This window comes from Pseudohongiella sp., assembly GCF_011050365.1.
Lineage (GTDB): Bacteria > Pseudomonadota > Gammaproteobacteria > Pseudomonadales > Pseudohongiellaceae > Pseudohongiella.
On the sequence record NZ_DRFV01000016.1, the window covers coordinates 171,944 to 229,614 of the forward strand.

Here is a 57,671-nt window from a genome sequence, read left to right on the forward strand (position 1 = left end):
CGGCTGGAACGCTGAAATAATGCGCAGGTCGCCGTAGTGAGCGCAGTGGTTGCCACGAAAAAATCCCAGCGTGATTGAGTTGTCTGCTGCTGGTGAAGTCACTGCTTGCCCCTACGTGCGTCCATCGTGTTCATACCAGTTCGTTTCCTGTCCCTGGACCAGATATGGTCGAACTCCGCTTTGCAGTGTCCATCGAGCTCAAACTATCACCCCTGGTTTATCAAAGCGACAGGACTTCAAGCGGGAAGTATAGTCCTGCGCGCAAGCTGCGCGTTTTCTGATTATAGGAAATCAGTGCTTCTCCGTATCCCTCATAATAACTGATAAAGAATGCGCTATTTACCCAGGGCCGGCGATAGCTGATATCGAACTGATAACTGTACTTTTCCACTTCATTGCCTTTGATCAGGCGAAGTCTGAGCTGGGTGCGGTCATTGGGGCTGAATTTGAATGTTGCCTCACCCTGGCCCAGGTAATCGGTGATGTCAGTATTGGTGGCCTCGTCGCCGATGACACGCCACAATTTGATATCGACGCTAAGCCCGGGAAGCAAATCGAACTCTCTTTGCACATAGGCGCGATCCCAGCTTCGGGACTCGGGTCCTTGCTGGCCATTGGATTGATGCTCAATGCCTACGATATCAACAAACGGAAACTTGCCGGCAAGCGGGCGAGAGGGTTGGTCAAAGCGCCAGAATATTTCCGGATTGTAATTGTGCTCGGCAAAGGGTTGAGATTCTTCCGATATATCCCACCAGGAGCGTTGCGAATAACCAAATCCCAGCGGTGCCAAAAACGTCAGGTTGGTGATCTCTTCAAATAAATTGAATGTCAGCCCCAGTTCAAACTTGGTATCCAGCCGGTTGCCACTGAAAGGGGGGGATCCGTCCGCCGTCCTGGCCCGGCCAAAAACGATATAGTTGTCTTTGTAAGGACGGAAGAAACGACTCAGGTCATTGGCAGGCTCAACCATGATACTGCTGCCGGGGTCGTCGGTGACACTGGCGACGCCGGGTTGTGGCTCATCGGCCGACGCTGGTTGCTCACACAAGGCAAACAAGTCGGAGACGCTGAGATCGATATGTTCGGGTTTGACGACCTGTTGCTGAACACAACTCTGCACGTCCGTCGATACACCGGCGGCATGGTCCTGCGCGGAGGCCCAGGCGGGCATGCTCAGGGCCAGTAAACAGGCAAGTGCACGCTGGCGTGAAGGCCGGCGTGACAGGTGGGACTGATACAAAGTGTGCCGCCACGCGGCCAGGTTTGACGTGATCATGGCGCACAGTTTACTGCATACTCTTGTCAAACACACGAGTGCGATGCCAGACTTGCCTGTCGATCGAATTACAACACAAGCTGACGAGAGGACACGCAAGCAATGACAATAACAAGTCCAGGCCCATTCAATCCATCCCGGCTCGCCCGGCTGACGTGCTGGTTTGGCGTAGGCATGCTTGTTGTGCTTGCGGGTTTCGCCAATGCACAGCCCGGTCACCCGTTGGCAGAAACCACTCACGGCAAACTGCTGGGAACGCTGTCAGAGCGGGCACCGGCGGTGAGTGTTTTCAAAGGCATTCCTTACGCCGCGCCGCCGGTGGGTCAGGCGCGCTGGCAACCGCCCGCAACAGCCGAGAGCTGGACCGGTGAGCGCATGGCCGACACGTTTGGTCCCGACTGTATGCAACAACCCTACCCGGAAGGTTCCTTTTTTTACCGCCCTGCGCGATTGACCAGTGAGGACTGTCTGTACCTGAATGTGTGGACTGCTGCTGAACCGGAAGAAGCGCGGCCGGTCATGGTTTGGCTGCATGGTGGCGCCCTGACCCGGGGCTCCGGCGCCATCGATACTTACGATGGCAGCAGTCTGGCGCAAAAAGACGTGGTTGTGGTCACCATCAATTATCGGTTGGGAGTATTTGGGTATTTTGCGCATCCCGAGCTGGTCGCCGAGTCTGCTGAATTTTCGGCCGGGAATTATGGCATCCTGGATCAGATCCAGGCGTTGGAATGGGTACAGGAAAACATCGCCGCATTTGGTGGTGACCCGGACAATGTTACTGTGTTTGGTGAGTCTGCGGGTGCCTGGAGCGTACATTTTCTGACCGCAAGCCCGTTGGCTGAAGGCTTGTTTGACAAGGCCATCGCGCAGAGCGGTGCGCGCCTGGACCCGCGCGTGGAACTGGACCGCCAGGGCAGTGCCGGCATGTCAGCCACGGCTGCGGGTACTCAGCTGGCCGGGCGTTTGGGCGCCGGCTCTCTGAGTGACCTGCGTGCAATGCCGGCGCGTGACCTGCTTGATGGTGCGGCCGAGCAGGGATTTCGCAGTGATGGAATTGTCGATGGCTGGGTGATTCCAGAGCAACCCTACCAGATGTTTTCACAGGGTCGCCAAAACAAGGTGCCGGTGCTGGTGGGCTTTAACAGTGACGAGGGCACCACGCTGGGCGCCGCCAGTACCCTGCCCGATTCTGCGGAGGCTTATGAGGCGCGCATAAGATCGGTGTATGGCGATTTCGCGGACATGATCCTGGACGTTTATCCGGCCGACGACATCCGCAAATCCACGCTCGACAATTATCGTGACGGAGCCTTCGGCTGGAATATGGTGACCTGGGCCAACCTGACGCGCAATGTTGACGAATCAGCGTATCTGTATTTTTTCACCCACCGGCCGCCGGGCCCCATGGCTCAGGAGTTGGGGGCATATCATGCGGCTGAAATAGCCTACGTGTTCAACAATGTGCACACCTTGCGCAATCAGGCATCAGCCATGGATTATCGCCTGGCCGACATTATGTCGGACTACTGGGTGAACTTTGCCCACCACGGCGTCCCCAGTGCGCCGGGGCAACCACAGTGGCTGCCCTACAGCAATGCCGAACGGCATTACCTGTTGTTAGGAACGCAGGTCAGTGCCGAGCAGAATCTGTTGCCGGACAACTGGGCGATATTTGATCGCGTTATGGATCGTCGTCGCTGAGCCAGGCTGCAATGTCTGCAGCTTCGCATCGTTGCTCATTTAACGAAATGTTGCTGGAGCAGGTCGGCCAGGGCAGAGGTTGCCGGGCCGCAGCTATCGCTGGACGCCATCATCATGTAGATGGGCAGCTGCCGTTCGGCGCCCAGGCTGAGTGGCACAATCTTGAGGTCGCCGTTTTCGATGTCCTGTGCTACCCAGTCGTAGGGGACAAATGCGAACGCCAGGCCGGCGCGCAGCACCTTGAGGCTGGTGGAAAAGTGGCTGACAGTCCAGCGTTGTTCGGAGCCGAGCCAACCTGCATCCTGTTCGCGGCGGGTGCCGCTGTCACGGAGTACTACCTGGCGCCAGGTGCGTAGCTCCCAGTCGTTGATACCAGCACTGGCTTCGGTCTGGCACAGGGGATGGTCCGGATGTGCGACGGCAACCATGCGAATGCTTTTTAGCGGCGTGCCCAGGTGACCAACCGGCACCTGGTTGCCCAACACTATGTCGGCTTTTTTTTCCAACAGGGCTTCGGTCGTGCCGGACAACTGTGTCTCAAGCAAGCGTAAACGGGTCATGGGATACATCGCCGAAAACCGCTCGAGCACGGGAATCAGTTGGCCCGGTTCCAGCAGGCCATCAATCGCCAGGACTATCTCCGATTCAATGCCGCGAGCCAGCAGTTGGGCGGTTTGCTCGGCAGCGTCGGCCTGCGCCAGCAATTGTGTTGCCCGACGGTACATGACTTTGCCTTCGCGGGTCAGCACGGCTTTGCGGCCTGCCAATTCCAGTACCGGCGATGGCAGCAGTTCGTTCAGTCGCGCAATGGCGTAACTGACACTGGATTGGCTTTTGTTCAGGGCCTCTGCCGCGTTGGCAAAGCTGCCTTCGTCTACAACGGCTTTGAAGGCGGCCCATTGCTCCAGGCTGATTCGTGGTAATTTCATAATCATGCCCTGCCGATGAAATGCGGTGATAGTTCGGATTATTTAATGTTTAGGCCGACAAAATTGCATCATATCATCAGTTAAATGGGAGTAACATCGGTGTCATTAATCATCATGTCGATGACCGGAGGTTAAAATGAACACAATGATTAGCACTGTTAAAGCAGTACAGGAAATTATCGCTGCCCGTGCCTCATCAGACGGCGATGGCGTCAAACTGTTGCGCGTATTCGGCGGTACCGGTGATCCGGCCCGGTTCGATCCCTTTTTGATGATGGATGAGTTCGGTTCTTACGATGCCAGCGACTATATTGGTGGTTTCCCGCCGCATCCTCATCGTGGCTTTGAGACCATTACCTATATGCTTGAGGGGCACATGGAGCATCAGGATCACATGGGCAACGTGGGTGATCTGCGCAATGGTGATGTTCAGTGGATGACTGCGGGAGCGGGCATTATCCACTCGGAAATGCCGAAACAGACAGAAGGCCGCATGCGCGGGTTTCAGGTGTGGCTGAATTTGCCGTCACACAGCAAAATGCAGCCACCGGCTTACCGCGATATTGCCTCGGCCTCAATTCCGGTGGCAGACCTGTCCGGTATCCGCGCAAAACTGATCGCCGGCAGCGCCGACCTGGACGGCCAACCGCTGGACGGACTGGTGTCGCGACCTGATACCGACCCGGTGTATCTGGATCTGGTGCTCAGCGACAACACACGCACGCACACGCTAAAAGTGCCGGCGGGCCACACAGCTCTGGTCTATGTCTATGAAGGGGCTGCGGCGCTGGGCGATGCAGGCACGCAGGTCAAGCGCGGTCAGGTTGCCCGCCTGGATCGGGACGGTGATACGATCACGATAACGCCGCAGAACGCCGATACACGATTGGTAGTGTTGGCAGGCAAACCCCTGCAGGAACCCATCGTGCAATATGGGCCGTTTGTGATGAACACGCGGCAGGAGATCGAACAGGCATTAAACGACTACCAGCGCGGCGAACTGGCAAAAGCTTTTTAGTCTGCAATGGAATATCTTAATGTTTAAATATTCTTTTATGGAATAAAAAACTTGCTCTATACTGTCATCTCATTGGGCCTAACCAATATTGCAAAAAGAGGCAGAACATGGAGTGGCAAGGCTGGTTATCGCTGGGGTTAACCCTGAGTGTGCTGGGTGTGTTGATCGTGACGCGGCTGGCACCTCACGTCGTGCTGCTGGCCGCCCTGGCCATACTGAGCATGACCGGCGTGCTTAGCGCCGGCGAAGCGCTGGCGGGTTTTGGTAATCCGGGTCTGATCACGGTGGCGGCAATGTTTGCCGTGGCCGGCGGCCTGCACGCCTCCGGAGGTATTGACCTGCTGGTCAACAAGTTCCTGGGGCGGCCCAAAACGCTGCGCGGGGCCATGTTCAGACTGTTTCTACCCGTGCTGCCGCTGAGTGCTTTCCTCAACAACACGCCTGTGGTCGCGACCATGATCCCTGCCATCAATGCATGGTCACGCAAAATAGGCATCGCACCCTCTCGTCTGCTAATGCCACTGAGTTATGGCGCCATCGTCGGCGGCACTCTGACCATGATCGGTACCAGCACCAATCTGGTGGTGTCCGGACAGTATGAAGCGCTAACCGGCAACGACGGCTTTGGTATTTTTTCGATTACCCTGGTCGGGCTGCCAGTGGTAGTCGTGTCGGTAATTTTCATGTTGCTGGTGTTGCCGCGCCTGCTGCCCGATCGCAGCGCCCGGCGTCCGTTCGCCAACATGCGGGAATTTACCGTCGAGGTGGCAGTTGATCCTCACGGCCCACTGGTGGGCCTTACTGTGGAGAAGGCGGGATTGCGCGCACTTGAGCGCCTTTACCTGGTCGAAATTCTGCGCGGGGATACGGTGGTGACGGCAGCGCCATCAGAAGAAATACTGCTGGCCGGTGATCGCCTGGTGTTTGCGGGTGAAACCGAAGCGGTCACGGACCTGTTGCGGATTCATGGTATTACCGCGTCGGTAGGCAATGGCAACGATGCCTTGATGCAGGATCGCGCAGAGCGTCGCCTGGTAGAAGTGGTGGTTTCACAATCCTGTGCTGCCGTGGGAGAGACCATCCGCAGTTCGCGGTTTCATGATCAATATGGCGCCATTGTGCTGGCGCTGGCACGCAATGGTGAGCGTATCGCTGGTAATCTGGGGAACATCATCATCATGCCGGGCGATACCATGTTGCTTGAAGCGAGGCCGGCATTTGTCACCCGTCAGCAGTACAACAAGGACTTTCTTGTCGTCAACGATCTGGACAAGGAAACGCCCCGGCATGAAAAGGCGTTGCTGTCCTGGGCCATTCTGCTGCTAGCCGTGGGTGGTGCGGGGCTGGGCCTGATATCCATGCTTAATGCAGCGTTGCTGGCCGCCGGGTTAATGCTGGCGACTGGCTGTCTGACCATAAGCCAGGCCGAGAAAAGCCTGGACTTGCCGGTGCTTATTACCATTGCTGCTTCCTTTGCGCTGGGCGCCGCGCTACAGAAAACCGGCGTGGCAGCGGAGCTGGCATCAACCCTGGTGACGCTGAGCGGAGGGCGGCCCTGGCTGATGTTGATTCTGATGTATGTTGCCGTATCACTGCTGACGGAAACCATCACCAACAATGCCGCCGCCGTGATCATGGTGCCGTTGGCGTTGGCGATCACGCAGCAGGCCGGTCTGGATCCCGAGCCATTCATGTTCGCCATCATGATCGCGGCATCTGCAAGTTTCGCGACGCCGCTGGGTTACCAGACCAATTTGATGGTGTACGGACCGGGCGCCTACCGCTTCAGCGATTTTCTGCGGGCGGGCATTCCAATGAATATCATTGTCGGCATTACCACGATCGGTGTGTTGCTGGTGGGTTGGCCGTTGCGGCTATAGCGAAGAACTGACGCCGCAACGGCCCTGTCTCATGGCAAGGAGAATACGTAAACTGCATTGCCATCAGCCGGTGGTGACAGATCTGGTGCTACTGCCCGTGGCACCATGCGCGGGCTGGTGCCGCCATTCGCCGTAGTCACCGCGATGTACTGCTTTCCGTCAATGCTGAATGTCAGTGGATGACCTTGCACGGCGGTGCCCAGTCGGGTCTCCCAGACGATCTCGCCGTTGCGGACATCGAAGGCACGGAAGCGGCGGTCCAGGTCACCCACAAAGGCCAGGTCGCCCGCCGTTGACAAAACCCCGGTGATAAATGACGCGCGCTGCTCATAACTCCATAATTCGGTTAATGAACTGACGTCATACGCCGCAAGTTTACCCAGATTGCCGTTGGTACCCGGCATTTCATGGAAACGTCGATTGGACGCTAGCCCTCCGGAGCCTTCGACCAGTTCCACCGCTCGTGCCCGATTGTCCAGACAAGTCTGGCTCAACGGGGCGATCAGGGCACCGGTGGGTGCGTGATAACTCATTGCATGCCAGTTCTTGCCGCCGGCACTACTGGGGCAGGCGTTAACCCATTCATCGAGCTGTGCATTAATGATGTCATCGCGATAGGTGACCGCGCCGGTGTCCGGGTCAATATGGCTGAAAACATTCTGGTACATGGTTTCGGTGTAACCCAGAAACTCTCCTGTTTCACGGTCGTTCTTCCACAATATGCCGTGTTTGCCGATGGACAGCACGAGCTTGCGTCCGTCCCGGTCTACCAGGACGCGCTCGAACACTTCGTCAAGATCCAGCGCTTCACCAGGGACATGCTGGAAGTGCCAGGCCAGTTCGCCGGTGTCCACATCGATGGCCAGTGTCGAGTTGGTGTACAGGCCGGCATCGTGGATGGACATGTGGCGGCTGGGTGGCGCCCATGGCTTGGCCTGGGCAACACCCCAGTAGGTCAGGCGGGACTCCGGGTCATAACTGCCGGTAATCCAGGTCTCGCCGCCGGCCCGGAAGATATCCTCGAGTCCGCCCCAGGTATCGCCACCTGCCTCGCCGGCTTTGGCGATGGTGTCAAAGCGCCACGCCAGTTCACCGGTATCGACATCGTAAGCGCTGATATAGCAGTTTTCAGGAATATAGCTGGCACAGCCAGCCAGTCCGATGATGACCTTGTCGTCGGCAATGAGCGGTCCGCTGGAGTTGGCAAAACCCTTGTCACTGTCGGCGATGGTGGCTTCCCAGACCTGCTCGCCGGTGCGCGCATCCAGCGCGATCAGTCGGGCATCGGTGGTGGCCTGAATAATCTTGTCGCCATGGATGGCGATATTCCGCATATCCTCGCCGGTGGCGGGACCGGCAGCGTGCTCCCAGATCAGTTCACCGTCGCGTGCATCCAGCGCCTGCACGACATTACCCGGATTGATCAGGAACATGATGCCATCATAAACGATGGGGGCGGGCTCGGAATCCCCGGTGTGCATGTTCCACACCCATTCAAGCTGCAGATCCTCGACATTGGTCAGGTTGATCTGGGCCAGTTCACTGTAGCTCCACGCCTGTGGATTACCGCGCCACATCAGCCAGTCATCAGGTGACGGGTTAGCCAGTGCGGCTGCACTGACGGGTTCGAAGTTTGCAATGGTGCCGGCCACGGTGACACCTGTGGGTGCGGCGTTGTCACGATCCATCGCGGCAGGAGTGCCGGCGAGCGTCGCGGACCGTGGCATGTCGTTGAGCGCTGTTGCGGTGTCGGCAGACAACGGCATGGATCCGGCGGCGACGCCGTTGCTATCCAGAATATGTGCGCTGATGTTCACGTAGTCGGTCGTGCGCAGTGCCGGCGCGCCGCCGGGTGGCATGCTGGTGCTGATCAGTTGAATCAGGGCGCTGCTGGCCTGGCCGCCCCAGCGCGTGGTAAAGGCCTGCCCGCTCAGGGCGGGCCCGGCGGCGCCGCCATTCAGACTGGCGCCATGGCAGGACGCACAATAGGTCTGATAACCGACTTCGCCTTGTTGCGCCTGTCCTGCTGTGAATGTGGCAGCAGTATTGCCCGGCTGGCCGGCTTCGGCAGCGCTTTCGATGCCGCTACAGGCACTGACTGTCAGCATAATCGACGTCGCCGCCAATACCGGCAGCCAGCACCTTGTGGCTGGATTTGTTTTGGCATGTAGCATGATAGGATCCGTTAGTTTTATTGTTGACGTAAACTCTATATGATTCTGGGTGTTGAGTACATAACGAGCTGAAGTTGCGAAAAAAGTGCGGGAAAAGATACGGATGCGACAAAAACACGCATGGAAAATCTGTCTGGTCTGGCTGACTTGTCTGTTCTCGTCGGGTGCGGCCGCGCTGGAGCTGGACAGTTTTTCAGGCGGGTTGGTTCCGGGCAGTGAACTGATTCTGTTTGAGGATGTGGGCGCAGAGCTTGACTTCGAACAGGCCAGGGCACAGCTGAGCGTCGCGGGTCTGCCCTGGGTGGCGCCCGGCCAGCCCAATCTGGGTTATCGTCGCAGCGCGCTCTGGGTCCGGGTGGATCTGAATAATCGGTTTGAAGAGCCCAGAGACTGGGTCGCCTACATTGGTTTTCCCAATCTTGATCGCGTGGATTTTTACTATCAGGATAGCGACGGTGCCTGGCAAAGCCATGCCGCCGGAAGCGCCTTGCCTTTCCGCGCCCGCCACCTGATGCACCGGAGCATCAATTTCGAGTTTCAGGTGCCCCCTTCCGAAGCCATGTCCATCTATTTTCGCGTTGAAAGTACCGGATCCCTGCAGTTTCCATTGGCGCTGGCCAGCACTACGTTTTTTGCTTCCGAAGCGCAACGGACCCTGTTTACATCCGGACTGTACTACGGCCTGATGCTGATGATCGCGATTTACAGCTTAGGGGTCTGGTACACCAGCCGGGAATCGGGCTTTCTGTATTTTGCGCTAGTGGTGGTATTCGGCAGCCTTTATTCCCTGTCGACCCAGGGTCTGGCTTACCAGTATCTGTGGCCGGAAGCACCCGGGTGGGCGAATCGTTCCACCGGTGTGTTCAGTCTGATCGCCAGCGTCGCAGGTATCCTGTTTGTGCGCTCGTTCCTGAATCTTAAATCTCTAGATCACCGCCTCGATCGCGCTGCGCGACTCTTTGCCGTACTGGCAGCCCTGGGGGTTGTGGCCAGCCTGGTGGTGGCGTCGAGTCTGGTCAACCGAATGGCGCTGGGTTTTGTCGCTGTGTTTACATTGTTGGTCACAGTGTCCGGGCTATTGGCGAAGCGTCGATTGGTCAGGGCGGCGCGGTTCTTTGTGTCAGCGTGGACGATACTGCTGATTGGCATCCTGCTGGAATTATTGCAGCGCATGGGCGTCATTATTCCCCCGTTGCTGGCGTACAACGGTATCCAGATTGCCACACTGGCGGCAGTCACCGTGTTGGCACTGGGTTTGAGTGACCGGCTGCAGGACATGATGGAAGGCTACAAGTCCGCACAACACGATTTGTTGCGGGCAAATCAATTAAAGATTGACGCGTTGCAGCAGGCGGACAATGTAAAGGAAGAGTTTATCGCCAACGTGTCGCATGAATTACGCACACCACTGACCGGTATTATCGGGCTGGCGGAAATCATGCTGGCTGACCGCTCGAGTGATCTGAATGCGTCGCAGCGGGAAACCCTGACATTGATGAAAGTCAGCGCCCAGCGTCTGTCCAGCCTGGTAAATGATGTCATAGATTTCTCCGCCATCAAGAGCGGGCATTTGTCGCTGAACAAACGGGATGTAGACCTGAAACAGGTTTGTGCCGTCGTCGCCCGTATGACCCGGCCGCTGGTCGGCGACAAACCGATTAAGCTGGCTGAAAGTTACCCGGCTGCCCGGATTATTGTTGAAGGTGACGAGGACAGGTTGCAACAGGTGTTGTTCAATCTGGTCGCCAATGCGGTCAAGTTTACGCCTCATGGAACTGTCACCATTGCCGTAGAGGTGCTGGAGCTGGATGTCAGAGTGTCGGTACGGGACACCGGTATCGGCATTTCAGCGGCAGAGCAGAGCAAGATATTTAAACGTTTCTATCAGATCGACTCTGATGAAGCACGCCAGGCCGGTGGCACCGGCCTGGGGCTGTCTATTTCCCAGCGCCTGCTGGAGCTGCATGATTCCGAGATTGTACTGCGGAGCACACCTGGGGAGGGCTCGCTGTTCTATTTCGATTTGCCGCTGAAAAAAACATTACCGGAAACCAAAAAAACCGGCAGATCCGCAACTCACGGCAGTTCTCAGGATGCTCGTGATGTCATCGCTTCCAAACCAACTGAGCTGGCCGCAGCCGTACAGGCGACCGGCATGAGTGTTGAGCGTCGCAGCAACCAGGGGCCATTAGATATCGATGCTGACGCTATCGCCGAAGGCGAGTCCGGCAGCAAGGGTGCACGAGGGCAGATGCAGGGCAAGATTCTGGTTGTTGACGATGAGTACCTGAACCTGCGCATCGTGGAGTCGCACCTTGCTGACCAATACCAGCTCACAACTGCGCTTAGCGGGGCAGAAGCACTGGAGAAGCTCAGTAACGAAAAACCGGACCTGATCATTCTGGACCTGATGATGCCGATCATGACCGGATACCAGTTTTGTCAGATCGTACGTAAGCGGTATGACTCGGATGACTTGCCTATTGTCATTCTGACGGCCAAGAACCGGGTTGAAGATCTCGTCAAAGGTCTCAGCCTGGGGGCAAACGACTATATTACCAAGCCGTTCAGTAAAGAGGAGTTGCGCATACGCATCGACAAGCAGTTTGAATTGCTGAATCTTACCCATGTCAAACGCGATAACCAGCGATTGAGCTGGCAGTTGCAGCGTTACGAGGAAAGTGAGAAACGCTTGCGTGAACGCGAACAGAGACTGGCGGCGCTATTGGATGTGACCGGTGACCCACTGTTGGCTATCGACGAAGCCGGTATTGTCATTTTTATCAACAATGCTGCCGAACAGCTCTTGCAGGTGAACGGGGAATCCTGCCTGCAACAGTCAGTCAATCGGGTATCTGACCAGTTGTTGCCACGCTCTCCGGCACTGGCAGATGCTGTGCATTTTCCGTTTAATGAAGACCGTATCTCCCGCCCGGGTAACACCGAGTATTTCGATTTCGAGCTGGAAACGGTGAGTGGACGCTTCTGTCTGCTAACGTTAAGCCAGGTTGACCAGGAATTCTATTTGTTGGTATTTGAAACCAGCGTTGCCCGGACTGTCAGTCAGGAACAGGAGTCGGAAGCGCCGGATACACTGAGCCTGCCACAGATTATCGAAGAAATTAATCGCAACGTGGAGCGTACCCAGCTGCTGGGTGAGTACCTTTCGCAGATTAAACCTGAGGATCTGCGCAAGCATAAGGATCTGGCTGATGAGTTGGGTCATATCGATAAGTTGATTACTCACCTGTCTGGCACCCTGATACCTGATGACGATGACAACAGTGAATTGAAATACCGTGAAGCGTTAGTCAAAGTAATGCAGGACTGTCATTATTACTGGCAGAAGGTGACCGGAGAGTCGATAATTGATCTGGCCGAAAAAAGTCGGATCTGGAGTGTCAGTATAGATAATGGGCGCTTGCGCACACGCTCGATGAACCGTTATCTGTCTCTGGACAAACTGCCTGCAAATCCGAGATGGCGTCAGGTCGCCCGCACAGCCTATTTTGTTCTGTCCAAAGTTTCTGCTGATGAAGAGGCAAGAAAATCGCTGGAAACGTCGGTAGCGAATTTGCAGGAGATCGTTGAGCAGAAGGCGCTTAATTGATGGTAAGTCTGGCGTCGCTGAAAACTGTCCAGAGGCCAGCATGAATCTATTCGTCCGCAAAATCATCCGTGTTTCGTTGATGCCCTGGGTATTGATATCCGTCCCCGCGCTTTCACAGTACGGTGCCCCCGACGGCGAATGGCATACATGGGGCGGCGATCACGGTTTCACCCGTTATTCCGCGCTGGAGCAGATTAATACTACCAATGCCGCAGATCTTCAGGTCGCCTGGCGCTGGCGCGCACTACCGCTGGGAGACCGCCCCGACCGCAACCTGAAAGCAACGCCACTGATGATTGATGGCGTTCTGTATATGCCGTCTGGCGCGCATCAGGTTGTGGCGCTTGATGCCGCTACCGGCCAGGAAATCTGGCGCTACACGCCGACACCGGCCAGCGTTGCCGACCGCGGCCTGGGACTGGGCAGCCGCTCTCTGGCGTACTGGCGCGGAGATGATGAAGCCAGAATATTTCACAATACACTTGATGGCCGGCTGCTGGCTATAGACGCGCATACCGGACTGGCAGACCCGGCTTTCGGCGACAAGGGCACTGTCATGTTACGCGAAGGGTTGTATCCTGATGGTTCCGACGCAGAATCCGTTGGTTCTTCATCGCCACCCGCCGTGGTTGGCGATGTGGTCGTCGCTCAGGTCGTGGGTAGCATTACCGCAGCAAATCGGGAAGCTACGCCAGGCCACATCCGTGGCTACGATGTTCGTACTGGTGAGCTGGTGTGGCGTTTCAATACCATAGCGCAGCCCGGCGAGCCAGGCCACGAAAGCTGGCAGGGTGAGTCCTGGCGCTATACCGGAAATACCGGCGTCTGGTCCATGATGAGTGTGGACACCGATACCGGCTACATCTACCTGCCGGTTGAGGCTGGCTCCAATGATTTTTACGGCGGCCAGCGTCATGGTGACAATCTGTTTTCCCAGAGTCTGGTGTGTCTGGACGGGCGCACAGGCGAGCTGATATGGCATTATCAGCTTACACATCATGGTCTGTGGGATTATGATCCGCCCTCAGCACCGATACTGGGCGATATTGTGGTGGACGGCAAGCGCGTAAAAACCGTGACCCAGTTAACCAAGCAAGGCATGTCGTTTGTGTTCGACCGGCTCACCGGGGAACCGGTGTGGCCGATTGAGGAGCGCGCAGTACCGCCCAGTGAGGTGCCTGGTGAAAGGGCCTCACCCACTCAGCCGTTTCCGACGCTGCCGGAACCCTATCTCCGTCAGGGCTATCACGAAGATGAGCTGATCGAATTTACACCCGCACTACGCAGGGAAGCGCTGGAGATTGCTTCCCGCTACGTACGCGGCCCTATCTACACACCGCCGACACCGTTGCGCGAAGGTGGCACCCAGGGCACCTGGGTCAATCCCGGATATCAGGGCGGCTCCAACTGGAATGGTGCAGCATTTGATCCTGGCACCGGTACCATGTTTGTGCCGTTACGCAAGGCGCCGATGGCGGCAGCACTGCTGACACCTGACCCCTCGCTAACGAATTGGCAATATCTGCGTGCGCCGTCGGTGTTTATTCAGGGGCCACGGGGCCTGCCGGTCATGCGCCCGCCCTGGAGCCTGATCACCGCCACAGACATGAATCGGGGTCGACATACCTGGTCGCGCAGCATCGGCCCGGCGTCAGATTACATCCGGCAGCACCCCGATTTGCAGGGGCTGGATCTGGATTTCGACAATATGGGCCACCCCATGATCCGGCCATCGCCGCTGGTGACGTCGACATTGCTGTTTCTGGCTGAGGCCGGACATCTCAGCGGTGACCCGGGCGGACCCATGTTTCGCGCTTACGACAAGGTTACAGGCGCGGTAGTGGCGGAAATCGAACTGCCGGCGAAGGCCTCGGGTGCACCAATGACCTATTTTCACCAAGGCTATCAATATATCGTGATTGCGGTGGCAACTGCCGATCATCCCGCTGAACTTGTGGCGCTGGCGTTGCCAGGTGCGGTCACGGAGTACGCCGGCGACATTGCTGCCACTACTGGCACGCCAAGCCCGGCGCCGGAAATCACCTTGTCAGATGAAGAAAGTGTGGCGGCTGCACAGCAGTTCGCAAGACTGTGTGCAACCTGCCACGGTGACCGCGGTCAGGGAGTCAGTGGTGGTTCTGCTCCGGCACTGGTGAATCTGTCTGATCCCGGGCCGGTAAACAATATCATTGCGCGAGGCGGTGTGGAGATGCCGGCGTTTGCTCTGCAGCTTGATGCCGTCGACATTGAGGTGTTGAGTCGATACGTGTCCATGCTGTCAGTCAGTGGTAGCGTGCGCTAACGATAATTACCTCCGAAACAGGATAACAGTATGACTCAGCATGAAGCCTTTGAATTTCAGCCAATCCTGACCGGGAGAACGATCACTCTGCGTCCACTTCGCGACAGTGACCTGGAGTCGCTGTATGCCGCAGCCAGTGATCCGTTGATCTGGGAACTCCACCCCGACCCGGAGCGCTACCAGCGTGAAGCGTTTGAATCGCGGTACTTCAGTGGCGCTCTGGACTCCGGTAGTGCACTGGTGGCGATCGACAACGCAAACGGTGACATTGTCGGTTGTTCGCGTTACTACGAGTGGGACCCGGTGGCAGAAGAGGTCGCCATCGGCTTCACTTTCCTGGCGCGAAGCCGATGGGGTGGGGCAACCAATCGCGAAATGAAAACATTGATGCTGGATCATGCCTTCAAGTGGGCCAGGCGGGTCTGGTTCCATATCGGCAGCGACAACCGGCGGTCGCGTCGTGGCACCGAGAAAGTGGGGGCGAGGTTCTCGCACGAAACTCAGAAAGAAATTAACGGTCAGGTGCAGGATTACGCGTATTATTTTATCGACAGGCCGCCGGTAGCGCCCAGTGAGGTGTTGGCTTTCAGTGAAAAAATAGCGCGCGAAGCCGGTGCCCTGATGCTGGCGGAGCTGCGGCGCGGTGATGGCCCGGCAGAGCATTTTAAACATGCGGGCCAGGAGCTGGTGACCGAGGCGGACATCAAGGCTGACAATCTGATCTGTGATGCTATTCGTGCACGCTTTCCCGGGCATCAGATTCTGGCCGAGGAGTCGGCACCTGACCTGTCTCAGCTGAGTCAGTCAACAGGCCCTTTGTGGGTGATCGATCCGATTGATGGCACGGTCAACTATGCCCATGGCCATCAGCACTCGGCGGTATCGATTGCCTGGCTGGTCGATGGCGTGTTGCAGACCGGTGTCGTCTATAACCCCTATAACGATGAAATGTTCTCCGCCGCCAAAGGGCAAGGCGCTAACCTGAACGGGCGGCCGATTCATGTGGCACAGAAGACGGACCTGCGTCGGGCGCTGTTCGCCACCGGATTCCCCTATATAAAAAGTGATATGGCACGTTTGGTCCGGCGTCTGGATGTGATGCTGACGCATTGCGCTGACCTGCGGCGCATGGGCTCTGCCGCCCTGGATATTTGCTGGGTAGCCGCCGGGCGTCTGGATGTGTATTACGAGAACCTGAGTGTCTGGGATTTTGCTGCAGCGCAACTGATCGCCATTGAAGCGGGTGCGCGCTACGGGCATTTCCTGCCGGTACCTGAGGGCGTTAGCCCGGTGTTCCACAACAAGAATATACTGGTCAGCAATGACACTTTGTATACCAAGGTCAAAGATGTATTGCTACAAGCCGAAGAATGAAAGCGTGCTGCCTGTCAATTGACGGGTGTGCGCCGTTGGCGGGACTGAAATTGCTCGCGTGCTTTTTCCAGACGGGACAGCAATACCGGTAGAAATGTCAGATCCAGAATCAGCGCGAGTACTACAATCGGCACCAGTAAGCGTGCGGCCTGTTGAAAATAAAGTGTGCTCGCCAGCAGCAAAATCAGTGCGCCCAGAGTCAACACGGCCGTAGTAATGGTCAGTGCCGGCCCGGCTTTTGTGATCGCTGCCTGAATGGCATGCTCCACGTCCAGGCCTTGCTGGCGCTGGCGTTGATACGTGCTCAGAATATGTACGGTATCATCGACCACCAGGCCGATGCTGATGCTGAACAGCATCATGACAAAGGGATCCACGGTGCCTACCAGAAGCCCCCAGGCACCAAATACCAGCGTCGCAGGTAGCAAATTGGGTATCACGCTGACCAGCCCGAAATACAGACTGCGCAGACCAATGCTCAGTGCAATGGTAATCATTAGCAGGCTGATCAGGTAACTCTGGATCAATTCGACTGTGACCGTTTTGTCCATACGCGCGAACAGCAGTGTATTGCTGCCATGCAGGAGTCGCATGTTCTGATCTGCAAACGTGTTCCGAAAATAGTCTCCGATGGCCAGGTCAAGGTCTATGAGGCCCTGGTTCGTTAGCGGTGTTGTGGTAATGAAAAACCGGATGGTCGAAAAATCCGCGTTTATGAAGTTGGACAGCGCGTAACTGTCCCGTTGCACAGAGACATAGTTCATCAAATGCTGCTCCACCATATCGACGGAATCGGGCAGGCGGTAATTGTCCACTCCATCGCCTGCCTGTGATCCTTCGAGCGTATCGTTGATGGTTTTTACCACTTCAACAAGACTGGCCACCTCAAGTACGTCTTCACGCTGGCGTAGCCAGCCGGAGAATTCGTCAACCCGCTGCAGGAATTCGGGCTCAATCGCGCCATCGGGTCGCACGCCTGAAGGGGTGGTGGCAACGATGCCATAGTTCATGCCCGTGCCGCGCTGCATGCGCTCATTGAGCAGGGCGTAATAGGCATGCAGGGGAGAGTCCTGATCGATGAAGTCCAGGCGATTAAAATCCGGTTTGTTCAGTGGTAGCAGTGCTGCGGCGATGACTCCGGCCACGATGACACCGGTAAATATCAGACGGTCGTATCTCGCCACCAGGCGTTGGCTGAAGCGCAGAAAAGCGCCGGCCAGCCTGACTTCACCAGCGGGGCCGCCGACTGCCATAACCAGTGCCGGAAAACACAGGAAGCTTAGCAGCCACGCAAACATGACGCCCAGGGCGACGATGGTGCCGAACTGGCTGATGGCAGGTGCTGACGCATAGTTGAGACTGGCGAAACCAATGGCGGTGGTCAGGGCTGCCAGTGACACCGGGCGCAAGTTGAACGCCAGGCTGTGACGCATGGCCATGGCCGCCGATGCCGCGCCGGTCAGTTGCTGGCGATAGACTGACAGAATATGTGCGGTGTTGGCGACCGCTATGATAACAACGACCAGAGGTGCCATGACCGAAACGCTGTTCAGTGCAATGTCGGCCCAGGCCAGGGTGCCGATAGTGCAGGTGATTGTCAGTAGCGTGATCAGCAGGATACAGGCGCCATGGCGAACGGATTGGAAGCAGTAACAGATGAACAGTACGCACAGCAGTATCACCAGGGGCAACAAGCGTGTCAGGTCCCGGATCATGGCGTCGCGGGTAGAGGTTTCAAACAGTGCCTCGGCGCCGGGCGCAAAGGTTATATCCGGGTGCGCGGCACGCAGGTCACCCAGCACGGCGTCGATGCCATCGGCGATTTCGCGATTCTGTGCGGAGTTGCTTGTGCTCAGCGTAAGCTGGGCGGAGAACAGTGCGAGGTCGGCATTGGGTGATACCAGGATGCCGTTTATGAACTGGTCGGCCATGGCTTTGTCGCGTGCTGCCGCCATGGCGTCCGCGCTGACCTCATGGAAGTTGCGAAAGCGTCCCGGGAACAGACCGATTTCGCCAAACGGGGAGTCGTACGCCACCACTGAGCTGGCCCGGCCGGTATAAGGTATGCGCCGATACTCACGGTGCAGTGCACCCAGTGCTTCAAGTATGGGGGCAGAAAAAACATCAGTAGTCCCCGATGCTGCAATGACCGCAATGCTGATGTCCTGCCGGCCGGGAAACTCGGCGGCCAACTGGTCGCGTTCGCTGACGTAGGGATCGTTATCGCCCAGCAACACAGACACCCGGGTGTCAAAACTGATGGCAGGTATGGCAATGGCCAGTACCGTTGCCATGATCAGGCTAATAACCAGCCAGAGCGCACGATAGTTGATCAGAATTCGAGGTATCACTGATCAGGCCCGTAAGTTCCAAAGGTGCCTGCATTGTCTTCCTGGCACAGGGCGATCCAGTTGCGGATACCGGTGCTGCGGAATTTCTGTTTATGCAGGATAAAGTAGAAGCGTCGCATCCAGTCACGTTGTGGCGCATACAGAGGCAGCAGACTGCCGCGGCGGAAAGCTTCCTGCAAGGTGATACGTGACAGGCAGCCAATGCCCAGACCTGCTTCAACGGTGCGTTTGATGGCCTCGGTGTGTTGCAGCTCCAGGCGCAAATTGAGCTTGGGCATCAGGCCATACATGGCGTGCTCAAAGGCCTGCCGGGTACCTGAGCCGGCCTCCCGGATAATCCAGTCCGCACTCACCAGGTCATCATCGCTGAGCGTCGGTCGTCCGGCCAGTGGGTGATCCGGAGCGCAAAACAGACTGAGTTCGTCGTCGCGCCAGGGAATGACCTCCAGCGTGGCATCCTGCAGTTCCCCTTCAACCAGACCGATATCGAGCTCGAAATTACGCACCCGCTGGGTGATCAGTGACGTGTTTTCTACTGTCAGATCAACGCGTGAGCCGGGATAGCGGTTCATGAAATCGGCCATGATCGGCACCGCCAGATAGTTGCCAATGGTCAGGGTTGCGCCCACCTTGATGTGGCCGACCTCACCCTGCCGTGCCAGCAGTTGTTCAAATTCGGTGGCCTGGTTCAGCAGCGCGACCGCATGGGGGCGCAAACTCTTACCAAAATCATTGAGCTGCAGACGTTTGCCGACGCGGTCGAACAGCTGCATGTCGAAGCGCTGTTCCAGCTCCTTCAGGGCCGCACTGGCAGCGGACTGGGACATGGACAGGCTGTCTGCGGCGTGCGAGACGTTCTCATGCCAGGCAGTTGCCAGGAAAACTTCGATCTGCCGCAGTGTATAATGCATGTCAGCGCCTCGCGGTGTGTTATCGTTATTTTCGATTAACCTTATAGTATTAAATCATTTTACTGGTATAGCGGCACGGTTTACCATGCATGCATCAAAATTTTTCATCTCAATTTTTATTCGACGTTTTACGGGATTTTGAAATGGCTGCAATATCCAAGCAAAGTGTAACCAGCGTTCATCACTGGAATGAAACCCTGTTCAGTTTTACCACAACCAGAGATAAAGGTCTTCGCTTCGAAAATGGTCATTTTGTTATGGTCGGCATGGAAGTTGAGGGTCGACCGCTGATGCGTGCGTATAGCATTGCCAGCGCGAATTACGACGAAGAGCTGGAATTTTTCAGCATCAAGGTGCCTGATGGTCCGCTGACTTCGCGTCTGCAGGACATCAAAATCGGCGACGAGCTGCTGGTCAGCAGCAAACCCACCGGCACGCTGGTGGCGGACCATCTGCTGCCGGGACGCAACCTCTACCTTGTGGGCACGGGCACAGGCCTGGCGCCTTTCATGAGCATTATCCGCGACCCGGAAATCTATGATCGCTTCGAAAAGATCATTCTTGTCCACGGCGTGCGCCGGGTAGTGGATCTGGCTTACCGTGACTATATTACCAATGAGCTACCGCAGAATGAGTTTTTTGGTGAGGAGGTCAGCAAACAGTTGATCTATTATCCTACGGTAACCCGTGATCCGTTCGAGAATCAGGGCCGCGTCACGGATGTTCTGGAAAATGGCGCCATGGCACGGAAAATTGGTCTGCCGCAGCCCACGCCCGATCATGATCGATTCATGTTGTGTGGCAGTCCTACGATGCTCAAGGACATGTGCCGGATTCTGGATGATGCGGGCTTCAAAGAATCCCGCCACGGTATTCAGGCGGAATATGTGATAGAGCGTGCGTTTGTGGAATAAGGGTCGCCGACACTCCGGGGCTTGACGCGGTAAAAAAGCAAACGTGGTAAAAAAAAGGCCGGTGCTTCACAGCAACCGGCCTTTTTTATCGCCTGAGCATTGAGTTTGAAATCCCAAACCGGCTTAGCTCAGAAAGAATCCAACCAGACAGCCTTTGGCATCAGGGATGTCATTCATGTTGACCGAACCACCAGCCATGACAGTGTCCAGCGCATCCCTCAGGTATTCGTTTTCCGCTGCAGTACGCTGGGTTTCATACCCCAACTGGTCATTGATCGGCCCGCGGAAATGAATTTCGCGCGTTTTGGGATCAATAATGAAAACCTCGGCGGTGCGCTCGACGCCCATGGAGCGGGCGACTGACTGGTCGGCATCCTTCAGAATGGGGAACTGGATATTGAATTCCTCTGCTTCTTTGGCGATGCGGGGAATATCGTCCTGAATGAATGCGTTTATCATCAGGAATTCCACATTTTTGTCGGCATAATCCTGCTCGATTTGCAGGTAGGTCGGTACTGACAGGCGCGCGATAGGGCAGCCGGAGCCGTGCACGTACATCACGATGTAGTCATTGTCCTGATAGTCGTCCAGCGAATGCATGACGCCTTTGTGATCTTCCAGGTCGAATTCCTTGACCTGCTTCAGATAGGAATCCGCATGGCTTACAAACGGTATCATGAAAAATACCGAGAAAATTAATAATGTCATCGACTTGCGCATGGTCAAACTCCCCTTCGGTGTGACTTTAATACGTTAGATTACCACTACTAGACCAATTCTGCCGGTCTTATTCAAGTCCGAGATTGTGACGAATTGTGAGATCTCAAGGCTCAAAGCGGCAGCAGGAAGCTTTACCGTGGCGGATCGCATGCCAGTGGCGCCGAATCACGGTGGTTACGCCGGCCGCAGGGGCGATTCCGCGGGTTTCTGTGAAGCCTGGCCGGTTGCTAACATCCGATCGGCGCCAGCGCAGCGTAAAAAGAGGGGCTTAGACTGGTCCTTTTGTTACGTCAGTTCCTGCGTGAGATAACAATTCACGCGCCAACAGGGTATAGTCTGGAGCGGTATTTCAGGCCCCAATTTTTTCAGATGATGGATCCGTTATGCGTTCGACACTTTCGCGTTGGTACAGTGCCCTGGTCTTTGACAGACCCTGGCTGGTGATCGTTTTATTGCTGCTCGCTGTGGCGGGCTTTGGCTGGTATGCCCAGGATTTCAGGCTGGATGTGTCTGCAGATTCCCTGTTGATGGAAGATGACAAGGAGCTGGAGTATACCCGCGAAGTCAGTCAGCGCTACGGCGCCACCGATTCGGTGACGATTGCATTCACGCCACGCAACATGGATTTGCTGAGCGATGAGTCGCTGGCGATCATGGCAGATATACGCGATGACCTGTTAGAACTGGAGCGTATCGAAACAGTCAACAGTCTGCTCAATGTGCCCATTTTTGGTGACACGCCGCTGACCGGCATTTCTGAAGACTACGCCACCATTACCGATGATGATATTGATCGGGAAGCGGCACGACAAGAGCTCAGGACGAACCCGGTATTCAGTAACGCCGTGATCAGTCCGGACGGCACCACCGGTGCCATGCTGGCGAGCTTTCAAGAGGACACGCGATACATAGAGCTGATCAACCGCCGCACCGAGTTGCGCAATCAGCGCGAAGCCGGCGGACTTACGGAGGCAGAGGCGCAGGAACTGGAACAGGTGTCGGAGCAGTTTGATGCCTACAGTGCGCAAGCCGCTGAGCTTCGGCATCAGGACATTGCCGCCATCCGTGAGATTCTGTCCAACTATGACGACGAGGTGCAGCTCTATCTGGGCGGCGCGCCGATGATTGCCGATGATCTGGTGACATTTGTACAGAACGATCTGGCGACGTTCAGCCTGGGTGTTTTTGCTTTTATTGTGATTGCATTGGGCCTCATATTCCGGCGCTTGCGCTGGGTGTTGCTGCCCCTGGCCTGTTGTGCTGTCGCCGGTGTAATTGTGGTGGGTATTTTGGGCTTCATGGACTGGAAGGTGACGGTGGTCTCCTCCAATTTTATGTCGTTGCTGCTGATTATCACCATATCGCTGACCGTGCATCTGATGGTGCGCTATCGCGAACTGCGGGCCAGCCGCCGCTTCAGCAAGCAGCAAAAGATCGTTCGCCATGCGGTTCGGGCGATGTTTTTGCCTTGCCTGTATACGGCGCTGACAACCATCGTCGCCTTCGGTTCACTGGTAGTCAGTGGCATCACGCCGATCATTTCCTTCGGCTGGATTATGGTCATGGGCGTGCTCACCGCACTGATAGTGGTATTCCTGCTGTTCCCGGCCATGATGAGTCTGTTGCCCGCGGAAAAACGTGAGCGGCCCAAGGCCATGCGTGCCAGCTTTACCGCGCTGCTGGCAAAGGCCACTGACAAGCTCGGCAACAAGTTGTTGTGGGTCTACGCCCTGGTATTCGTCGTCAGCGCAATTGGCATTACCCGGCTGCAGGTGGAGAACAGTTTTATCTCCTACTTCAGTGAAGACACGGAAATCTATCAGGGCATGAAGCTGTTCGACGAAAAGCTGGGTGGCACCCTGTCGTTTGATGTTGTGGTCAGGCTGGCTGATGATGCGGCGTCTGATGACGGTTTTGATGACGGTTTTGATGACGGTTTTGATGACGGTTTCGATGACGGTTTCGATGATGGCGGTGCGGGGGATGACAATCCCTACTGGTTCACTGCCGACAAGATGAATCGAATCGAGCGTATGCACGAATTCCTGGATGAGCACCCGCAAACCGGCAAGGTACTGTCGTTCGGTGCTGTGGTGCAACTGGCGGAGGAGCTCAACGGAGGCGAGGTTGACAGCTTCCTGTGGGCGCTGTTGTACACCATGTTGCCGGAAACGCTGCGCTCGACCGTGCTGACGCCATTTGTTGCGATCGAGGAAAACGAGATCCGTTTTAATGTTCGTGTTATCGAGTCTGATCCTGACCTCAATCGCAATCAGTTGATTGAGGATGTGAGGACCGGTATGCAGGAGAACTTTGGCCTGGCGCCGGAGCAGGTGAGCGTCACCGGCACCCTGGTGCTGTACAACAATGTGCTGCAAAGCCTGTATCAATCCCAGATTCTGACGCTGGGTGTGGTGCTGGCCGCGATCATGCTGATGTTTCTGGCCCTGTTCCGCTCCCTGAAGATTGCGGTTATCTGCATCATTCCGAACATCATTGCTGCCGCTCTGGTGCTGGGCATCATGGGCTGGCTGGCAATCCCGCTGGATATCATGACCATCACCATCGCCGCGATTTCAATTGGCATTGGCGTCGATAACACCATTCACTACATGCACCGGTTCCGGCGCGAATTCCATCGCATTGGTAACTACCGGCAGACTATGTTCTATTGCCACAGCAGCATCGCCCGCGCCATGTACTTCACATCACTGACGATTGTGGCGGGCTTCTCGATACTGGTGCTGTCAAACTTTATCCCGACCATGGTGTTTGGTCTGTTGACCAGTGTCGCGATGCTGGTTGCACTGCTGGGTGCGCTGACGCTGTTGCCGCAACTGCTGATCGCGTTCAGGCCGTTGGGTGAAGAGTCTCATCCCGGGGCTCAGCAAGTGTCGGGCGTGGTATCATAGAAGTTTAAGCATTTCAGGACTGAACCTGCGGGCTTCGGTCACTGGCAACAAGTCGATTTTTGGAGAAAATGAGTATGCAAATGATGTCGTCTGCCAACGAGGCGCCCGCGCAGGGACCAAGCCGTCTGCTTGACGAAAAACTGTTCAAGGCACGTGCACTGACTATTTTTGGCGAAATCAATGATCGCATGGCTCGGACGATTACCGAGCGTTTACTGGCACTGGCGGCGGAAAGCAATGATCCCATCACGCTGTACGTCAGCTCACCCGGCGGCCACGTGGAGTCAGGAGATGTGGTCTATGACATCATCAAGTACATCGAGCCTGATGTTTATGTGGTTGGCACGGGCTGGGTTGCCAGCGCGGCGACGACGATTTATCTGGGTGCCAAGAAAGAACACCGGTTCGCGTTGCCAAACACCCGGTTTCTGGTGCACCAGCCCATGGGTGGATCGCGCGGCAGCGCCTCGGACATCAAGATTCAGGCCGAACAGATAGTCAAAATGCGTGCCCGAATCAACAAGTTGATTGCCGATGAGACCGGTCAGCCACTGGAGCGTGTTGCCAGGGATACCGATCGTGACTACTGGATGACGGTGGAAGAAGCTATTGAGTACGGCATTGTCGGCAAACAGATCCGCTCAATGTCGGAATTGAAGTAACGCCTGCAACAACTCGTGAACGGCGTCGTCCGCGAGTCGGGCGGCGCGCTTGATGTGACGCGGACGCGATTGAAACAGTGCGATTAATGCAGTTCGCGCTTACTGCAATTTGATAAACCGGGCCTGCTGATTCCGCACCAACGTACAAACCACATGATAATCCGGCTGACAGGACATTGAGCGCACGACCGCCGTTTCCGGGCTGGTCAGCTGCACCATCACTTGAGCAACCACGCCCTGATAACTGACTTCCACGGTGCCACTGCTGCCATTGATCAATCCTTCGCCAGCTTGCCATTCTATGCCTGCCGGTCGCAACGGCTCCAGCCTGAAATTCGTCCCTGACGGTAATACCAGTAACGTGAAATCGGTATCTTCCGCCTGCCACTCGCCGTGCCAGATTCCGGGGTCGCTCAGTTCGTCGGCGTGAATGCTGACAGAGGTTGCCAATAACAGTGCGGCCAGCAGGCCTGTCATGACTGAAGGCCGCGTGTCGGGATTTGAGGTGTAGAGTCTTGAATCGGGCATTTTCTACTGTTACCTGTCGCAGTCAGCCGATGGAGCGCGGAGTATAACAGTTATTCCAACAGATACGAAAAGTGCAACCGGGCGGGTTGATGACCACATTCAGGGCCGACCAATCAGGAACCACAGAGAGCACCAGCTAAAAAAAGCCGGAACGATTTTTGGGAATCGTCCCGGCCAAGAGGGAGCGTACAATCAGAATTGGTACACGGGTCAATCATGCCTTCCTGCGAGCACTGACAAGTCATCATTAGTCGCAATGAGGAACATCATACGGCGGGCAGGTGAATAGATAAAATGAATTAAATGTATTAAAGTGATATGTATTATGTATCGTAATAATTTTTCACCTGAGACCACGTTCCACAGCTGTCATGAGGAGTTGCAATGAACCACCTGCCTACCACCAAACAACTTCGGTATTTTGTTGCGCTGGAACAATATGAGCATTTTGGCAAGGCCGCAGAATCATGTTTTGTGTCTCAGCCAGCCTTCAGCGTTGCGATCAAAGAGCTGGAGAATATGCTTAATATTCAGCTTGTTGATCGCACTAACAAAAATGTCACAGTGACCAGTCTGGGGCGCGATATCGCTCGCCAGGCCAGGGTGGTGCTGCGCGATCTGGAAGACATGGTCGATATTGCACGGGGTAACCAGGCTCCCCTGACCGGACAACTTAAACTGGGCGTGATCCCGACCATTGCGCCGTTCCTGCTGCCCAAACTGCTGCCAGCACTGCGCAAATCCTACCCGGAGTTGAAACTGTACCTGAAAGAGGATTTGACCGAGCGCGTCTATGATCGTCTGATGGACGGAGAGCTCGACCTCATTCTGATTGCGCTGCCGTATGAGTTACGCAACGTGACCGATATGCCTTTGTTCGATGACCACTTTTATCTGGCGCACCACCAGCACAGCGCGTTTGTCGACCCGAGCCGTTACAATATGAATACTTTGCCTACGGACAGCATTCTGCTGCTGGAAGATGGCCATTGTCTGCGGGATCATGCTCTGTCTGCGTGCAATATCAAGAATGCCGACAAGGTCAGTAGTATTACGGCGACCAGTTTGCTGACCCTGGTGCAAATGGTGGATGCCGATTTGGGTATCACTTACCTGCCGGAAATGGCGGTCAAGTCACCCTTGCTGAAGAATACCCGAATCAAAACCATTGCCATGGATGACAGCAGTTATCGACAGATCGGTCTGGTTTGGCGCAAGGCCAGCACACGGCGCGATGAGTTCGAAATGTTGGGAAATTTTATCAAGCGGCATTATCAGGCGGGATGAGGCTGATCTGCGACGTAGCCTGTTGACCTGATGTTGAACCGGGTGTTCAATGACAGCGTATCTTGTTGACAAGTTGTCATTTATTAGCAAGCAATGGCTTTGGAGTGAATTTTCATGAGCATCCATATAAATATCATCAATACCCTGGCATCGGTTGCCAACAGGGCAGTCGCCGCTCCTCTGGCGTTTGCCGTGATCCTGACTGCCGGCCTGGCCGGCGTCAGCGCTGTCGCCGATGAAGCGCCGGTCACCCGCGCGTCCGACTTCACGTTGATTGATCAGCATGGCAAGGCGTTTAACCTGCATTACCATGAGCAGGTGCCGGCCATCGTATTGATGGGGCATCAGAATGGCGCTGCCGCGGTGGATGCGGCTGTTGACGGTCTCAGCGAGCAATGGGCGGAGCAGGGCGTCGTGTTTGCTCTGCTTAATCCGGTTCCGCAAGAGTCACGTGCTGACATTCTGGCTGATACACAGCAACAGGGTCTGCAACTGCCGGTATTAAAAGATGAAGCAGGCCTGGTCACTGAAACGCTGGCGTTGAACCATGTCGCCGAGGCGCTGGTGATTGAGCCCGGTCGCTGGCAGATTGTATATCGCGGCCCGGCAAACAGCGCCGAATTCACAGCAACATTACAAGCGCTGCTGGATGGCGATAATGTTGAACTGACCGCGCAGGCGATGCCTGCGGATGCCAGATTGTTGTCCCGTCATGCCCCCGTCACGGATATCTCCGACACCATGTACAGCGACACAATAGCGCCCATGCTGGTAGAGAAGTGCGCCGATTGTCACCGTCCCGGCGGCATCGGACCGTGGGCAATGACCAACCATGCGATGATCCAGGGCTTCTCCCCGATGATTCGTGAAACCGTTCTGACCAAGCGTATGCCGCCGTGGCACGCAGACCCGGAGATTGGTGAATTCCTGCATGATCTGAGCCTGAGTGTCGACGAAGCCCGGCAGCTGGTGTCCTGGATCGATGCCGGTGCGCCGCGCGGTACCGGCGAGGATCTGCTGACCAGCGTGAAGGCTCAGGATACAAAGTGGGAAATGGGTGAGCCTGATCTGGTGGTCACGCTGCCGAAATTTGATATTCCGGCGACCGGTACGCTGGATTACCAGTTCTTTGAAGTGAAAAACCCGCTGGATCATGATGTCTGGGTGCGCGCCGTACAGGTCGCCCCGGGTGACCGGCAAGTGGTGCACCATGCCATTGCAACGTTTGGTGCCAGTTCAAACACAGCGGGGCAGTCAAACAGTGGAGCATCGCTGTTCCAGCCACAACTGATGACCTTTGTGCCCGGGAACGAGACCTATGTATATCCGGACAACACCGGTGTCTATGTGCCTGCGGGAACGTCTTTCTACACGCAGATGCACTACACCACCTACGGTCGCGCCACCAGTGATGAAACCCAGATCGGTCTGTACTTCAGCGATGAGGCGCCAGAACACGTGCTGCAACACTTCTCGATTCTTAACCCCGAGCTGCGCATCCCCCAGGGTGCGGCCGAGCACGAGGAAACGGCGTATTATCAGTTCCAGCGTGATGCGGTTATTTACAGCCTGTTCCCGCATGCCCATTATCGGGGCCGCGCGTCCGAGTTCGCGATTCGCTATCCTGATGGGCGCGAGGAAGTGGTGTTGTCGGTACCCAACTACGACTTCAACTGGCAGCGTTACTTCCAGTTCGAAGAGCCCATTGAGGCGCCTGCCGGCACGTTTGTCATCCATCGCACGGTGTATGACAACTCGACCGCCAACCTGAGCAATCCGGATCCGTCAGTCAATGTCAGGTTCGGCGAGCAGACCTGGGAAGAGATGCTGTATGGCGGCATTTCCTTCCGCTATGAGGAGCCGGGTGAGAGCGACTTCGAAGTCAATGAAGATGACTACATGGCGGCACTGGCGATGGGTTTCATGGACCTGAACATGGATGGCAAAGTGGCGTTGAATGAAATGCCTGAGCAGGCAAGGCAGGCGTTGGCGCTACCCTTCACCATCATGGATCGTGACAAGACCCAGGGGCTGGAATACCCCGAGTTCCGTGAGTTCATTATCAAGAGCGACATGATGAGTAACAGCGCATTCTGATCAGGTTCGATTCGCCACTGTCAGTTGTTGCTGGCAGTGGCGAATCATCGTGTCAGGCGTTCCCCGCCGCCTCAATGGGCGTTGGCGTAAAACGGTAGTGCTTCAGCGGCAGTTCACGCACGCGCTGTCCGGTCAGGGCATATAATGCATTGGTGACAGCCGCAGAAATCGGCGGTGTCGCCGGCTCACCCAGGCCACCGATAGCAGCATCGTCGGACTCCAGCAAAATGACCTCAATCTCTGGCGAATCAGCCAATCGCAGCATTTCGTAATCATGGAAATTGCTTTCCTTGACGCGTCCGCTCTCAATGCTGATCTGTCCGTACATGGCCGCCGTCAGGCCATAGATGATGCCACTTTCGACCTGTGAGGCAGCCGTGTCCGGGTTAACCACGCGGCCGCAGTCGATGGCACAAACGACCTTGTTGACGCGCACGGCACCGTCTTCGGTGAGTGATACCTCAGCGACTTCTGCAACGATACTGCCAAAACTTTCCTGTAAGGCGATACCGCGGGCACGACCCTCAGGCGCCGGCGTTGTCCATCCCGCACGTGTCGCAGCCTCCTGCAGCACGCGACGATGACGTGGCTTGTCTGAGAGCATGGCCAAACGGTACTGCAAAGGATCCTGCTTGGCGTGCCATGCCAGTTCATCTGTGAATGATTCCAGAAAAAACGAATGTTGCGAGTGCGCGACACTGCGCCATGCGCCGAACGGCACATGGGTCGGGCTCTCCACATAATCAATCTGCTGGTTGGCTACCTGATAGGCGATATGCGCAGCCTCAACCGGTTCATTCTTGCCGATATAGACATTTTCCCAGGCAACCAGCTGACCATTGCTGTCCAGTCCCGCGCGGAAACGGCTGCTGACGGCCGGTCGGTAATAATCCTGCCGGGTGTCTTCTTCACGGCTCCAAAGGGTTTGCACCGGAACATCAAAATGACTGGCAATACGGGTTGCCTGATCTATGGTGTTGGTGGATTGTGGCAAACGACGGCCAAATCCGCCGCCCAGATAAAACGGATGTACCGTGACGTCGTTTTCATTCAGCTCTGCCACCGTGGCGACCCGTCCCCGAATACCCAGGTTGTCCTGGGTGCCGGTCCAGACATCGCAGCGACCGTCATGAAAGTGGACAGTGCAGTTCATCGGTTCCATGGCAGCGTGCGCCAGATAGGGTACCCGATAGCGCGCGTCGATAATCTCGGCGGCGCCGGCGAAAGCCTCGGCAGCATCGCCGGCATGCACGTCTTCGTTGCGTTCGGCGCTGTCCAGCGCGGTGTCGAACTGGGTGAATATGTCGCTGCTGTTAACATCGTCGAACTCGGCGCCGGTAAACACCGGTTGCAGCTGTTTCAACGCTTCACTGGCGCGCCAGTAGTTGTCAGCAACAACGGCGACCGCGTCTTCCAGCTCAATCACACGCTCGACACCACGGCGCTGCATAACGGCGTCCACGTTGTCCACGCGCGTCAGCTTGCCGCCAAACACCGGGGCGGTGGTGACGGCAGCGTAGAGCATGCCATCGGGACGGGCATCAATGCCATACATGGCGGAGCCATCAACCTTGGCTGGAATATCGACACGTGGCACCGCGGTACCCATCAGTGTGAAGCGATCAGGCGTTTTTAATGTCGGGTTGCGTGGCGGTTCAAACAGGGCCGCCGCGCTGGCCAGCTCACCAAAGCTGGCAGAGCGACCACTGGCATCATGATAGATGTAGCTGTTACGCGCATCACACTCACTGGCTGCCACATCCCATTGCGCGGCCGCAGCATTGATCAACATTTCCCGCGCGGCGGCGCCGGCGGCACGCATACCCATTTCGCCGGTGAAACGCACCGAGCTGCTGCCGCCGGTGATCTGCATATTCATGATCTCGGCCGCTTTTAATGTGGCAAAATTAACTGTGCGATCCAGAAATGCCGGCACCGTCAATCCCATGGACATGGCAAAACCCTTGATCAGTACGCCATTGGCGAACAGATCAGTGGCCGGTGCCTGCTCTACCCGCACCTGATTCCAGTCTGCGTCCATTTCATCTGCTGCCATCATCGGTAGGGACGTCAATACGCCCTGGCCCATCTCCGAGTGAGGCACAACAACGGTAACCTGGTTGTCGGGATCAATACGCAGCCAGGTGGTCAAAAAACTCTGGCCGGCGCTGGTGTGGTCCCGGTTGGCCAGTGATTGTCGGTCAGGTCGAGTCACGGCATAGCCCAATAACAGACCACCGCCGATAACAGTGGTGCCCAACAAAAAGAGGCGTCGATTCATCTTCATACGGTGTCTCCCTGAGCGCTGGCGGCGCTCCCGGCATTGTCCGCAATAATAGCGCGTATCGCCTTGCTGACGCGGGGATAGGTGCCGCAGCGGCAGACATTGCTGACACTACGTTCGATAGCGGCCTCATCAGGATTGGGGTTATCTGCCAGCAGGGCACTGACCGCCATGATCATCCCGGACTGGCAGTAGCCACACTGGGGTACCTGGTGATCAATCCACGCCTGCTGCACCGCCGTCAGCGCGGGGTTGCCGGCGGCATTTACGGTCAGGCCTTCAATGGTGGTTACCTGGCTGTTCCGCACGGCGCTGACCGGGGTCACGCAGCTGCGTACCGGCTGCCCGTCAACGTGCACGGTGCAGGCGCCACAGGCGGCGATGCCGCAGCCAAACTTGGTGCCGGTCAGGCCCAGTTCATTGCGCAGGGCCCACAGCAATGGCATCTCTGGCTCTATGTCCAGTTGCCGGGTATTTCCGTTAATAGTAAATTCGATCATGTGAGCCTCGTAACCGGGTCGGTTGGCATTGACGCGCAACCGGAGCTGCGCAGGAACGGTGATGCTGATTTGGCAGTACTATATTTGCAGAGCCATTCTGGCAGTACTATTGTCAGTACTAAAAAAGCCAGGCCGGACTAAAACAGTATTAATGCCAGAGCATATAGCAGAATATGAATAGCTTCAATTTACATATGTATTTTGGTGCACGATTCGATTTGATGACAACAGGAAAAAGGCATGGAGTCACTGATTTTTGATTATACCGGGCTGCAGCGTGTGCGGCTGGGTACGCCGGTGCAGGAAGCACTGGCCGCCGAGTTGCGGGCACTGCCTGCAGCCCGGGTGTTTATTGTGATCTCCGGAACATTGAGCAGGCAAACACCGGTGGTCGGAGAGTTGAAACAGTGCCTGGGTGACCGTCTGGTCGGGGTTTTCGATACCATGGGCGCACATTCGCCGCGCTCGGATGTGTTATCAGCGCTGGCTGAGGCCCGCGCTGCAGATGCCGACGTTCTGCTCGCCGTTGGCGGCGGCTCGATGATAGATGCCTGCAAGGTCATTCAGTTTTGCCTGAATGCCGGTATTGGCGACGAGGCCGGATTGCTGCGTTATGGTCAGTTCAGCGATGGCACGCGCGGGGATTTGTGTGGCACTGAACCGGAATTGCGTCGTCAGCAACCGGTGTATCAGATAGCGGTGCCGACGACATTGTCAGCCGCCGAGTTCAGTAACAATGCCGGCGTCACTGACACAGTTAAGGGTGCCAAAGAGGGCTACAAGGCACCTGGACTGGCGCCCAGGCAGATTATTTACGACCCGGCGCTGGCATTGCATACGCCGACGTGGCTGTGGCTGTCAACGGCCATAAGATCGCTGGATCATGCCATTGAGGGATATTGCTCGGCGGATGCCCATGCTTACGTGCAAGGGCATTATCTGCACGCAATGCGCCTGTTCGCGAAATCACTGCCGGCGATGAAAGCGGATCCGGGCAATCTTGCCGCCCGTGCGCGCAACCAGCAAGCCGCCTGGCTTGCCGGCTGTGGGCTGGGCCGCATTCGTCATGGCGCCAGTCATGGCATTGGCTACATTCTGGGCGCCATGTGCGGCGTACCACATGGGCATACTTCATGCGTCATGCTGCCGGCAGTGCTGCGCTGGAATGAGATAGCGACCGCTGAGCTGCAGCGCGACGTGGGGCAGGCACTGGGCGCCGGCGGTAGCAGCACCGCCGGGTTCCTGCGAGCCTGGCTGCAGGATCTGGAATTGCCGGTAAGCCTGCGTGAAGTGGGGGTGAAGGCCGGGCAGCTGCCGGCAATCGCCACCGCCGCTGCGCAACATAATGTTGTGAAATCGAATCCGAGGGCCATCACCTCGGCTGATGATGTCATGGAGATTCTGCAACTGGCCTGGTGAAAACTGACGAATCTATGCGAGTTGCAGGAATTCGTCAGGGTTTTTGGGTGCTTCAACGAAAAAGCCGTTGACCTGAGCTCAATTCAATATCAAAGTAAGCCAGCTTCCAGCCGCTGTCAGTAACGGGCGGCCCGGGCATGCAGGAAAGCTTCCGGGCTCAGCCTGATTGCACAATAGCTTATATCCAGAATATGCGTACAAAGCGCAATAAATTTAACTATGTTTTATCAATCTTGAAGGGGATTTCATCATGCGTACTAAAATCGGCTCGATCATCACAGGTGTCATGATGGCACTGTTTATCAGTGCCTGTGCAAGTGTATCCGAGCCGCATCCGCTGGTGGGCGGCTGGTTGATCACTATCGACACGCCAATCGGCGCCATGGATGCCAACCTGAACGTCAACGAAGACCTGACGGGCGAAATGTCATCCCAGGATCTGGGTGGCGCGCCACTTGATGCGGTTTCCGTTGACGGCGAAGCGGTGAGCTTCAGCACCACAGTGGATGCTCAGGGTCAGTCCATGACACTGGTATTCAACGGCACGGTAGTTGACGATCAGTTGAGCGGCAGCTTCAATACTGATTTCGGCGCCATTCCGGTCACCGGTCGACGACTGTAACAACATCCCCGGCTGATTCATTCTGGTGTTTCAGCCGACTGCTCCGGCCAGCTGCTTTAACAGGCGGCTGTGACCAGCGCAGAAGAGCAGTCGCCTGCCATGCAGCGGGCGCGGCTCTGCTGCGAACCCCGCAAACCTCATCCGCCCTCAATTGCAGGGATGAAGACCAGCTCACTGTCGTCACTCAATGGCTCTGTCAGCGCATCGGTATGAATGTCTCCATCTATCGCGACCGCAGCACGCGCCAGAATCTGTTTGCTGCCCGGGTAATTCTTCTCAAGTGTGCTCAACAAGCTGCGCACCGATGTTACCGATAGCTCCAGACAAGAGTCCATGGGGATCATGGCGCCCGTTTCGGCCAGACTATCCCGCAGAAAACTGTTCACGATTACTTTTGCCATAAGGTCACCTGATTGCCAAAGACGATGCTCGATATCGCAAAGTATGGCATATTCCTTCCACTCTTTTGGCGACCTTGATACTCTTTGTGGCCAGAGTCAGACACCCGCAGTTGTCATGCTGTGCAGGAGAATAATAATGCGTTTGAACACACTGGCAACGGCGCCAACAATCGGCAGAAGAGTCGCACTGGCGGCGCTGGTTATCGCGGGCTGCATAGCCACCCCTGCCTTCGGGCAACCTGAGCTACCGCGTCAGATGGCGTGGACTGCCTATAATCTGGGCACCACCGGTTACAATCAGGCCGTGGCTATCGGCGCCATGTTGCGTGACCGCTACAATATCACCCTGCGCGTGATTCCGGGCCAGAACGATGTGTCGCGGCTGTTGCCGCTGGATACCGGGCGCGTGCAATTCTCTGCCAACGGTGTCGCCACCTATTTTGCCCAGGAAGGCATGTTTCAGTTTGCCGATCCGCAGTGGGGGCCCAAGCCCTTGCGTATGTTGATGAGCTCCAACGGGCTGAGTAATCAGGCCGTTGCTGTCGCCGCAGACACCGGCGTTACCACATTCGCCGAACTCAGGGGCCGACGCGTGCCCTACGTGCGTGCCGCACCCGCACTGAACATTTCCATGGAAGCCTACCTGGCCTGCGGTGGTCTGACCTGGGATGACGTAGAGCGGGTGGATTTTCCGGGCTACGAAGCCATGTGGGAAGGCGTTATCAACGGCGATGTTGATGTTGCTTTTGGCACCACGGTCTCCGGGCCAACGCGGAGGCTGGAAGCATCGCCACGGGGCATTCGCTGGTTACCGGCACCCCATGATGATGAGGCCTGCTGGCAACGTCTGTCAGCGGTAGGGCCCTATTTCAACAAGTATAGCGCGACCCGTGGAGCCGGCATCAGCGACGATAACCCACAGGAGGCAGGTACTTATCCCTATCCAATTCTGATCGCACTGGAGAGTCAGGACGAAAATACGGTGTACTGGATGACCCGTGTCATCAACGAGAACTTTGCTGACTTCAAGGATGCCGACCCGGGTGCTATCGGCTGGGCGCTGGAGTCCCAGGTGTTCAACTGGGTGGTGCCATACCATGCCGGCGCTGTGCGTTACTGGCGCGAGGTCGGCGCCTGGACTGATGAGTATGAAGCGCACAATCAGGCATTGATCCGCAGGCAGGAAGTCCTGGCAGATGCCTGGTCTGAAGTGGAAGGCGAGAATATAGACGATCGAGAGGCTTTCATGGCGCGTTGGCAGCAGGTTCGCGCTGAACGTCTGGAGGCGGCCGGCTTCGATCCGGTCTGGCGCTGATGGCGCGCTCACCTGGCTCGATGCCGGTGCCGGTGCGCTGGCTGGTTGCGATTTCGGCAGTGCTCAGCGCCTTCCTGGCGATGGATTCTTTGCGCCTGTTTTCCGAGAGTCCGTTACTGGACTTTGTTATTACGGTACAAAATCACTATTACTACGCATTGCTCGCGCTACTGCTACCACTGGCCTATCTGATTTATCCGGCCCATGCCAACGCCACCCGGTACTGGTATGACGCGCTGCTCAGCGTTTGCGCGTTTGCCGCGTGTGCGTTCTTTTTCATCAATGCCGAGACCATGCTGGACTATGGCTGGGAGTTCTCCGCTCCGACCCATGCCGTGTGGATGAGTTATCTGTTGTGGCTGCTGGCGCTGGAAGCAGTGCGGCGCTGTGGTGGCCTGACGCTGTTTTTCCTGGTGCTGGTGTTTTCGCTATATCCGGTTGTGGCCGAGCGCTTGCCGGGCCCGATCTCCGGTATGAGCTCGTCGCTGGCCCAGACCGCTTCCTACCATGTCATGAGTATCGAAAGTATCCTGGGCTTGCCGTTCCGCGCGTTCGCGCAGCTGGTTATTGGTTTCCTGATTTTTGGCATCGCATTGCAACACACCGGCGGCGGGCGGTTCTTTATCAACCTGGCATTTGCCATGTTCGGCCATGTGCGTGGCGGGTCGGCCAAAGTGGCGATCGTGTCCAGTGGTCTGATGGGTTCCATGAGCGGCAGCGTGATCACTAATGTGCTGACCACCGGACAGATGACCATACCGGCGATGAAACGCGATGGCATGTCCAGTGAGTATGCCGGGGGTGTCGAAGCCTGCGCCTCCACGGGCGGTGTGCTGCTGCCGCCGATCATGGGGTCGACCGCCTTTGTGATGGCGACATTTCTCAATGTTCCATACACCACGGTAGCGTTAGCCGCAGCGATACCGGCTGTGCTGTATTTTTTTGGACTGTTTGTGCAGGTGGATGCTTATGCGGCCCGTACCGGGTTAAAAGGCACGCCACGCGAGCAATTGCCCGGTCTGGGCGCGACCATGCGTGAAGGCTGGTTTTACATCGCTTCATTTGCCGTACTGATTTTCCTGTTGGTTTACCTGCAGCGTGAAGCGGTGGCACCGTTCTATGCGACAGCGATGTTGCTGGTGCTCAATCAGTTATCGGCCAAAAACAGGTGGGATATCAAAGCCACCGGGTCGTTTCTGGTGGCGGCAGGCAAGTTGCTGGCGGAGCTGCTGGCGATCATGGCTGGCGTTGGCCTGATTGTGGGAGCGCTGTCGCTGACCGGTTTGTCGGGTACGCTGGTCAATGATCTGTTGTACCTCGCGGGCGACTCGGTATTGCTGCTGTTGTTGATGGGCGCGATGACCAGTTTTGTGCTGGGCATTGGCATGACCGTGACTGCAGCCTACATTTTTCTGGCTATCATTCTGGCACCTGCACTGATTCAGGGCGGTCTGGATCCGATGAGCGTGCATCTTTTCATTCTGTATTGGGGCATGTTGTCTTTTATCACGCCGCCGGTCGCTCTGGGTGCATTCGCAGCTGCCAGTATCGCCGGTGCGTCGTCGCTGGCAACCGGTTTCAAAGCCATGCGGCTGGGCAGTGTCATTTACTTCATTCCTTTCTTCTTTGTGCTTGATCCGGCCCTGACCATGGCGGGCAGCTTTTGGGATACCCTGTCGGCCACGATCACGGTAGCAGTCGGAGTGTTGCTGATTGCCGGTTCTCTGCAGGATTATTTGCCCGGACTGGGCTTCCTTGATCGCCGCGGTGTGGCCGGCAAAGCCGGTCGGCTGCTCACCGGGTTCGGTGGCGGCCTGGTTGCTTTGCCGGGTCTGGAAATGATCGGCTTTAATGTGGGCGATATGGCGCTATTAAGCGCAGGTGGCGCCATGGCTCTGCTGGGTATCCTGCTCGCCCGGCGTCCCGCAGAGCCGGTTGCGGCTTAGGGCGTTTCCGCGGCGTCCGCCTGGTAACGATTGACCGGCGAGGGACCAAAGGACAGCCAGGTCTGATTGCTGCCCTGGCCGACACCGGGACGACTCCAGTCGCAAACACCGTCGGGAAAGATGTTTTCCAGCCTGGCTTTTTCGTCGTCAGTGAAGGTCACCCGGTAGTCGTCATAATCAATGGCTTTTAACTGGCACTTCATGACATCGTTGGTTAGTGGGCCGCCCGCGACCAGCCGAAGCCCTGCATGCGGCGGATACAGTTGATTGCATCGGCCTTCGGTGTTGTCAAACAATCGACTGGTATCGAATACCGCTGGCTCCACAATGCGCTCGCCGTCGGCAGTGAAACAGTCGTCGCTCAACGTCGCCGGTTTCGCCCGCACTATCCGTTCCAGCATGGGTAATTCATTGTTGGCTGCCTTGATGGCATCAAGCCAGCTGTTCATCAGCGCCAGGTTTTCATCAGCCAGTGACAGGCTGGCCGGATGGCGCCGGATGACATAGTTATCGGCATGACCGTTGTCACGCTCCAGGCGGGCACGGGTGGTAAATGAATATACGCTGGCGTGAAAGTTACCCTCGTGATCCAGGTAGGGGCGGTCATCAATGATGGGCACGCGTGACAGACCGGCAGCGCCATTGGTGATACGGCCGGTTTCATAAGCGGTGCGGATCGCGCCCGGGTCGCCTTGGGTGCGCGCGTCGGTACGCTGATAGTCGATGTCCCAACCGCCAAAGTTGGCGTTGATGTCCAGAAACAGCGACTTGTTTATCAGGCCCTGGTTCAGTGCTGCCAGGCCATACTGCACGCCGACGTTATCGTGCGGGCTCGGTGCAATGCCGCGGGCAATAGTGCTGTCCGGATGTTGGCGCTCACCAAACACGTTACGCATGCCGTCGTAAATCGAACAGCGTATACCGGACGGGTTGGTCTGTGGGTGGTAGTGCAGTTCGGCAGGGATCTCTGCCGGGCAATCAAAGGGCGATATGCGGTCCGGCCGGTCTCCCAGTGATTCGTCGCACAGGTACCAGTTGGGCCAGCCGCCAACCACAGCTTTGGTGGCGTCATCCAGACCATTGGCGGGGTTGTTCGCATAGTTGCGCCAGGGCCCGGAACACTCCTGCGCGTCAGCGAAGTAGGTAGTTGCATCGGAGAATGTCATGCCGATCAGAAGCCCATCCAGAATCCCCGGATAGGCGCCGGCGATCAACAATTGCTGCATGGCTCCGCCGGAGGCTCCGCTGCCAATGGTATGTATTGGTTCGCCGTAGTATTTGGTGAAATGTTCTTTCACCATCATGGCGGTTTCAGCCGAAATGACATCATTGCAGCCGCCCTGGGCGTTGACGTTGAGTGTGGAAGAGGCGACGGCATAGCCTTGTGCCAACACCGATTCACGCAACACGCCGCCGGTTCCCGCGCCCTGGAAGTAACCCGCTTCGCAACCGCCACCGAAGGTGTAAAGCAGGCGCTGATTCCAGGCCTGACCCGGTGATGTGGCGCGCGGTGCAGGTGTGGCGGGGTCATGCAGCATGGCAATCTGATAAATGGCGCGGTTCACTGTGCCGGTTTCCAGACGCACGACAAACGGCACGTCAACGCCGGCACTGGTGGTGGTCAACAGGACATCGTCAGGCAATCGGTCAATGTCAGTCAGTGGCTGAAAGCCTTCCTGTTGATTGCTGCGATAAACATAGTCGACGCGCGTGGGCAGGGAGCAGTCTTCATCCAGGGCGGTGCCATCAAGGAAATCGCCGTTGCCGATAGCAAATCGCCGAGGTTGGCCATCCGCGCGCTCTGCCAGCTCACCCAGACAAAGATAGGGTTGCTGGTGCGGGCCGGAGATCACCGGCCCGGTGCGGGGATAATTGGTCAGGGTCAGGCTGGCGCTGGACTGACCGGCGCTGACCTCCAGTGTGTTATTGCCTTCGGCAAGACCTTCAAGCAGAAAGCGCAGGGTGGCGCCGGTCTCGCCGACATCCGTCGCAGTGACAGCGGGCAACGGCACAATGCTACCGTTCAGTCTCAGTGTTGGCTGGGTAGCGCGGTCGCCATCGTGTTGTACCGCGATCAGGGTGCTGCCTCCGGTAATCAGGTGCGGTTGGCTGGAGATGACTGCAACGCTGAGCTGCGTGACCCCTGCGGCAGTGGCCGCCGCGCTGGTTTCTTCAGGCCCGGAGCAGGCGCTCAGCGCCAGGGCCAACGCCAGCGCAAGGCTGCCGGTGCGGCAACATCGGGTGGGTGGAACAGAGTGACGCTTTGTTGTTATGGCTGCGTTCATGTCGTGAGCTCCGCTATTCTGCGTTTAGCTGTTGAATTCTGCTCCAGCTTACACCAAACTTGATACGCGGGCATCTTGCCCGCGCAAGCCCGGACCTGCGGTGTCAAAGGTGTTCTCATGGTAAGTGCTTACTTTCAACAATGCGCACGTCAGACAAAGTTGCTGGCTGTTTTGCTGCTTGCGGGTTGGGCCGGATCCGGCAGTATGCCGGCGAGCGCCAATAGCGCGGAAGACCTGGCGGGAGAGTTTGCTTTTGTGCGTCTGCAATATGACTCCTATTTCCGGGGCGGCTTCGGTTATGGTGGCCCATGGTCGGTGGATTTTCCCGATGCTGACCGCAATTTCCTGCGCGGTGTGGCGCGGCTGAGCCATGTGCGGGTGATGCCTGATCCGATAGTTCTGCGCCTCGATGATGAACAGATCTTTGAATACCCATTTATTTACGCGTTGGAGATGGGGCGAAATGGCGGACCCTATTTTTCGCCCCCCGAAATTGCCAATCTGCGTGAGTACCTGCTGCGCGGTGGTTTTTTATTGATTGATGATTTCTGGGGCACGCGGGAGTGGGATGCCTTTGCCAGCTCCTTCAATAATATTTTCCCGGGACGCGAGATGGTGCAATTGCCACCGGATCACGAAATATTCAGGCTGTACTACGATACCGGCGGGCCGCAAATGGTTCCTGCCCTGGGTAACGTGGACAATGTTCCCGAACGCGATATTGATCAGGCGTCAGTGCATGCGATTCTGGATGATGATGGCCGGATCATGGTTCTGATCAACTGGAATACCGACATGGGTGATGGCTGGGAACACACCTACCATCCGCGTTACCCGACACAGCATGCCAATACTGCCTATCAGCTCGGTATCAACTATCTGATCTACTCGATGACACATTGATGGCGCGCCGGGGTTACTGTGTCTGCGAAGCGCGCATCCCGGCGCAGTAATCGTCCTGCGTTAACGCAGGCGTAAACCAGATCACATCGTAGGCGTATGTTTCAGAGAACTGCTGCAAATATTTGTCAGGCGTATCGTACTCCGGATCCACTTCCAGAAATGCAACACTCAGCGGCCTTCGGGTGATGCGACCATCCAGGTAGTTTGGTACCCCGAGATCGTGCCGGATGTGGTAATTGCCAGCCAGGAGAATGCGCTGGTCCAGGGAGTCAGGCCCGGACATCAGAGCGTCTGCCATCGCCTGATCCCTGGCCTGCTGTACCCGGACCATGGCGGGGAACTGAGCTGGCGGCAGCATGCCACAATGGCTGCTGTCGATGTCGCGCTCAAGTTGTGCCAGTTGTTCCGTCTCCAGTGCCTGGCGTTTGTTGCCGGCGTCAGTGTCGCGATAAATCTGCATCACTTCACTGTGGTTGATATTGCCCGCGCGCAAACGGGAACCTCGCTCCAGTGCCAGCATCACGGCGGGTCCGTAGAAATGCCAGGGCCATCCTGCATTGTCCCATGCCAGCTCGCTGGCCACTGTTGTGTGGTCTGCGAGAGAGCCCTCTGCCGTCGCCAGCGCATCAATCTGCGTTTGCTGCGTTCGCTGCATCATCTCCAGTACCAACTGTGAGCGACTATCAGGCAGTAACACGTCATGCAACAGCGCCAGGCGCAACCGGTGGTGATCGGGGTTGTCGTGTTTTTCGCCCAGCAGCAGCAACGGGTTTTGTTGCAGGTGGGTCAGCAGTTCTTCGCGGGAGATGAGACGGTTCTGGTCCGTCAGCCATATTTTACCGACGAGAACATGGTCCTGATGCAGTGGGCTCTGCCATAAGGTTTGTGCTGCGGGTGAGGTACAGCTGGCGCCGGTCAGCGTCAGCGTCGTCCACAGGAAGATTTCAGATAATTTTTTTCGGGTAATCAATGTACTTCAGCTCCGCCTGCCCGACATCGAGGCGGGACCATTGGGTAATCGGCAGGCTCAACTCTGCTACACAACAGGTTGGCATGTTGTCGAGCCTGGCTTCCCTGCACAGCTCATTAAACAGGTCGGTCAGTGCCGGGTTGTGCCCCACCAGCATCATCGAGTCGAGTTTGTCATCCTGTTGACGCATCAAATGTAGCAAGTGTCCGCTGCCCGCCAGATATATCTGGCGTTCAAGCTGCAGGAGTTCTTTCGGGATCGACAAGTGATTGGCGAAAATTTCGGCAGTGGAGACAGTGCGCAGTGCCGGACTACAAAGAATGCGCTGTGGATGCGTGCCACGTTTATGCAGGTTATCAGCCATCAGAGGCGCATCCTGACGACCACGCTCGTTGAGCGGGCGATCAATGTCACGCTGGGCCTGATCCTGCCAGCTTGATTTAGCATGTCTGAGCAGAATCAACGTCTTCATGATCTCTCCAGGCGCGGGGCGTCTCTGCGCCCTGCAGTGCGATGACTAACGATCCGGCATTGGTCTGGCATTTACTCGGTATTGTACCTGCAATGTCATGGGAAAAATACCAAAAGCCGGACTGCTGTCGGTCCGGATCGGTGCTGGACTTTGCTGCCGTAATTGCTCAGAATTCAGTTCTCCGGGGGCTGCCACTCACGCTCATTCCCTATTATTACTAGAACTCGCACGCAAGGAGTGTTGAATGTTGCTAACGCTTAAACGTCTGTTATGCATGATGACCCTGTTGGGTATGATATCGGTCAGTACGCAGGCATCTGCGCAGGATTGGGACCTGGCCACCGAGCTGGAACTGGGTGCCATATTTACTTCTGGTAACACCGAAGATGAGAATATCCGCTTCAGGGCACGCTTCGATGCCATTCGCGAAGACTGGTCATACCGGTTTTCCGTCGATGGCTTTCGTTCATCATCGGAGAATGAACTCTCCGCTCAGCGTCTCTACACCGTGGGCAGCGCAACCTACAACTTTGATCCGGATAATTTCATTCTGGGCCGGGTGGCCCATGAAGATGACCGCTTCAGTGGTTACGAAAGCCAGACCGATGCATCTGTGAGTTATGGTCAGGTCATATTGCGCGATCTGGAAAACATGTCCCTGAGCTATACCATCGGTGCCGGTGTGCGAGTGTCGCGAGCGTCCGAAGCGGACGAAGACGATTTTGAGGAAGGGATTATCCGCCTGTCTACCGACTACAGCTGGGATATTTCCGACAGCGCCCGGTTTATCCAGGTACTGAGCGCGGAAGCCGGTGAGCGTTCGAGTATCGGTCGCTCGGAGTCCTCTATCGAAACCGATATCATGGAAAGCCTGTCAATGAAGTTTACGATCAATGTTAAGCACCAGACAGAAGTGCCCGTGGGTCGCGAAAAAACAGATACCGAGGCCTCCATCACACTGTTGCTGCGCTTCTGATCTGATTGAAAGCCACGACCGGCACTGTCGGCTGAAAGCTGTGGTCTAATAAAAACAAATATTCAATTACGGGGTAAGCGCATGCAATACCAGGCACCCACAAGACTTGATGACGTGGCGGCGCTGTTGGCGTCGGCTGGCGGGCATGGTCGGGTGATGGCGGGCGGCACGGATTTACTCGCCCGCTTTGCCGGTGGCATGCCACGCCCGGCGGTGTTGGTCGATATCAAGCGTGTCGCCGAGCTCATGGTGATTGAGCAGGACAGCGACGGCGGGTTTACCGTAGGTGCCGGCGTTTGCGGTGCTGCAATCAATGAGAATGCAATACTGCGGCAGGCCTGGCCGGGGGTCACCGAAGCCATGGACCTGATCGGGTCGGTGCAGATTCAGGGACGTGCGTCCCTGGGCGGCAATCTGTGCAATGCGTCTCCCGCCGCCGACTCGGTGCCTGCGCTGATTGCGGCCGGCGCCAGTTGCCGGATTCTGGGAAGCCGTGGCGAGCGCACGTTGGCGGTGGCAGACGTCATACACTCGCCGGGTAAAACCTGCCTGGGTACTGATGAATTCATTGTCAGTTTTTATTTGCCGCCGCGGCCGGCCAGAAGTGCTGACGCTTACCTCAGATTGATTCCCCGGAGTGAAATGGACATCGCTGTTGCCGGTGCCGCCGTGAATCTGACGCTGGATGATGAGGGTGTCGTGGTGTCGGCATCGGTTGCTCTGGGCGCTGTGTCACCGGTGCCGTTATTGGTACCCCGTGCTGCCGACGTCATGCTCGGTACGCGACTTGATAACGATGTGATGGTGCAGCTCAAATCAGTGGTATCAGCCTCGTGCCGGCCGATCAATGATAAACGTGGCACCATCGACTATCGCAATCACGTGGCCGGTGTGCTCGCTGTGCGTGCCGCATTGATTGCAGGTCAGCGCGCAACAGCCAAGGAGAGAGCATGAAACAGCATATTTGCACGCATATCAATGGTGAGGCAGCCGAATTTCTGTGCGATCCCGGTGACACGCTACTGCAGGTATTGCGTGACAACCTGCAACTGACCGGCACCAAGGAAGGTTGCGGCTCAGGTGATTGTGGTGCCTGCAGTGTCATGCTGGATGATCGTCTGGTTTGTTCATGTCTGGTGCTGGCTGTTGAGGCGCAACATCACCAGATTGGTACCGTGGAAGGGTTGGCAACGGGCGACAGACTGCACCCCTTGCAACAAGCCTTTCTTGATCATGCCGCGCTGCAATGCGGTATTTGCACGCCCGGATTTCTGGTCGCCGCCAAAGCGCTTCTTGATCATAATCCGTCCCCCACGGAGTCCGAGGTCCGTTTCTGGATTGCCGGCAATCTTTGTCGCTGCACAGGTTACGACAAGATTGTCCGGGCCATTCTGGCGGCAGCAGAAAACATGCGCGATAGCCATGCCGGGGCGCAATCATGAAGCATGCCACGAAAAAGCCTCTGCGCTCGGTTGGCACCCGCCCGGTGCGCCCCGATGGTATCGACAAGGTAACCGGTCGCGCCTTGTTCAGTGCCGACTTTAATCTGCCTGATGCGTTGCATGGTGCGGTGTTGCGCAGCCCTTTTGCTCACGCCCGTATTCTGAGTATTGATACCACCAGGGCGCTGGCGCTGGCGGGTGTCAAGGCGGTGGTAACGGCAAGTGATATGCCGGCGATACCCGACGACAAGGTGATGATCAACGCGCAACCACCTGACTTCCGCGATATGTCTGCCAATATCCTGGCGCGGGAGAAAGTACTGTATGAGGGCCACGCAATTGCCGCTGTTGCCGCAAAGGATGCAGAAACTGCCAATCGCGCCCTGCAATTGATCGATATTGAATACGAGGTGTTACCGCATGTTATTGATGTGCAGCAGGCGATGGAGCCGGGTGCGCCATTACTGCATGAGAACCTGATCACCAAGGGTATCAATCCCGCGCCTGTCCAGGCGTCAAATATCGCCAGTCGCCATGAGCAGGTGCACGGTGATGTCGAGCTCGGTTTTGCCCAGGCTGATATCATCTTGACTGAAGAGTTTACGACGCAGCCTGTGCATCAAGGCTATATCGAACCACACGCGTGTCTGGCGCGGGTCGCCAGTGACGGGCAGACTGAAATCTGGTGCAGCAGTCAGGGCCAGTTCATGGTGCGGGCATACTGTGCGCGGCTGCTTGACATGCCGTTGTCGCAGATTCGGGTGATGCCGCTGGAGATAGGTGGCGGTTTTGGTGGTAAAACCACGGTTTACCTTGAGCCGCTGGCGGTCTTGCTGTCACGTAAAAGTGGTTTGCCGGTAAAAATGCAGATGTCACGGGCTGACGTGTTCAGGGCCACCGGCCCGGCACCGGGCAGTTATATCAGTATGAAAATCGGTGCCCGCAAAGACGGCACTCTGGTCGCCGCGCAGGGCATACTGTGTTACCAGGCAGGTGCCTTTGCCGGCTCACCAGTGCGTCTGGGCTGCATGACGGCGTTTGCGCCTTACGACATTGCCAATGTAAAACTGATCGGCTACGACATAGTCGTAAATCGTCCGAAAAGCGCCGCCTATCGCGCACCGGGCGCGCCCATGGCGTCATTCGCAGCAGAAAGTCTCATTGATATGCTGGCGCAGCGACTGGACATGGATCCGATCGACCTGCGCATCAGGAACGCGGCACGTGAGGGAACCAGGACCGCCTATGGCCCCAGCTTCAAGGAAATCGGATACCTGGAGACGCTGGAAGCCGCGCGCGCTCATCCCCACTATGCCGCACCATTGGGCAAAAATCAGGGCCGGGGCGTGGCGTCAGGCTTCTGGTTCAATATCGGTGGGCAGTCCAGCGCGGCGCTGACCCTGAACGAGGATGGCACCGTTATGGTGGCCACTGGCAACCCTGATATTGGTGGCTCGCGCGCTTCCATGGCGTTGATGGCGGCAGAAGTGCTGCAGATTGATGTCAGCCAGGTACGTCCACAAATCGTCGATACCAGTTCGATTGCCTACTCGGACTTGACCGGCGGCAGCCGCGTCACATTTGCTGTGGGTATGGCCGTTATCCAGGCCGCGAGTGACATGGTCGTTAAACTGCAGGAGCGCGCGGCAACGCTTTGGGACGTGTCCGTTGAGCATGTGCGCTGGCAGGATGGCTGCGCGGTTACCGATGTCGAAGGCAGGGAAGAGCGCCTGTCGCTGGCAGCACTGGCAGCACAGACGGCAAAAACGGGCGGCCCGATAGCGGCGCATGTCAGTCTTAACGCTCAGGGCGCGGGCCCTGGTTTTGGTACCCATATTTGTGATGTTGAGGTCGATCCGGATACCGGACGGGTCACCGTCCTGCGTTATACCGCGGTGCAGGATGTCGGTAAAGCTGTGCACCCATCCTATGTCGAAGGACAATTGCAGGGCGGCGCGGCGCAGGGTATCGGCTGGGCGCTGAATGAGGCTTACATGTATGACGAAAACGGCGCGCAGTTGAATCCCGGTTTTCTCGACTATCGGGTGCCGGTTGCTTCAGACCTGCCAATGATCGATACCGTGTTGGTGGAGGTCCCCAATCCCCGGCATCCCTTTGGCGTGCGCGGCGTGGGTGAAGTGCCCATCATTCCGCCACTGGGTGCAGTGGCCAACGCCGTATCGCGTGCCAGCGGCGTCCGGCACGTCGATTTACCCATGTCGCCACCTGCCGTCCTGAAGGCGATACAAAGGGCCGCGCGCCGACGCCGCTAACGGCACGCAGATTGGGTGTCCGGGTGCCGGGCCAATTAGCAGATTGACAACATTCGGTCAAAGTGACAGCATTCTTACATCCTAAATTAAACAGCGGGTGTCGGTCGTGCATTCTCCAAAGCGTAAACTTTTTCTGGATCTGGTGCGGGCCATTTTCCGGCTCAATGGTCTGTTGTTGGCAGACGGAGATCGGATGGCTGAAGGTGTGGGTCTCACCAGCGCGCGCTGGAAGGTGATTGGTATCGTGGCACTGACCAGCGCCGGCGTTACGGTACCGGGAATCGCTCGGGCACTGGGGCAGTCCCGGCAAGCGGTACAGCGTATTACTGACGTTATGCAGACCGATGGGCTGGTGCGCTACGAAATCAACCCGCGGCACAAGCGCTCCTCTCTGGTACAGCTGACCGATCACGGTCAGCAGGTATACAACGAATTACGCTCGGTGCAGGATCCCTGGGCCATCGGCCATACTGAAGATACGTCGGTCGAGGAGCTGGAAAGCGCCCTGCGCATGATGCAGCGTCTCATCAACAGGATGGAGTAGACGTGAGTTTTCCTTTGTTTACCGCCGCTCAGGTGCGGGCCATTGACCAGCGGCTGATTGCTGCCGGCACCCCGGGCATAACACTGATGCAGCGGGCTGCAGAAGCCGGGTTAACAGTCTTGCGTCAACGCTGGCGCAAGGCCAGCGCTGTCATTGTGATTTGCGGCGTGGGCAACAATGGTGGCGATGGCCATGTGCTGGCAGGACTGATCCGGCAAACCGGCACTCCCGTGCATTTGCTGCAGATTGGCGACCCGGCCAGGTTTGGCGGTGATGCCAGGCGGGCGGCTGACAGCGCAGCCGCGCTTGGTGTCAAAGCCTTGCCTTACAGCGCACAGGACTTGTCGGCACTGATAGCGCAATACGCTGATGCCAATGCTGTCATTGTTGATGCCATGCTGGGCACGGGTTTTCACGGCGAACTGAGCGGGGATTTTGCTGATGCTACCGCACAGATTAACGCCAGCGGGCAGCCAGTGTTGGCGATGGATATTCCCAGCGGTCTGCATGCTGATACCGGCCATGTCAACGGGGCTGCGGTCAGGGCCAGCACCACCGTCACCTTCATCGCCCGTAAGCGTGGTCTGTATACCTCCAGTGGTCCGGACTATGCCGGAGACATTGTTTTTGATGATTGTGGCGCTGATCCTGCTGTGACCGATGCTGAGGCGCCGGGGGCAAGAACTGTTTCCGTGGACCTGCTCAACTCAGTGTTGCGGCCGCGTGCCAGATCTGCACACAAGGGGCACGCAGGCAGTGTTCTGGTGATCGGTGGCGATAGCGGGTTTGGTGGTGCCGCCATGATGGCGGCAGAGGCCGCAGCGCGCAGCGGCGCCGGCACTGTCAGTCTGCTCACCCGGCCCGTCCATGTGCCGGCGATGTTGGCGAGACGACCCGAAATCATGGTGTGTGGCCTGGACGCGTGGCAGGGCGATGCAGGTTTGCTGGCGAAACAGCTGGTAGAAAAAGCGACGGTATTGGTCATTGGCCCGGGGCTTGGGCAATCTGCCTGGTCCAGGCAGATGCTGCAAAACTGCATGATGTGGGGAGTGTTGCTAAACAAAGCCCTGGTGCTGGATGCCGATGCGCTGAATCTGGCCGCACAGGATGACCGGTTCTGGTCTGAATCGGCGACTGTGCAGCAGAGGAAAAACTGGATTATCACGCCGCACCCCGGAGAAGCCGCCAGGCTGCTGGCGACGACCACCGGACAGGTGCAGGCAGATCGTTTTGCCGCCATCACCCAACTTCAGACCCGGACCGGGACTCAGTGTTTGCTGAAAGGGGCGGGTTCGTTGATGGCGTTCGCACCGGACGCGGATTCAAATAACGGTGACAGCAGTCAGGTGGATGTTTGCACTGAGGGCAATCCCGGTATGGCGTCAGGTGGCATGGGCGATATCCTCACCGGTGTGATTGCGGCTTTGGTAGCGCAAGGCCTGTCGCCTGCCGACGCGCTGCGCTGTGGTGTCTGCGCTCACGGTGAGGCGGCGGATCAGGCCGTGAGCGCTGTTGGCGAGCGCGGTTTACTGGCCACTGATTTACTACCATGGTTGTCCAGGGTGTTGAATGTCAAAGGAAACTGAATCATTTTCGATTGCTCTGCCGGCGGATGCCGACACGCAGAATGTTGGCGCCTGTCTCGGCTGGTCGCTGGGCAGTCAGGGTGCCATTATCTACCTGTGCGGTGACCTGGGCGCGGGTAAAACAACACTGAGTCGCGGCCTGATTCGGGGTCTGGGTTATCAGGGCGCCGTCAAAAGTCCGACCTATACCTTGGTAGAACCTTACGAATATTTTGACTTTCCCCTCTATCACTTTGATCTGTATAGACTAACGGACCCAGAGGAGGTAGAATTTCTCGGCGTTGATGAATATTTCGCGCCGCCTGCTGTCTGCCTGATTGAGTGGCCCAGCCGGGGGCGAGGTTTTCTGCCGGCGCCGGACCTGACACTCAGGCTGGAAATCGCAGGCAAGGGCCGCCGCCTGGTATGTGAAACAGGCAGCGCCACCGGCCATGAAATTGCAGATCGTTTACGGGTTGGGTTGCAAAATGCTGGACTACAGGACGTGGCACCAAAAGACTGATATCGCGACCCTGACACAGGCCGTCTGGCTGTGCCTGCTGTTTTGTGTTGCCTTGCTGCCAACATCCCTGACGTTTGCCGGCGATATCCGGGATCTGCGGGTATGGCGGTCGCCGGATTACACCCGTGTTGTCATTGATGTCGACAGCCATGTCGAATACAGCGTGTTTGTGCTGGAGAATCCGCATCGGGTGGTTATTGATGTCAGTGACTCCCGTATGTTTGCCGATATAGCTGAACTCGATCTGGCTGACAGTCCGGTCAAATCAGTGCGCAGTGCCGCGCGTAACCAAAGTGATACCCGCATTGTGCTGGACATGGACGGCGCGGTGAATCCGTCCAGTTTTACCTTGCCCCCCAGCGAAGAGTTCGGTGATCGCCTGGTGGTTGATCTTTATGACCTTGGGACCGAACCTCCGGCCCGCCCGGCGGAAATGACTCCAACCAGTCCGGCCGGGCGGCAAACGATCGCGTCTGCCAGTCAGCGAAATATTGTTGTTGCCATAGACGCCGGCCATGGTGGTGATGATCCGGGCGCAATCGGTTATGACGGCCGCATCCGCGAGAAGGACGTCGCATTGGCAATATCACGGGCTGTTTATGAGCGGTTGCGTAATATTCCGGGTTACGAGCCGGTAATGATCCGCCAGGGGGACTATTACGTTCGCCTGCAACAAAGGCCGCAGCTGGCGCGACAGAATCGGGCCGATATTTTCCTGTCCATCCATGCTGACTCTTTCAGTACATCACGGGCGGAGGGGGTCACGGTTTATGCGTTGTCGCAGACCATTGCTGAAGATGAAAACATTCGTCGGGTCGCCGAAAAGGAAAACTCGGCAGATTTGCTGGGCGGAGTGTCGGGTGATACCAGTCTGAAGAATTTTGAAGATGATCTGGCGCTGACCCTGCTGGACCTGTCCATGACCTGGAGCATTGAGCAAAGCGTGGCCGCCGGTTCCTACATTCTCAATTCCATGGGTACTGTCGCCAGGTTGCGTCGTGACGTGCCGCAACAGGGCAATTTGTGGGTTCTGCGCTCGCCGGATATCCCGTCTCTGCTGATTGAAACCGGTTATCTGTCGAATCCAACTGAGGCGAAGCGACTGAATTCTGCTGATTATCAGCGGCGGCTGGCTGACGCGATTGTGCAAGGGGTGATGAATTACTTCTACGAACGTCCACCAGAAGGCACATTGGTGGCGTGGCAGAAAGCCAATAATCAGGGACCCGACCGGCAATATGTCGTACAAAGAGGGGACAGCCTGTCGTTGATTGCGCAACGTCACAACGTCAACATGTCGCAGCTTCGGGCCGCCAACAGTCTGCGCGGTGACATCGTGCAGCTTGGCCAGACCCTGACCATCCCCGGCGGCGGCCCGGTACCGGTGGTGTCAGCACCCCCGACAGTGTCAGAGCACACCATCAGCCGTGGCGAGACGCTGTCAGGTATCGCGCAGCAGTATCGAGTGAGTTTGTCGCGACTGCGCGAGGCAAACGACCTGCGCAATGATACAATTCGCATCGGGCAGGTTTTGCTTATTCCTGCCTACTGACAGACCGGCGCGCCGGATCTGTGCACAGTTCAACTACGCGTCACGTACCGGTGCCTCAAGCGAACAGGTCTGCCCATGAAAAGAATTGCATTGCTCAGTCAGCGTCTGGCGAACCAGATTGCTGCTGGCGAAGTCGTTGAACGGCCGGCGTCGGTGGTCAAGGAGTTGCTGGAGAACAGTGTTGATGCCGGGGCCGCGCGTATCGACGTGGAAATCGAGCAGGGTGGCAGCAAGCTGATCCGGATACGAGACGACGGCCAGGGTATCAATAAGGAAGACCTGGCGCTTGCCTTGAGTCGCCATGCCACCAGCAAGATTGCAGATCTCGATGATCTGGAGAATATTGCCAGTCTGGGTTTTCGCGGTGAAGCACTGGCCAGTATCAGCTCGGTGTCGCGTCTGCTGCTCGCCTCCCGTTCCGTTGATGCCACTGACAGTGGCGGCTGGCAGGTAGAAGCTGCCGGACAGGAGATGACGCCTACGCTCGCCCCGGCGGCACATCCGCAAGGCACGACGGTCGAGGTTCGTGACCTGTTTTTTAATACGCCAGCCCGCAAAAAATTTCTGCGCACTGAGAACACGGAGTTCGGCCGGATTGATGAGGTTGTCAAACGCCTGGCACTGAGTCGTTTCGAGCTGGCATTTTCACTGCGCCACAATCAGCGTACCGTGCATCAGCTACAGGCCGCGCAGTCGATTCAGGAAAAGCAGCGACGTATCGGGTTGGTGTGTGGTCCCGCTTTTCTGGAACATGCTGTTTATATTGATATCGAAGCATCCGGTTTGCGGTTGTGGGGCTGGGTGTGCCTGCCAACGTTTTCGCGCAGCCAGCCTGATCTTCAGTACTTCTACGTCAATGGCCGGGTGATTCGCGACAAGCTGGTGTCGCATGCGGTGAAGCAGGCCTATCGCGACGTGCTGTTCCATGGGCGGCATCCGGCATTTGTGCTTTATCTGGAGTTACAGCCGGCGCTGGTAGACGTCAATGTGCATCCGACCAAGCATGAAGTGCGCTTTCGCGATCAGCGCCTGGTGCACGATTTTCTGTTTCGTTCTCTGCATAAGGCGCTGGCGGATGTGCGGCCGGCGGATCACATGGAAACGCCGGCAGCGGCGGTTGAGTCATCAATTGCCAGCCCGGATGGTGCGGGTTCGCCTGTGCAGCAGGTGCCACTGGGCCTGCGCCTCGATGAGAGCACAGGCGAGCTGTATGCTCCCCCTGATGTCCCCTCATCTTTCGCGGGTAGTGGGAGTGCGGCCGGCAGGGGTTATGCTGGTGCCAATATTGCCACAACCGGCGCTGATCGCGGCGGCTGGCGCCAGGCGGCGACGCCGGGTGCCGGCAGCCTGGCCGATCAGTCAGCGTTATATCAGCGTCTTAGTGAGGATGCGGAAGTCCCGCCGCTGGGCTATGCCCTGGCGCAGCTCCACGGTGTCTATATACTGGCGCAAAATCAGCACGGTCTCATTGTCGTCGACATGCACGCCGCGCATGAGCGCATTACTTATGAGCACATGAAAAGTGCCAGCGACAGTCAAAGCATCAAGGCGCAACCTCTGCTGGTACCGATCTCAATCGCAGTCAGTCAGGCCGAAGCCGAATGTGCCGAGGCGCAGGCAAATGAGCTGGCCACACTGGGTTTTGAAATTGCGCGTGTCGCCGATGAGTCGGTCATTGTGCGGCAGGTGCCGAGCATTCTGGCGCGGGCTGACATTGAGCAGCTGGTGCGCGATGTATTGGCTGATGTCCGGGAGCATGGCCGTAGCGAGCGTATCAGTGCATATCGGGATGAGTTGCTATCGACCATGGCCTGTCATGGGTCGGTGCGCGCCAATCGACAACTGAGTGTCGCCGAGATGAATGCCTTGCTGCGTGACATGGAACGCACCGAGCGCAGCGGCCAGTGCAATCACGGGCGGCCTACCTGGGTGTATCAAAGCATGTCTGACCTGGACAAACTTTTCCTTCGCGGGCAGTAACAGGCCGTGCGCAGACACCGGAAAACGAGGCAAAAGGCATGGATCTGATCGCGCAAAAGTGTCCGGCAATTTGCCTGATGGGTCCCACTGCATCTGGTAAAACAGCGCTGGCCATTGACATAGTGCAGCGCTTTCCCTTTGCCATCATTAATGTCGACTCGGCGCAGATATACCGCGGCATGGATATTGGTACCGGCAAGCCGGATGCCGAGACCCTGCGTCTGGCGCCGCACCGGCTGATTGATTTCCTGGACCCGTCAGAGTCGTATTCAGCGGCCCGGTTCCGCAGCGATGTCATCCGGGAAATGGCCGATATTCGCCATCAAGGCCGCATACCGTTGTTGGTGGGTGGCACCATGCTTTATTTTAAGGCTTTGCGCGATGGCCTGGCCGTGTTGCCCGGCGCCGATCCTGCTGTTCGCGCACAGATCAGCGCGATGGCACAACAGGAGGGCTGGTCCGCTGTGCATGCCCGTCTGGCTGATGTCGACAGTGTCGCAGCGCAGCGTATCCATCCCAACGATCCGCAGCGATTGCAGCGCGCTCTTGAAGTATTTATGGTCACGGGCCGGTCAATGACAGATCTGCAAGCCCGGAACCAAGTCCCTGACAACTTGTCAGAAGACCTGATGTTTGTGTCAATCCAGCCGGCAGAGCGCAGCGTACTACATACAAAGATCGAGCGAAGATTCCGGCAGATGATCGACGTCGGGCTGGTCGAAGAGGTACGGCGGCTGCACCAGCGAGGCGACCTGCATACCGGGTTGCCATCAGTCAGAAGCGTTGGATACCGGCAGGTTTGGCAGTATCTGGACGGTGAAATCAGCTTTGATGCCATGGTGGAAAGAGGTATCATTGCCACACGACAGCTGGCTAAACGGCAGGTGACCTGGCTAAGAAGCTGGGATAAATTGCACAATTTCGACAGCGAAAGTCCGGAAACCATGGCTAAGGTCTTGAAATTGATCCACTCGGCCTCCATATAGACGCTATAGTCAGAGTGGCGAGGCGTTTGGTTAGAACGTTGCTGGACGGATCCATATTGCTTTTTAACGTTTTTTTAGCTGAATTTTTTTAAGGAGAATATCAATGTCAAAAGGGCACTCCCTACAAGACCCTTTCCTGAATGTGCTGCGTAAGGAGCGTATTCCGGTTTCCATCTATCTGGTCAGCGGTATCAAACTGCAGGGACAGATAGAGTCTTTCGACCAGTTTGTCATTCTGCTGAAAAACGCAGTTAACCAGATGGTTTACAAGCACGCAATTTCCACTGTTGTTCCGGCACGTACGGTGAAAATACCGACCACGAACGGCGGTGAATTCACTCACGAAGACGACGAGTCTGCACCAGGTAATATGGCCTGAATCGAGGGCATGATTGTTTTTTGAGCGTCCCGAGGGTGGAGAATCCTCAATTCTTGTTCATATCGACCTTGATTCTGAGCGCGAACAGGAAGATCCCGTAGAATTCGAAGAACTGGTGCGCTCATCCGGCGCCGACCCGGTCGCCTTTATCAAAGGCAGCCGGAAGTCGCCGGATGCACGTGTTTTTGTGGGTTCGGGCAAGCTGGCGGAAATAGCCGCTGCCGTCGCAGAACACGAAGCCCAGCTGGTGTTGTTCAATCACTCTCTGTCTCCGAGCCAGGAGCGAAATCTTGAGAAAGAGCTGCAGTGTCGGGTGCTGGATCGTACCGGGCTGATTCTGGATATTTTCGCCCAGCGTGCCCGCACCCATGAAGGTAAGCTTCAGGTAGAGCTGGCCATGCTGCAACATACCGCCACACGCCTCAAGCGCGGCTGGACGCACCTTGACAGGCAAAAAGGCGGCGTCAATCTGAGGGGGGCGGGCGAGACCCAGCTCGAGATGGACCAGCGCATGATTCGTCAGCGCATCAAGAACATCAATAAAAGCCTCGCCAAGGTTCGTGCCCAACGCGAGCAGGGCCGTCGCTCGCGCAAACGGGCAGAAACGCCGGTGGTATCACTGGTAGGCTACACCAATGCGGGCAAGTCTTCGGTCTTTAACACCATCACCAGTGCCGGTATTTATGCGGCAGATCAGCTATTCGCCACGCTGGACGCGACCCTGCGCCGTATCCAGCTACCGTCGTTCGGTGAAGCGGTACTGGTTGATACGGTGGGTTTTATCAGTCATTTGCCGCACAAGCTGGTGCAGGCATTCCGGGCGACGCTGGAAGAAACCGTACAGGCAGACCTGTTGTTGCATGTGGTTGATGTTGCGAATGACGCGCACGATTACTATATAGAGCAGGTCAATGAGGTGCTGACAGAGATCGGCGCCGACGATATTCCTTGTATTCAGGTGCTCAACAAGATCGATCTGGCCCAGGGTTTTCAGCCGCGCGTTGATCGTGGTGAAGACGGCAAGCCAACCCGGGTCTGGGTGTCAGCCAAAACCGGCGCTGGCATGGACCTGCTGCTGGCGGCCATCAGCGAGATGCTGGGGGAAGATGTTGTCCAGCAGGCGTTGACCATCAGTCCCGACGAGGGGCGCTTGCGCGCCCGGCTGTACGCGCGGGGTGCAGTCACCACTGAAACCACCGATGACAGTGGCAAGGTGGTGCTGCAGATCAAGTTGCCGAGACTGGATTTTGAGCGGCTGCTGCAGGAAGAGCGCCTGCTTCACGATTCATAACTATATCACCGGCCCTTGGCAAGCCGTACAATGTCCGTCCGGTCTTAAGACCAGACCGGGCATGCTTGTCTGAAAAGCTGGGTTAATGTGCAATAATTCGTTAAAATCAACCGGCATTCGCTGGGTACGGAGTAAACGATGGCTTGGAATGAACCTGGAAACAAAGGTAAAGATAACGACCCCTGGGGCAGTGGCGGCGGGGGTGGTCGGCGCGGTGATGACCAGGGACCACCTGACATTGACGAGCTGATCAAAAACCTGAGCAAAAAATTCAACGGCCTGTTCGGCGGCAAGGGCGGCAGCGGTTCATCCGGTGGTAGTGGCGGCAGTGCCGGCGCGTCAGCCGGGTTGCTCGGCGGCCTGGTTGTGCTGGCGGTGGTGGTGTGGGCAGCCATGGGCTTCTACACCGTCGATGAAGCGGAGCGTGGCGTAGTCATGCGCTTTGGTGAACTGCGCGATGAAGTGGTCATGCCGGGCCTGCGCTGGAATCCGCCGTTGATCGACGAAGTTCAGAAGGTCAATATTTCCCGGGTCAACACGCGCTCCTACTCAAACGACATGCTCACGACCGACGAAAATATCGTCACCGTGTCACTGTCGGTTCAGTATCTCGTGCAGGATCCGATTCAGTATGTGGTTCGTGTGCGTGATCCGCAAAGTGGTCTGGACCAGGCCGTTGAATCAGCGATTCGTCACGTTGTTGGCGGCACCACCATGGACCGCGTGCTGACTCAGGGCCGCGCTGAGGTGGCAAATGAGGTGCGCGAACGTGCACAAAGCTACATGGAGAATTATCAGACCGGTATCATGGTGACGCAGGTCAACGTCGAAAATGCCCAGCCGCCCGTTGCTGTGCAGGGTGCGTTCGATGACGTGATTCGTGCCAGAGAGGACGAGCAGCGGGTACAGAACCAGGCACTGGCGTACGCCAACCGGGTAATCCCGGAAGCGCGTGGTGAAGCCCAGCGTATCATCGAGCAGGCAAATGCCTACCGTGATGAGGTGGTGGCCAGATCCGAAGGTGAAGCCTATCGTTTCGAACAGCTTCTCACCGAGTATGCGCTGTCACCTGAGGTTACCCGCGAGCGTATCTACATAGATTCCATTCAGGAAGTGCTGCGCAATTCAAGCAAGGTGCTGATTGATGTTGAGGGCGGCAACAACATGATGTTTCTGCCGCTGGACCGCATGATGCAACAGGCGGGCACCGGTGCCATGGGCAGTGGTGTAACCAGTCTGCAACTTAATAACCAGCAACTCCGTGAGCTTGCCGACCAGGTCAGCCGCGAACTTTCATCCCAGTCCACGACCGACCGGTCTCGTACGCAGATGCCGGCAAGGGGGCCTCGTTAATATGAAAAATTTTGTCGCAGGTGCAGTTTTATTTCTGATTGTTGTAGTGGGCGCCAACTCGGTTTTTGTCGTGAAGGAAACCGAGCGTGCCGTGATGCTGCAATTTGGTAATATCGTGGATACCGATATACCCCCGGGCTTGCATTTCAAGGTTCCGTACGTGAACTCTGTGCGCAAGTTTGATGCCCGTATTCTCACGGTAGATGCAACACCGCAGCGCTATCTGACACTGGAGCAGAAAGCCTTGTTGGTGGATTCCTATGCCATGTGGCGCATCACGGATGTCGAGCGTTTTTATACCGCGACCTCCGGTGATGAGTCCCGCGCTAATGCGCTGCTGGCGCAACGGGTCAACGATGGCCTGCGGAACAAGTTTGGTGAGCGCGATCTGCAAGAGGTGGTGTCCGGGCAGCGTGATGCGCTGATGAACGAATTGACCACTGAGCTTAATACCTATGTTGCCAACGAATATGGTATCGAAGTGATTGATGTGCGTGTCAAGCGTATTGATTTGCCTGATGACGTGCGGTCCTCGGTTTATGAGCGCATGACGTCCGAGCGTCAGCGTGAAGCACAGCAACTGCGCTCTCGTGGTAACGAGCTGGCCATTGGTATCGAAGCGGATGCCGATCGTCAGGAAGCTGTCTTGCTGGTGGAAGCCTACCGCGACTCAGAGCGCATCCGTGGTGATGGCGACGCCACTGCTGCGGCTATCTATTCGGCGGCATACACACAGGACCCCGAGTTCTATTCGTTTACCCGCAGTCTCAATTCGTATCGCGATACGTTTTCGTCCAAAAGCGACGTGATGTTGCTTGATCCGGAAAGCGATTACTTTAAATATCTCCGCAGCGATGAGGCTCTTTGATCTGACAGGCCGGCGTTTAGCCGGCTTTGTTTGAACGACAGGGTTTGACGAGCGACAGGCGCATAATTGTGCCGCAGGAAGTTGCGGCACAATTCTCCAAGAGTTTCAGCAAAAAAAAGATTAGGCAGGAAGGGATACATGACACGCGCTGACCGCTGGCTGCTGCCGGA

General features: G+C 56.8%; 45 protein-coding genes (2 of these 45 running past the window's edge). 31 read left to right on the plus strand and 14 right to left on the minus strand.

The window, feature by feature from the left end; translation table 11 throughout:
• Both ENH71_RS13895 and ENH71_RS13900 read right to left on the minus strand, forming a co-directional pair.
• On the minus strand, positions 1–102 hold the beginning of the coding sequence (locus ENH71_RS13895; protein ID WP_294136403.1) for a sensor domain-containing phosphodiesterase. It extends 1,140 nt beyond the left edge of the window; the window shows 102 of its 1,242 coding nt (coding positions 1–102); its start codon is at positions 100–102; the stop codon falls past the left edge of the window.
• Positions 103–220: 118 nt separating this feature from the next.
• On the minus strand, positions 221–1,279 hold the full coding sequence (locus tag ENH71_RS13900) for a phospholipase A (protein WP_294136399.1): 1,059 nt from the start codon (positions 1,277–1,279) through the stop codon (positions 221–223).
• Between the two features lie 102 nt (positions 1,280–1,381).
• Between ENH71_RS13900 and ENH71_RS13905 the strand changes: the two genes are divergently transcribed.
• Positions 1,382–2,983, plus strand: coding sequence for a carboxylesterase/lipase family protein (locus ENH71_RS13905; protein ID WP_294136397.1), 1,602 nt, complete (start codon positions 1,382–1,384; stop codon positions 2,981–2,983).
• 35 nt (positions 2,984–3,018) lie between these two features.
• On the opposite strand, the gene ENH71_RS13910 is transcribed toward ENH71_RS13905, so the two are convergent.
• Positions 3,019–3,912, minus strand: coding sequence for a LysR family transcriptional regulator (locus ENH71_RS13910; RefSeq protein WP_294136395.1), 894 nt, complete (start codon positions 3,910–3,912; stop codon positions 3,019–3,021).
• Positions 3,913–4,048: 136 nt separating this feature from the next.
• Between ENH71_RS13910 and ENH71_RS13915 the strand changes: the two genes are divergently transcribed.
• Positions 4,049–4,930 (plus strand): pirin family protein, encoded by an 882-nt coding sequence (locus ENH71_RS13915; protein WP_294136391.1) that lies wholly within the window; start codon positions 4,049–4,051, stop codon positions 4,928–4,930.
• Positions 4,931–5,037: 107 nt separating this feature from the next.
• The gene (locus tag ENH71_RS13920) at positions 5,038–6,810 is read left to right on the plus strand and encodes an SLC13 family permease (protein ID WP_294136389.1); all 1,773 of its coding nucleotides are present in this window, start codon (positions 5,038–5,040) and stop codon (positions 6,808–6,810) included.
• 29 nt (positions 6,811–6,839) lie between these two features.
• Here the strand turns inward: ENH71_RS13920 and ENH71_RS13925 are convergent, their stop codons facing one another.
• Complete coding sequence (locus tag ENH71_RS13925) at positions 6,840–8,984, minus strand: BamB-related PQQ repeat family beta-propellar protein (protein ID WP_294136387.1); 2,145 nt, start codon at positions 8,982–8,984, stop codon at positions 6,840–6,842.
• A gap of 103 nt (positions 8,985–9,087) precedes the next feature.
• On the opposite strand from ENH71_RS13925, the gene ENH71_RS13930 reads away from it, so the two are divergent.
• The 3 genes from ENH71_RS13930 to ENH71_RS16085 are packed head-to-tail and all read left to right on the plus strand — an operon-like array spanning position 9,088 to position 16,270.
• Positions 9,088–12,594 carry a 7TM diverse intracellular signaling domain-containing protein gene (locus tag ENH71_RS13930; RefSeq protein ID WP_294136385.1) on the plus strand — a complete coding sequence of 1,169 codons (3,507 nt, stop codon included), beginning with the start codon at positions 9,088–9,090 and terminating at the stop codon, positions 12,592–12,594.
• 40 nt (positions 12,595–12,634) lie between these two features.
• The gene (locus ENH71_RS13935; protein ID WP_294136384.1) at positions 12,635–14,896 is read left to right on the plus strand and encodes a BamB-related PQQ repeat family beta-propellar protein; all 2,262 of its coding nucleotides are present in this window, start codon (positions 12,635–12,637) and stop codon (positions 14,894–14,896) included.
• Between the two features lie 30 nt (positions 14,897–14,926).
• On the plus strand, positions 14,927–16,270 hold the full coding sequence (locus ENH71_RS16085) for an inositol monophosphatase family protein (RefSeq protein WP_317622423.1): 1,344 nt from the start codon (positions 14,927–14,929) through the stop codon (positions 16,268–16,270).
• A 14-nt stretch (positions 16,271–16,284) separates the two neighbouring features.
• Here ENH71_RS16085 and ENH71_RS13950 read toward each other — a convergent pair whose 3' ends face one another.
• Positions 16,285–18,621 (minus strand): efflux RND transporter permease subunit, encoded by a 2,337-nt coding sequence (locus ENH71_RS13950; RefSeq protein ID WP_294136382.1) that lies wholly within the window; start codon positions 18,619–18,621, stop codon positions 16,285–16,287.
• The gene (locus ENH71_RS13955; protein WP_294136380.1) at positions 18,618–19,532 is read right to left on the minus strand and encodes a LysR substrate-binding domain-containing protein; all 915 of its coding nucleotides are present in this window, start codon (positions 19,530–19,532) and stop codon (positions 18,618–18,620) included. Before ENH71_RS13955 ends, ENH71_RS13950 begins: the two co-directional genes overlap by 4 nt.
• A 143-nt stretch (positions 19,533–19,675) precedes the next feature.
• On the opposite strand from ENH71_RS13955, the gene ENH71_RS13960 reads away from it, so the two are divergent.
• Positions 19,676–20,446 (plus strand): ferredoxin--NADP reductase, encoded by a 771-nt coding sequence (locus ENH71_RS13960; protein WP_294136379.1) that lies wholly within the window; start codon positions 19,676–19,678, stop codon positions 20,444–20,446.
• A 123-nt stretch (positions 20,447–20,569) separates the two neighbouring features.
• Here the strand turns inward: ENH71_RS13960 and ENH71_RS13965 are convergent, their stop codons facing one another.
• Positions 20,570–21,166 (minus strand): redoxin domain-containing protein, encoded by a 597-nt coding sequence (locus ENH71_RS13965; protein ID WP_294136377.1) that lies wholly within the window; start codon positions 21,164–21,166, stop codon positions 20,570–20,572.
• Positions 21,167–21,549: 383 nt separating this feature from the next.
• On the opposite strand from ENH71_RS13965, the gene ENH71_RS13970 reads away from it, so the two are divergent.
• Both ENH71_RS13970 and ENH71_RS13975 read left to right on the plus strand, forming a co-directional pair.
• Positions 21,550–24,078 carry an efflux RND transporter permease subunit gene (locus tag ENH71_RS13970; protein ID WP_294136376.1) on the plus strand — a complete coding sequence of 843 codons (2,529 nt, stop codon included), beginning with the start codon at positions 21,550–21,552 and terminating at the stop codon, positions 24,076–24,078.
• A gap of 74 nt (positions 24,079–24,152) precedes the next feature.
• Complete coding sequence (locus ENH71_RS13975) at positions 24,153–24,740, plus strand: ATP-dependent Clp protease proteolytic subunit (RefSeq protein ID WP_317622749.1); 588 nt, start codon at positions 24,153–24,155, stop codon at positions 24,738–24,740.
• Between the two features lie 99 nt (positions 24,741–24,839).
• Here the strand turns inward: ENH71_RS13975 and ENH71_RS13980 are convergent, their stop codons facing one another.
• Positions 24,840–25,268, minus strand: a complete 429-nt coding sequence (locus ENH71_RS13980; protein WP_294136372.1) for a hypothetical protein — start codon at positions 25,266–25,268, stop codon at positions 24,840–24,842.
• Positions 25,269–25,652: 384 nt separating this feature from the next.
• On the opposite strand from ENH71_RS13980, the gene ENH71_RS13985 reads away from it, so the two are divergent.
• Positions 25,653–26,555: a hydrogen peroxide-inducible genes activator gene (locus ENH71_RS13985; protein WP_294136370.1), complete on the plus strand. Its 903-nt coding sequence runs from the start codon at positions 25,653–25,655 to the stop codon at positions 26,553–26,555.
• Positions 26,556–26,669: 114 nt separating this feature from the next.
• Positions 26,670–28,652, plus strand: a complete 1,983-nt coding sequence (locus ENH71_RS13990; RefSeq protein WP_294136369.1) for a hypothetical protein — start codon at positions 26,670–26,672, stop codon at positions 28,650–28,652.
• Positions 28,653–28,704: 52 nt separating this feature from the next.
• Here the strand turns inward: ENH71_RS13990 and ENH71_RS13995 are convergent, their stop codons facing one another.
• Positions 28,705–30,939 carry a xanthine dehydrogenase family protein molybdopterin-binding subunit gene (locus ENH71_RS13995; protein ID WP_294136367.1) on the minus strand — a complete coding sequence of 745 codons (2,235 nt, stop codon included), beginning with the start codon at positions 30,937–30,939 and terminating at the stop codon, positions 28,705–28,707.
• Positions 30,936–31,436: a (2Fe-2S)-binding protein gene (locus tag ENH71_RS14000; RefSeq protein WP_294136365.1), complete on the minus strand. Its 501-nt coding sequence runs from the start codon at positions 31,434–31,436 to the stop codon at positions 30,936–30,938. Before ENH71_RS14000 ends, ENH71_RS13995 begins: the two co-directional genes overlap by 4 nt.
• A gap of 240 nt (positions 31,437–31,676) precedes the next feature.
• Between ENH71_RS14000 and ENH71_RS14005 the strand changes: the two genes are divergently transcribed.
• Complete coding sequence (locus ENH71_RS14005) at positions 31,677–32,855, plus strand: iron-containing alcohol dehydrogenase (protein ID WP_294136364.1); 1,179 nt, start codon at positions 31,677–31,679, stop codon at positions 32,853–32,855.
• Between the two features lie 250 nt (positions 32,856–33,105).
• On the plus strand, positions 33,106–33,477 hold the full coding sequence (locus tag ENH71_RS14010; protein WP_294136359.1) for a hypothetical protein: 372 nt from the start codon (positions 33,106–33,108) through the stop codon (positions 33,475–33,477).
• Between the two features lie 137 nt (positions 33,478–33,614).
• Here ENH71_RS14010 and ENH71_RS14015 read toward each other — a convergent pair whose 3' ends face one another.
• Positions 33,615–33,878 (minus strand): MoaD/ThiS family protein, encoded by a 264-nt coding sequence (locus ENH71_RS14015; protein ID WP_294136357.1) that lies wholly within the window; start codon positions 33,876–33,878, stop codon positions 33,615–33,617.
• A gap of 136 nt (positions 33,879–34,014) precedes the next feature.
• Between ENH71_RS14015 and ENH71_RS14020 the strand changes: the two genes are divergently transcribed.
• Together ENH71_RS14020 and ENH71_RS14025 are read left to right on the plus strand one after the other, a co-directional pair.
• The gene (locus tag ENH71_RS14020) at positions 34,015–35,193 is read left to right on the plus strand and encodes a TAXI family TRAP transporter solute-binding subunit (RefSeq protein ID WP_294136355.1); all 1,179 of its coding nucleotides are present in this window, start codon (positions 34,015–34,017) and stop codon (positions 35,191–35,193) included.
• Positions 35,193–37,139 carry a TRAP transporter permease gene (locus ENH71_RS14025; RefSeq protein WP_294136354.1) on the plus strand — a complete coding sequence of 649 codons (1,947 nt, stop codon included), beginning with the start codon at positions 35,193–35,195 and terminating at the stop codon, positions 37,137–37,139. The genes ENH71_RS14020 and ENH71_RS14025 overlap by 1 nt, the downstream gene beginning before the upstream one ends.
• Here ENH71_RS14025 and ENH71_RS14030 read toward each other — a convergent pair.
• Positions 37,136–39,424, minus strand: a complete 2,289-nt coding sequence (locus ENH71_RS14030; protein ID WP_294136353.1) for a DUF6351 family protein — start codon at positions 39,422–39,424, stop codon at positions 37,136–37,138. The genes ENH71_RS14025 and ENH71_RS14030 overlap by 4 nt on opposite strands.
• Positions 39,425–39,628: 204 nt before the next feature.
• Here ENH71_RS14030 and ENH71_RS14035 point away from each other — a divergent pair, with 204 nt between their 5' ends.
• On the plus strand, positions 39,629–40,327 hold the full coding sequence (locus tag ENH71_RS14035; RefSeq protein ID WP_294137909.1) for a DUF4159 domain-containing protein: 699 nt from the start codon (positions 39,629–39,631) through the stop codon (positions 40,325–40,327).
• 13 nt (positions 40,328–40,340) lie between these two features.
• On the opposite strand, the gene ENH71_RS14040 is transcribed toward ENH71_RS14035, so the two are convergent.
• Together ENH71_RS14040 and ENH71_RS14045 are read right to left on the minus strand one after the other, a co-directional pair.
• Complete coding sequence (locus tag ENH71_RS14040) at positions 40,341–41,297, minus strand: ChaN family lipoprotein (RefSeq protein WP_294136351.1); 957 nt, start codon at positions 41,295–41,297, stop codon at positions 40,341–40,343.
• Positions 41,272–41,769 carry a SixA phosphatase family protein gene (locus ENH71_RS14045; RefSeq protein ID WP_294136350.1) on the minus strand — a complete coding sequence of 166 codons (498 nt, stop codon included), beginning with the start codon at positions 41,767–41,769 and terminating at the stop codon, positions 41,272–41,274. The genes ENH71_RS14040 and ENH71_RS14045 overlap by 26 nt, the downstream gene beginning before the upstream one ends.
• Before the next feature lie 244 nt (positions 41,770–42,013).
• Between ENH71_RS14045 and ENH71_RS14050 the strand changes: the two genes are divergently transcribed.
• From ENH71_RS14050 to ENH71_RS14120, 15 genes are all read left to right on the plus strand, one after another.
• Positions 42,014–42,745: a DUF481 domain-containing protein gene (locus ENH71_RS14050; RefSeq protein WP_294136349.1), complete on the plus strand. Its 732-nt coding sequence runs from the start codon at positions 42,014–42,016 to the stop codon at positions 42,743–42,745.
• A gap of 81 nt (positions 42,746–42,826) precedes the next feature.
• Positions 42,827–43,699 carry an FAD binding domain-containing protein gene (locus tag ENH71_RS14055; protein WP_294136348.1) on the plus strand — a complete coding sequence of 291 codons (873 nt, stop codon included), beginning with the start codon at positions 42,827–42,829 and terminating at the stop codon, positions 43,697–43,699.
• Entirely contained in the window at positions 43,696–44,187 is a 492-nt protein-coding gene (locus tag ENH71_RS14060; RefSeq protein WP_294136346.1) for a (2Fe-2S)-binding protein, read from the plus strand. Before ENH71_RS14055 ends, ENH71_RS14060 begins: the two co-directional genes overlap by 4 nt.
• The gene (locus ENH71_RS14065; RefSeq protein WP_294136345.1) at positions 44,184–46,460 is read left to right on the plus strand and encodes a xanthine dehydrogenase family protein molybdopterin-binding subunit; all 2,277 of its coding nucleotides are present in this window, start codon (positions 44,184–44,186) and stop codon (positions 46,458–46,460) included. The genes ENH71_RS14060 and ENH71_RS14065 overlap by 4 nt, the downstream gene beginning before the upstream one ends.
• A gap of 106 nt (positions 46,461–46,566) precedes the next feature.
• The gene (locus ENH71_RS14070) at positions 46,567–47,004 is read left to right on the plus strand and encodes a MarR family winged helix-turn-helix transcriptional regulator (RefSeq protein ID WP_294136344.1); all 438 of its coding nucleotides are present in this window, start codon (positions 46,567–46,569) and stop codon (positions 47,002–47,004) included.
• 2 nt (positions 47,005–47,006) lie between these two features.
• Positions 47,007–48,590, plus strand: a complete 1,584-nt coding sequence (locus ENH71_RS14075; RefSeq protein ID WP_294136342.1) for an NAD(P)H-hydrate dehydratase — start codon at positions 47,007–47,009, stop codon at positions 48,588–48,590.
• Entirely contained in the window at positions 48,574–49,092 is a 519-nt protein-coding gene (gene tsaE, locus ENH71_RS14080; RefSeq protein ID WP_294136340.1) for a tRNA (adenosine(37)-N6)-threonylcarbamoyltransferase complex ATPase subunit type 1 TsaE, read from the plus strand. Before ENH71_RS14075 ends, tsaE begins: the two co-directional genes overlap by 17 nt.
• Complete coding sequence (locus ENH71_RS14085) at positions 49,022–50,644, plus strand: N-acetylmuramoyl-L-alanine amidase (RefSeq protein ID WP_294136337.1); 1,623 nt, start codon at positions 49,022–49,024, stop codon at positions 50,642–50,644. Before tsaE ends, ENH71_RS14085 begins: the two co-directional genes overlap by 71 nt.
• Positions 50,645–50,719: 75 nt before the next feature.
• A complete protein-coding gene (gene mutL / locus ENH71_RS14090) occupies positions 50,720–52,624 on the plus strand; it encodes a DNA mismatch repair endonuclease MutL (protein WP_294136335.1) in 1,905 nt (634 codons plus the stop codon).
• A 47-nt stretch (positions 52,625–52,671) separates the two neighbouring features.
• Entirely contained in the window at positions 52,672–53,610 is a 939-nt protein-coding gene (gene miaA / locus ENH71_RS14095) for a tRNA (adenosine(37)-N6)-dimethylallyltransferase MiaA (RefSeq protein WP_317622428.1), read from the plus strand.
• A gap of 103 nt (positions 53,611–53,713) precedes the next feature.
• Positions 53,714–53,989 (plus strand): RNA chaperone Hfq, encoded by a 276-nt coding sequence (gene hfq / locus ENH71_RS14100; protein WP_070117931.1) that lies wholly within the window; start codon positions 53,714–53,716, stop codon positions 53,987–53,989.
• Positions 53,990–54,002: 13 nt separating this feature from the next.
• A complete protein-coding gene (hflX, locus tag ENH71_RS14105) occupies positions 54,003–55,280 on the plus strand; it encodes a ribosome rescue GTPase HflX (RefSeq protein ID WP_294136332.1) in 1,278 nt (425 codons plus the stop codon).
• 138 nt (positions 55,281–55,418) lie between these two features.
• Positions 55,419–56,633 (plus strand): FtsH protease activity modulator HflK, encoded by a 1,215-nt coding sequence (gene hflK, locus ENH71_RS14110; protein WP_294136330.1) that lies wholly within the window; start codon positions 55,419–55,421, stop codon positions 56,631–56,633.
• Position 56,634: 1 nt separating this feature from the next.
• Positions 56,635–57,501 carry a protease modulator HflC gene (gene hflC, locus ENH71_RS14115; RefSeq protein WP_294136328.1) on the plus strand — a complete coding sequence of 289 codons (867 nt, stop codon included), beginning with the start codon at positions 56,635–56,637 and terminating at the stop codon, positions 57,499–57,501.
• A gap of 138 nt (positions 57,502–57,639) precedes the next feature.
• Positions 57,640–57,671 carry the start of an ATP phosphoribosyltransferase regulatory subunit gene (locus ENH71_RS14120; RefSeq protein WP_294136326.1) on the plus strand. It continues 1,162 nt past the right edge of the window, so the window shows 32 of its 1,194 coding nt (coding positions 1–32); the start codon lies at positions 57,640–57,642; its stop codon lies beyond the right edge, outside the window.

Coding starts and splice junctions, on each gene's coding strand:
- ENH71_RS13900 (WP_294136399.1), bottom strand. CDS start 1,279: ATGATCACGTCAAACCTGGCCGCGTGGCGGCACACTTTGTATCAGTCC.
- ENH71_RS13905 (WP_294136397.1), top strand. CDS start 1,382: ATGACAATAACAAGTCCAGGCCCATTCAATCCATCCCGGCTCGCCCGG.
- ENH71_RS13910 (WP_294136395.1), bottom strand. CDS start 3,912: ATGAAATTACCACGAATCAGCCTGGAGCAATGGGCCGCCTTCAAAGCC.
- ENH71_RS13915 (WP_294136391.1), top strand. CDS start 4,049: ATGAACACAATGATTAGCACTGTTAAAGCAGTACAGGAAATTATCGCT.
- ENH71_RS13920 (WP_294136389.1), top strand. CDS start 5,038: ATGGAGTGGCAAGGCTGGTTATCGCTGGGGTTAACCCTGAGTGTGCTG.
- ENH71_RS13925 (WP_294136387.1), bottom strand. CDS start 8,984: ATGCTACATGCCAAAACAAATCCAGCCACAAGGTGCTGGCTGCCGGTA.
- ENH71_RS13930 (WP_294136385.1), top strand. CDS start 9,088: ATGCGACAAAAACACGCATGGAAAATCTGTCTGGTCTGGCTGACTTGT.
- ENH71_RS13935 (WP_294136384.1), top strand. CDS start 12,635: ATGAATCTATTCGTCCGCAAAATCATCCGTGTTTCGTTGATGCCCTGG.
- ENH71_RS16085 (WP_317622423.1), top strand. CDS start 14,927: ATGACTCAGCATGAAGCCTTTGAATTTCAGCCAATCCTGACCGGGAGA.
- ENH71_RS13955 (WP_294136380.1), bottom strand. CDS start 19,532: ATGCATTATACACTGCGGCAGATCGAAGTTTTCCTGGCAACTGCCTGG.
- ENH71_RS13960 (WP_294136379.1), top strand. CDS start 19,676: ATGGCTGCAATATCCAAGCAAAGTGTAACCAGCGTTCATCACTGGAAT.
- ENH71_RS13965 (WP_294136377.1), bottom strand. CDS start 21,166: ATGCGCAAGTCGATGACATTATTAATTTTCTCGGTATTTTTCATGATA.
- ENH71_RS13970 (WP_294136376.1), top strand. CDS start 21,550: ATGCGTTCGACACTTTCGCGTTGGTACAGTGCCCTGGTCTTTGACAGA.
- ENH71_RS13975 (WP_317622749.1), top strand. CDS start 24,153: ATGCAAATGATGTCGTCTGCCAACGAGGCGCCCGCGCAGGGACCAAGC.
- ENH71_RS13980 (WP_294136372.1), bottom strand. CDS start 25,268: ATGCCCGATTCAAGACTCTACACCTCAAATCCCGACACGCGGCCTTCA.
- ENH71_RS13985 (WP_294136370.1), top strand. CDS start 25,653: ATGAACCACCTGCCTACCACCAAACAACTTCGGTATTTTGTTGCGCTG.
- ENH71_RS13990 (WP_294136369.1), top strand. CDS start 26,670: ATGAGCATCCATATAAATATCATCAATACCCTGGCATCGGTTGCCAAC.
- ENH71_RS13995 (WP_294136367.1), bottom strand. CDS start 30,939: ATGAAGATGAATCGACGCCTCTTTTTGTTGGGCACCACTGTTATCGGC.
- ENH71_RS14000 (WP_294136365.1), bottom strand. CDS start 31,436: ATGATCGAATTTACTATTAACGGAAATACCCGGCAACTGGACATAGAG.
- ENH71_RS14005 (WP_294136364.1), top strand. CDS start 31,677: ATGGAGTCACTGATTTTTGATTATACCGGGCTGCAGCGTGTGCGGCTG.
- ENH71_RS14010 (WP_294136359.1), top strand. CDS start 33,106: ATGCGTACTAAAATCGGCTCGATCATCACAGGTGTCATGATGGCACTG.
- ENH71_RS14015 (WP_294136357.1), bottom strand. CDS start 33,878: ATGGCAAAAGTAATCGTGAACAGTTTTCTGCGGGATAGTCTGGCCGAA.
- ENH71_RS14020 (WP_294136355.1), top strand. CDS start 34,015: ATGCGTTTGAACACACTGGCAACGGCGCCAACAATCGGCAGAAGAGTC.
- ENH71_RS14025 (WP_294136354.1), top strand. CDS start 35,193: ATGGCGCGCTCACCTGGCTCGATGCCGGTGCCGGTGCGCTGGCTGGTT.
- ENH71_RS14030 (WP_294136353.1), bottom strand. CDS start 39,424: ATGAACGCAGCCATAACAACAAAGCGTCACTCTGTTCCACCCACCCGA.
- ENH71_RS14035 (WP_294137909.1), top strand. CDS start 39,629: ATGCCGGCGAGCGCCAATAGCGCGGAAGACCTGGCGGGAGAGTTTGCT.
- ENH71_RS14045 (WP_294136350.1), bottom strand. CDS start 41,769: ATGAAGACGTTGATTCTGCTCAGACATGCTAAATCAAGCTGGCAGGAT.
- ENH71_RS14050 (WP_294136349.1), top strand. CDS start 42,014: ATGTTGCTAACGCTTAAACGTCTGTTATGCATGATGACCCTGTTGGGT.
- ENH71_RS14055 (WP_294136348.1), top strand. CDS start 42,827: ATGCAATACCAGGCACCCACAAGACTTGATGACGTGGCGGCGCTGTTG.
- ENH71_RS14060 (WP_294136346.1), top strand. CDS start 43,696: ATGAAACAGCATATTTGCACGCATATCAATGGTGAGGCAGCCGAATTT.
- ENH71_RS14065 (WP_294136345.1), top strand. CDS start 44,184: ATGAAGCATGCCACGAAAAAGCCTCTGCGCTCGGTTGGCACCCGCCCG.
- tsaE (WP_294136340.1), top strand. CDS start 48,574: ATGTCAAAGGAAACTGAATCATTTTCGATTGCTCTGCCGGCGGATGCC.
- ENH71_RS14085 (WP_294136337.1), top strand. CDS start 49,022: ATGAAATTGCAGATCGTTTACGGGTTGGGTTGCAAAATGCTGGACTAC.
- mutL (WP_294136335.1), top strand. CDS start 50,720: ATGAAAAGAATTGCATTGCTCAGTCAGCGTCTGGCGAACCAGATTGCT.
- hfq (WP_070117931.1), top strand. CDS start 53,714: ATGTCAAAAGGGCACTCCCTACAAGACCCTTTCCTGAATGTGCTGCGT.
- hflK (WP_294136330.1), top strand. CDS start 55,419: ATGGCTTGGAATGAACCTGGAAACAAAGGTAAAGATAACGACCCCTGG.
- hflC (WP_294136328.1), top strand. CDS start 56,635: ATGAAAAATTTTGTCGCAGGTGCAGTTTTATTTCTGATTGTTGTAGTG.